This is a genomic window from Barnesiella sp. (genome assembly GCF_022723415.1).
GTDB lineage: Bacteria > Bacteroidota > Bacteroidia > Bacteroidales > Barnesiellaceae > Barnesiella > Barnesiella intestinihominis.
The window spans coordinates 1-43,605 of the sequence record NZ_JAIJHU010000022.1; the positions used below are offsets into that span (position 1 = coordinate 1).

At 40.4% G+C, this 43,605-nt stretch carries 40 protein-coding genes and 1 other RNA gene; 15 read left to right on the forward strand and 26 right to left on the reverse strand.

The window, feature by feature from the left end; genetic code table 11:
* From QVD32_RS06005 to QVD32_RS06030, 6 genes are all read left to right on the forward strand, one after another.
* On the forward strand, window positions 1-1,138 hold a 1,138-nt coding region (locus tag QVD32_RS06005), incomplete at its 5' end, for a glycosyltransferase family 4 protein (RefSeq protein WP_287710161.1).
* A gap of 72 nt (window positions 1,139-1,210) precedes the next feature.
* The gene (locus QVD32_RS06010; protein ID WP_262483659.1) at window positions 1,211-2,236 is read left to right on the forward strand and encodes an acyltransferase family protein; all 1,026 of its coding nucleotides are present in this window, start codon (window positions 1,211-1,213) and stop codon (window positions 2,234-2,236) included.
* 18 nt (window positions 2,237-2,254) lie between these two features.
* Window positions 2,255-3,316 carry an acyltransferase gene (locus QVD32_RS06015; RefSeq protein WP_287710162.1) on the forward strand — a complete coding sequence of 354 codons (1,062 nt, stop codon included), beginning with the start codon at window positions 2,255-2,257 and terminating at the stop codon, window positions 3,314-3,316.
* A 344-nt stretch (window positions 3,317-3,660) separates the two neighbouring features.
* Window positions 3,661-4,422: a WecB/TagA/CpsF family glycosyltransferase gene (locus QVD32_RS06020; RefSeq protein ID WP_021892524.1), complete on the forward strand. Its 762-nt coding sequence runs from the start codon at window positions 3,661-3,663 to the stop codon at window positions 4,420-4,422.
* A gap of 451 nt (window positions 4,423-4,873) precedes the next feature.
* On the forward strand, window positions 4,874-5,962 hold the full coding sequence (gene gmd, locus QVD32_RS06025; RefSeq protein WP_021892525.1) for a GDP-mannose 4,6-dehydratase: 1,089 nt from the start codon (window positions 4,874-4,876) through the stop codon (window positions 5,960-5,962).
* Between the two features lie 13 nt (window positions 5,963-5,975).
* Window positions 5,976-7,064, forward strand: a complete 1,089-nt coding sequence (locus tag QVD32_RS06030; RefSeq protein WP_021892526.1) for a GDP-L-fucose synthase family protein — start codon at window positions 5,976-5,978, stop codon at window positions 7,062-7,064.
* Between the two features lie 149 nt (window positions 7,065-7,213).
* Here QVD32_RS06030 and QVD32_RS06035 read toward each other — a convergent pair whose 3' ends face one another.
* The 13 genes from QVD32_RS06035 to QVD32_RS06095 form a co-directional block, all read right to left on the reverse strand.
* Window positions 7,214-8,314, reverse strand: coding sequence for an SGNH/GDSL hydrolase family protein (locus tag QVD32_RS06035; protein WP_021892527.1), 1,101 nt, complete (start codon window positions 8,312-8,314; stop codon window positions 7,214-7,216).
* Window positions 8,315-8,478: 164 nt separating this feature from the next.
* A complete protein-coding gene (locus tag QVD32_RS06040; RefSeq protein ID WP_008862136.1) occupies window positions 8,479-9,207 on the reverse strand; it encodes a hypothetical protein in 729 nt (242 codons plus the stop codon).
* Between the two features lie 35 nt (window positions 9,208-9,242).
* Window positions 9,243-10,439, reverse strand: coding sequence for an outer membrane beta-barrel protein (locus QVD32_RS06045; protein ID WP_021892528.1), 1,197 nt, complete (start codon window positions 10,437-10,439; stop codon window positions 9,243-9,245).
* Between the two features lie 24 nt (window positions 10,440-10,463).
* Window positions 10,464-10,991, reverse strand: a complete 528-nt coding sequence (locus tag QVD32_RS06050) for an RNA polymerase sigma factor (protein ID WP_021892529.1) — start codon at window positions 10,989-10,991, stop codon at window positions 10,464-10,466.
* Between the two features lie 147 nt (window positions 10,992-11,138).
* A complete protein-coding gene (locus tag QVD32_RS06055) occupies window positions 11,139-12,383 on the reverse strand; it encodes a DUF1015 domain-containing protein (protein ID WP_021892530.1) in 1,245 nt (414 codons plus the stop codon).
* A gap of 24 nt (window positions 12,384-12,407) precedes the next feature.
* Window positions 12,408-13,676 carry an adenylosuccinate synthase gene (locus QVD32_RS06060; RefSeq protein ID WP_008862132.1) on the reverse strand — a complete coding sequence of 423 codons (1,269 nt, stop codon included), beginning with the start codon at window positions 13,674-13,676 and terminating at the stop codon, window positions 12,408-12,410.
* 31 nt (window positions 13,677-13,707) lie between these two features.
* Window positions 13,708-14,178 carry a Fur family transcriptional regulator gene (locus tag QVD32_RS06065; RefSeq protein ID WP_008862131.1) on the reverse strand — a complete coding sequence of 157 codons (471 nt, stop codon included), beginning with the start codon at window positions 14,176-14,178 and terminating at the stop codon, window positions 13,708-13,710.
* A 55-nt stretch (window positions 14,179-14,233) separates the two neighbouring features.
* A complete protein-coding gene (locus QVD32_RS06070; protein WP_051008906.1) occupies window positions 14,234-14,920 on the reverse strand; it encodes a DNA alkylation repair protein in 687 nt (228 codons plus the stop codon).
* 124 nt (window positions 14,921-15,044) lie between these two features.
* Window positions 15,045-17,096, reverse strand: coding sequence for a dipeptidyl-peptidase 3 family protein (locus tag QVD32_RS06075; protein ID WP_008862129.1), 2,052 nt, complete (start codon window positions 17,094-17,096; stop codon window positions 15,045-15,047).
* Window positions 17,097-17,121: 25 nt separating this feature from the next.
* Window positions 17,122-18,306, reverse strand: coding sequence for a class I SAM-dependent rRNA methyltransferase (locus QVD32_RS06080; protein WP_008862128.1), 1,185 nt, complete (start codon window positions 18,304-18,306; stop codon window positions 17,122-17,124).
* 6 nt (window positions 18,307-18,312) lie between these two features.
* On the reverse strand, window positions 18,313-19,635 hold the full coding sequence (gene rseP / locus QVD32_RS06085; protein WP_008862127.1) for an RIP metalloprotease RseP: 1,323 nt from the start codon (window positions 19,633-19,635) through the stop codon (window positions 18,313-18,315).
* A 15-nt stretch (window positions 19,636-19,650) separates the two neighbouring features.
* Entirely contained in the window at window positions 19,651-20,811 is a 1,161-nt protein-coding gene (locus QVD32_RS06090) for a 1-deoxy-D-xylulose-5-phosphate reductoisomerase (protein ID WP_040296041.1), read from the reverse strand.
* A 74-nt stretch (window positions 20,812-20,885) separates the two neighbouring features.
* Window positions 20,886-21,755 carry a murein hydrolase activator EnvC family protein gene (locus tag QVD32_RS06095; RefSeq protein ID WP_008862125.1) on the reverse strand — a complete coding sequence of 290 codons (870 nt, stop codon included), beginning with the start codon at window positions 21,753-21,755 and terminating at the stop codon, window positions 20,886-20,888.
* A gap of 279 nt (window positions 21,756-22,034) precedes the next feature.
* Here QVD32_RS06095 and QVD32_RS06100 point away from each other — a divergent pair, with 279 nt between their 5' ends.
* Window positions 22,035-23,222, forward strand: coding sequence for an OmpA family protein (locus tag QVD32_RS06100; protein ID WP_021892534.1), 1,188 nt, complete (start codon window positions 22,035-22,037; stop codon window positions 23,220-23,222).
* A gap of 72 nt (window positions 23,223-23,294) precedes the next feature.
* On the opposite strand, the gene leuB is transcribed toward QVD32_RS06100, so the two are convergent.
* From leuB to QVD32_RS06140, 8 genes are all read right to left on the reverse strand, one after another.
* A complete protein-coding gene (gene leuB / locus QVD32_RS06105) occupies window positions 23,295-24,368 on the reverse strand; it encodes a 3-isopropylmalate dehydrogenase (protein ID WP_021892535.1) in 1,074 nt (357 codons plus the stop codon).
* 12 nt (window positions 24,369-24,380) lie between these two features.
* Complete coding sequence (locus QVD32_RS06110; protein WP_021892536.1) at window positions 24,381-25,919, reverse strand: hydroxymethylglutaryl-CoA lyase-like TIM-barrel protein; 1,539 nt, start codon at window positions 25,917-25,919, stop codon at window positions 24,381-24,383.
* Window positions 25,920-25,936: 17 nt separating this feature from the next.
* A complete protein-coding gene (gene leuD / locus QVD32_RS06115) occupies window positions 25,937-26,527 on the reverse strand; it encodes a 3-isopropylmalate dehydratase small subunit (RefSeq protein WP_008862121.1) in 591 nt (196 codons plus the stop codon).
* A 12-nt stretch (window positions 26,528-26,539) separates the two neighbouring features.
* A complete protein-coding gene (gene leuC, locus QVD32_RS06120) occupies window positions 26,540-27,934 on the reverse strand; it encodes a 3-isopropylmalate dehydratase large subunit (protein ID WP_021892537.1) in 1,395 nt (464 codons plus the stop codon).
* A gap of 9 nt (window positions 27,935-27,943) precedes the next feature.
* On the reverse strand, window positions 27,944-29,440 hold the full coding sequence (locus QVD32_RS06125) for a 2-isopropylmalate synthase (protein ID WP_021892538.1): 1,497 nt from the start codon (window positions 29,438-29,440) through the stop codon (window positions 27,944-27,946).
* A 301-nt stretch (window positions 29,441-29,741) separates the two neighbouring features.
* The gene (locus QVD32_RS06130) at window positions 29,742-30,356 is read right to left on the reverse strand and encodes a hypothetical protein (RefSeq protein ID WP_008862118.1); all 615 of its coding nucleotides are present in this window, start codon (window positions 30,354-30,356) and stop codon (window positions 29,742-29,744) included.
* 153 nt (window positions 30,357-30,509) lie between these two features.
* Window positions 30,510-31,370, reverse strand: coding sequence for a sigma-70 family RNA polymerase sigma factor (locus QVD32_RS06135; protein WP_008862117.1), 861 nt, complete (start codon window positions 31,368-31,370; stop codon window positions 30,510-30,512).
* 238 nt (window positions 31,371-31,608) lie between these two features.
* On the reverse strand, window positions 31,609-33,108 hold the full coding sequence (locus QVD32_RS06140) for a Do family serine endopeptidase (protein WP_118687146.1): 1,500 nt from the start codon (window positions 33,106-33,108) through the stop codon (window positions 31,609-31,611).
* Between the two features lie 273 nt (window positions 33,109-33,381).
* Between QVD32_RS06140 and rnpB the strand changes: the two genes are divergently transcribed.
* The 3 genes from rnpB (at window position 33,382) to QVD32_RS06155 (ending at window position 35,524) form a co-directional block, all read left to right on the forward strand.
* An RNA gene (rnpB, locus tag QVD32_RS06145) (RNase P RNA component class A) lies at window positions 33,382-33,728 on the forward strand.
* A 31-nt stretch (window positions 33,729-33,759) separates the two neighbouring features.
* On the forward strand, window positions 33,760-35,145 hold the full coding sequence (locus QVD32_RS06150; RefSeq protein WP_021892541.1) for a YihY/virulence factor BrkB family protein: 1,386 nt from the start codon (window positions 33,760-33,762) through the stop codon (window positions 35,143-35,145).
* Window position 35,146: 1 nt separating this feature from the next.
* Window positions 35,147-35,524 (forward strand): RidA family protein, encoded by a 378-nt coding sequence (locus tag QVD32_RS06155; RefSeq protein WP_021892542.1) that lies wholly within the window; start codon window positions 35,147-35,149, stop codon window positions 35,522-35,524.
* On the opposite strand, the gene QVD32_RS06160 is transcribed toward QVD32_RS06155, so the two are convergent.
* The 5 genes from QVD32_RS06160 to QVD32_RS06180 all read right to left on the reverse strand — a co-directional run bounded on the left by QVD32_RS06160 (window position 35,505) and on the right by QVD32_RS06180 (window position 39,007).
* Window positions 35,505-36,797, reverse strand: a complete 1,293-nt coding sequence (locus tag QVD32_RS06160) for a bifunctional folylpolyglutamate synthase/dihydrofolate synthase (RefSeq protein WP_021892543.1) — start codon at window positions 36,795-36,797, stop codon at window positions 35,505-35,507. The genes QVD32_RS06155 and QVD32_RS06160 overlap by 20 nt on opposite strands.
* A 10-nt stretch (window positions 36,798-36,807) precedes the next feature.
* Window positions 36,808-37,356 carry a chromate transporter gene (locus QVD32_RS06165; protein WP_195242064.1) on the reverse strand — a complete coding sequence of 183 codons (549 nt, stop codon included), beginning with the start codon at window positions 37,354-37,356 and terminating at the stop codon, window positions 36,808-36,810.
* Between the two features lie 8 nt (window positions 37,357-37,364).
* The gene (locus tag QVD32_RS06170) at window positions 37,365-37,940 is read right to left on the reverse strand and encodes a chromate transporter (RefSeq protein ID WP_021892545.1); all 576 of its coding nucleotides are present in this window, start codon (window positions 37,938-37,940) and stop codon (window positions 37,365-37,367) included.
* Between the two features lie 264 nt (window positions 37,941-38,204).
* Entirely contained in the window at window positions 38,205-38,504 is a 300-nt protein-coding gene (gene trxA / locus QVD32_RS06175) for a thioredoxin (protein WP_008862110.1), read from the reverse strand.
* A 74-nt stretch (window positions 38,505-38,578) separates the two neighbouring features.
* Window positions 38,579-39,007, reverse strand: coding sequence for a hypothetical protein (locus QVD32_RS06180; protein ID WP_021892546.1), 429 nt, complete (start codon window positions 39,005-39,007; stop codon window positions 38,579-38,581).
* A gap of 264 nt (window positions 39,008-39,271) precedes the next feature.
* On the opposite strand from QVD32_RS06180, the gene queC reads away from it, so the two are divergent.
* The 5 genes from queC (at window position 39,272) to galK (ending at window position 43,560) form a co-directional block, all read left to right on the forward strand.
* Complete coding sequence (gene queC, locus QVD32_RS06185) at window positions 39,272-39,925, forward strand: 7-cyano-7-deazaguanine synthase QueC (protein WP_021892547.1); 654 nt, start codon at window positions 39,272-39,274, stop codon at window positions 39,923-39,925.
* A 25-nt stretch (window positions 39,926-39,950) separates the two neighbouring features.
* On the forward strand, window positions 39,951-40,310 hold the full coding sequence (locus QVD32_RS06190) for a 6-pyruvoyl trahydropterin synthase family protein (RefSeq protein WP_021892548.1): 360 nt from the start codon (window positions 39,951-39,953) through the stop codon (window positions 40,308-40,310).
* On the forward strand, window positions 40,307-40,888 hold the full coding sequence (locus QVD32_RS06195; RefSeq protein ID WP_021892549.1) for a 7-carboxy-7-deazaguanine synthase QueE: 582 nt from the start codon (window positions 40,307-40,309) through the stop codon (window positions 40,886-40,888). Before QVD32_RS06190 ends, QVD32_RS06195 begins: the two co-directional genes overlap by 4 nt.
* A 406-nt stretch (window positions 40,889-41,294) precedes the next feature.
* Window positions 41,295-42,374 (forward strand): aldose epimerase family protein, encoded by a 1,080-nt coding sequence (locus QVD32_RS06200; protein WP_021892550.1) that lies wholly within the window; start codon window positions 41,295-41,297, stop codon window positions 42,372-42,374.
* A gap of 34 nt (window positions 42,375-42,408) precedes the next feature.
* On the forward strand, window positions 42,409-43,560 hold the full coding sequence (gene galK / locus QVD32_RS06205; protein WP_008862104.1) for a galactokinase: 1,152 nt from the start codon (window positions 42,409-42,411) through the stop codon (window positions 43,558-43,560).
* Window positions 43,561-43,605 lie beyond the last annotated feature (45 nt).

Consider the following 43,605-nt stretch of genomic DNA (forward strand, 5'->3'; position numbering starts at 1 on the left):
TAATAATTATGGGAAGTATAGCGGGGAAGAGGCTGTTGTCGATAAGATGGCAGACATGCTTATGTCTCACGGTCATGAGGTGGCGTTTTATCGCCGGACAACCGAGGGGGTAAGAGAATCGGCCGTTGGGAAGATAAAGGGATTCTTGTCGGGGATTTATTCATCGTCCGGAGTGCGAGGTATGCGGGATGCCTTGCGACGGGAACGTCCCGATATTGTGAGTGTGCACAATCTGTATCCGTTTATCAGTCCGGCTGCACTTTTCGAGTGTAAAAAGGCCGGAGTTCCGATCGTTATGACTATACATAATTTCCGATTGATTTGTCCCACGGGATTATTTATGCGTGATGGTTTGCCGTGTGAAGTGTGTTTGGAGCGAGGTAATGAGTGGAGTTGTGTACGATATAACTGCGAATGTAGTCGATTAAAATCGATTGGATATACCCTTCGCAATGTATATGCCCGTTGGACAGGTGCTTATCGAAAGAATGTAGCTGCGTTTGCTTGCATTACCGATTTTCAACGACAGAAGTTGATCGCTGCCGGATATGAAGCCGAAAGGGTAACGGTTATTCCGAATGGTATCGATGCTCCGGCCTCGTATGATTTAACCGGGGGTAATTATGTGGCGTACATCGGGCGATTGAGTTATGAAAAAGGATACGACTTATTGATAGAAGTAGCTCGCAGAAACCCGTCTATTCCGTTTCGATTTGCCGGGGCTAAGCGGGAACAAAGCGATATGGAGATTCCCGGTAATGTCGAGTTCATGGGATATTTACAGCAGGAAGAGCTTTCGGACTTTATTTGTCATTCCCGTTTTGTCGTGATGCCCAGTCGCTGTTACGAGGGGTTCCCTATGGCTATTCTTGAAGCTGCTTGTTACGGTAAACCTACTATCGGGCCGGCTCATGGTGGTTTTACCGAGATTATCGGTCGGGGAGAGCAGGCGATAGGAGACTTGTTCGAGCCTAATAATCTAGATGATTTGGAGCGAAAAGTGGTATCGTTGTGGAACCGTCCCGACGAGATTGCCCGATTGGGTGAGAAGGCTTTCGAGAAACTGAAACGGGAATATTCGTCGGAAGTAATTTATCAAAAATGGGATAATCTATTTCAAAAATTAATAAAAGAGTAATTATGCAAGAACAATTTAGGGGGGGGGCAAAAATCGTGCCAAAATAATTTAGGGAGAGATTCTAATATAGAATTGTTACGATTGGTATGTATGCTGTTCATTTTGTTGCATCATTTTATTGTTCATGGGTCGGAGTTTGTTACTGCTCCATCTGTATGGTTAACAATAATGAATAGTTTTTTGGTAATTGCTGTTGATTGTTTTGTTTTAATATCTGGATATTTTGGAATAAAAGCGAAGTGGAAAGGTTTTATTCATTTGTATGTATTGTGTGCCTTTTATAGTGTGTTTTTAACCTTATTTTCATTTTATGAAACAGGCCAATTTTCTATAAAAGAATTTCTCTTTTCATTTTTAGTCTTTTCCAATTCTAAATGGTGGTTTATACAATGTTATGTTTATTTGTTTATTCTGTCTCCGATATTGAATATTGTGATTGATTCAATTTCTAAAAATAGGAAAGTATTTATTGCTTTATTGTTGATCGGTTCAATTTTGACTTTTTATTTCGGATATTTATGGAAAGGAAGTATTAATCAAGATGGATATAATGTGATGAATTTTATTTTCCTTTATTTTATAGGACGATTTGTTGCCTTGTATATTGGATTTATTAAAATACGGTTTAGCATTGCATTATATTTAATGAATGTAGCTGTAATTTCTCTTATTGGAATAAGCATTTTACTGATGAATATCAATGTAAAATGGGTTTCTTTATTGTGCTTTCCTTATAATAGTCCATTTGTTATTTCAGCTGCTATTGCTTTTTTTCTATTGTTTAGAAGTCTAACATTTAAAAACTGTTATGTGAACTGGATGGCTTCGTCTGCTTTATCAATCTATTTGATACATGAGCATAATTACATTTCTTGTAAATTATATAATTATATAAATTCGTTAAGTAATATGGCTGATAGTAATTATATATTATTTATAAATTTATTGTTTTTGGCCTTGATTATTATGGTGGCCTGTATTTTAATAGATAAGTTACGGATGTTTATTACCAATCCAATAGAGCGCTTGATTCTTAAAATCAATTGGGATGGGTATACAAATAAATTAGTTACAAAGATTGATAATTGGATTGGTTGAAAAAATATTGAATTTAATATGAAACAATTATGCAAGAACAATTTAGGGGGGGGGCAAAAATCGTGCCAAAATCGAATAATAGGGCTGGATTTAGTTCGAAGCTGTGCGATATTATTTGTGATAGCAGGCCATTTTTTTGTCTTGAATACTCCATTTAAAAATACAGATTTTGGAGGTTTTTCGATGTTTTTGCAGGCAATGTTCATTCCGTTATTTATGACGGGAGTTCCGTTATTTCTTCTGTTGACCGGTTATTTGAATGCTAATAAAACAGTATCGAAACGGTATTATAAAGGCTGTATTCGGGTACTGGCTTCTTATTTTCTGTTTTCGCTCCTTACGATTTTGTTTCGTAAATATTATTTACAAGAGGATTTGACTTGGGCAAAATGGATTTTGAAGATATTCGATTTTTCGGCTATACCATATGCATGGTATATCGAGATGTGGATAGGATTGTTCCTCTTGACACCGTTCTTGAATATGTTGTATAAAGCAATACCTACTCGGTGGCAGAAACAGGTTTTGATATTGACATTGTATGTGATGACGGCATTGCCCGATTTGTTGAATCGGTATGGACTACATTGGGTTCCCGGATTCTGGGCTTCGTGCTATCCGTTGACATTTTTCTTTGCCGGCTCTTATATTCATGAGTATAAACCACGATTTGAAAGTTGGAAGTTGTGGATTGTGATTTTGTTATTGTGCCTGATAAATCCTGTATTTAATTCATTGTTCGTACATAATCATACGCTTATTCAAATTGCGGGAGGCCCGTGGGGTGTATTTGGAACGGTTATTGCTATGGCATTTTTTCTGCTGTTTTATCAGACCGATTTCAAATTACCGGTATTGCGTAAAAGTTTGACAAAGATTTCGCTTTTGTCTCTCGATATGTATCTATGTTGTTATCTGTTCGACGCAATGGTTTATCCCTATTTCATGGAACACTATTTTGTGAATCAGTCGCAATTTGGGATCTATTTCTTTGTTATTGTTCCCATATTGTTTATTGGCTCATTCTTATTGGCTTGGGTGAAAGAGGGTACATTCTGTTTGGTGAAAAGGTTGATGTAAAAATTTGTACAGTTTTAATTTTTTCTATTTTCTTCTTAGTGAAATTACGAGAAGCCGGGACTTTTGAATCGTAAGCAAGAGGCATATTGTCGTAGATTGTATTTCAGTAAATATTTCTCTGCTTCTGTGATTCCCGTGTTTGGGAGGGGAGAATGGTGTGAAAAAGATTCGGAACGGTGGAGTAGATAGGGAATAACGAGGGATTATATTTCAAGTAGAGTAATACATTTACAAACCGAGTAAATAAGTCATCGATGGGCTCGGTCTGAAATCAAACAAGCGGGTAAGATTGTTTTATAGTCGGGATAGGGGAGTTCCGACAGTCACTTTATATATCAATTTTTATGGAGAATTATTTCAATATCAGGTATGAGTTTGATAAACGAGCTGTTTTACAGGCTATCGACGAAGCGTTGTTATTGGGGAAGCCGGGATATATATGTGTCTCGGACGGGGTTATTTTAAGTACGGTAAACCGGGACCCGGATTACAGACAGGTTGTAGATGGAGCGATGTTCTCTATTTGTGATAGTGGTTATGTACCCTTGTATTTGCGATGGATTTATGGTATAGAACGTCACCAGTATTGCGGAAGCGAGATTTTTATGGATATTGTCCATATGAAGCGATATAAAATGGCTTTTCTTGGAACGACGCAAGCGACTTTAAACGGGCTGCAAAATAACTTGTCGGAGATAGATCCACGAATTGCAAACATGTGGTTTTACTCATTACCTTATAAGAGAGTTGAAGAGTTTGACTATCCGGCTATTGCCGAGATGTTGGAAAAAGATGGCTCCGAGATTATTTGGATTGCATTGGGTGCTCCCAAGCAAGAGATATTTATGAGCAAATTAAAACCCTATTTGAAACGAGGGGTGATGATCGCTGTGGGAGCGGCATTCAAATTTTATAGCGGAACCGATGTGAACAGGGCTCCTTATTGGATGGTGCGGGCTCATTTGGAATTTTTGCACCGAATTTATTGCGAACCGAAAAAGCAAATAGGGCGTTGCTCGATGATTGTGGAATCTCTGCCTAAATTGCTTTATCAAGAGTGGAATCGCAAGCGAAAACGTAAAAAATTGGCGGGAAAAACCGAGTGATTGATTCGAGGAAGTAGGCCGGTAGAGCCGAATTTGAAAATTTGACACTACATTTATCTTTTGTTATATTTATGGAATATAAGAAGCTGTTTTAAATTTATTCCGAGACAGGGGCTCAACATGGCCGGAACATACCTGCTTGCAATGATAATATTATTTCTCAATAAATTTAAAACAGCTTCTAAGATGAGTCTTATCAAAAGGCCTAAGCGAGCTTAACTTTTTTGCTTTCGACTTTCGCTATATTTGTAGAATATAGGATACGGTTCGGCAGAGTCAAATCGGAAATGTGATTTCCGTTTGCCTTTGCAATCACCTTTCGCTATATTTGTAAAATGAAGGAATTGCTTCGGTAAGGAACTCGAATAAGCTCGTTTTTTGCATTCGGCTATATTTTTATGGTGACATTATAAATAGATGAAATAATCAATAAAAGCGAATAAATACAGTTATGAAAACAGCGCTAATTACCGGTATTACCGGGCAAGATGGATCATTTCTTGCAGAATTTTTATTGGAAAAGGGCTATGAAGTGCACGGAACGATCCGTCGGTCTTCGGTAGACTACCGTGAACGTATAGCCCATTTGGAAGGTCGGCCTCATTTCCATTTGCATTATGCCGATTTAGGAGACTCGATGAGTCTGATTCAGGTGGTCGGGAAAGTAAGGCCCGATGAAATATATAATTTGGCAGCTCAAAGCCATGTACAAGTGTCATTCGATGCCCCGGAATTTACAGCCGATGTAGATGCCACCGGTGTGCTTCGCATTCTTGAAGCCGTCCGCCAATGTGGTTTGGCCGAAACTTGTCGCATTTATCAGGCTTCGACGTCGGAGTTGTATGGTAAGGTAGAACAAGTTCCACAAAACGAACAGACTCCATTCCACCCGTACAGCCCTTATGCAGTGGCCAAGCTCTATGGATTTTGGATTGTCAAAGAGTATCGTGAGGCTTATAATATGTTCTGCTGTTCGGGTATCTTGTTTAACCATGAATCGGAACGTCGGGGGGAGACTTTCGTGACTCGTAAGATTACATTGGCCGCCGCTCGTATTGCACAAGGGAAACAAGAGAAGCTCTATTTGGGAAATCTTTCGTCGTTGCGAGATTGGGGATATGCCAAGGATTATGTAGAGTGCATGTGGCTCATTTTACAGAATGATAAACCGGAGGATTTTGTGATTGCCACCGGTGTACAGCATTCGGTACGGGAGTTTTGTCAGTTGGCATTCCATCATGTAGGTATAGAATTGGATTTTGTAGGCGAAGGGGAGAATGAAAAGGGAATAGATCGGGCGACCGGAAAGATCATTGTCGAGGTCTCTCCTGATTTTTATCGTCCTACCGATGTGGTGAATTTGTGGGGTGACCCGACGAAAGCGAAGAAAGAGTTGGGGTGGAATCCCATGAAGACCTCTTTTGAAGAATTGGTGAAGATTATGGTCGATGCCGACATGGCGAAAGTGGCGGTCGAGAGAGCCGGAGACGAGATTCGCATGAACTTGGCTGAATATCTGGAAAAGGGTATTGTTAAATAAGAAAAGAATCGGTATGGAAAAGAGTGCCAAAATATATGTAGCCGGACATCACGGATTGGTGGGATCGGCTATTTGGAAGAATTTGCAGGAAAAGGGTTACACCCATTTGATAGGTCGTTCTCATAAAGAATTGGATTTGCTCGACGGGGTTGCTGTGAAGAGATTCTTTGACGAAGAGCAACCGGAGTATGTGATTCTGGCGGCCGCTCATGTGGGGGGAATTATGGCAAACAGTATCTATCGGGCAGATTTTATCTATCAAAACCTGCAAATACAGCAGAATGTCATCGGTGAAAGTTTCAGACATGGAGTAAAGAAATTGTTGTTCTTGGGCAGTACTTGCATTTATCCGCGTGATGCTCGACAGCCGATGAAAGAGGATGCATTGTTAACTTCTCCGTTGGAATATACGAACGAGCCGTATGCGATTGCCAAGATTGCCGGTTTGAAAATGTGTGAAAGTTTTAATTTGCAATATGGAACCAACTATATTGCTGTAATGCCTACTAACCTTTATGGCCCTAACGATAATTTCCATTTGGAGCGAAGCCATGTGTTGCCTGCTATGATTCGTAAGATACATTTGGGAAAATGTTTAATGATGGACGATTGGGGTGCTGTTCGTAAAGATTTATCGTTGCGGCCAGTGGAGGGTATCGAGGGAACCGCCACGACAGGAGCTATTCTCACGGTGTTGGGTAAGTATGGTATTTATCCCGATTATGTGGAATTGTGGGGGACCGGGAAACCGTTACGTGAGTTTTTGTGGAGCGAGGAGATGGCCGATGCTTCGGTATATATTCTCGAACATGTCGATTTCTCTGATGTGAAAGGTGATAACCCGGAAGTAAGGAATTGCCATATCAATATCGGAACAGGTAAAGAAATAACCATAGCTGCTTTGGCTCATCGGATACGGGAAGTTGTCGGTTATGAAGGAGAGATTCGGTTCAATGCCGATAAACCGGACGGGACCATGCGTAAATTGACCGATGTTTCCAAACTACATGCTTTGGGGTGGCATCATAAAATCGAGATAGAGGAGGGGGTACAAAAGATGTACGATTGGTATATCGCAGACCACACGGATTTGTTTCGTTAAGATAGTTCTACCCAACATATAAAAAAGCCCAGAAAGATTGAGGTCTTTCTGGGCTTTTTTATATGTGACTTTTACAGAATATGACTTGGCTCAAAATAAAACGAATTTATTTTGAGCCCGTCTTCCGTAATGTTTTTTGTTGAAGCTGGTTAGTCTGTCCAGTTCATTAACTTACGGAGAAATGGAGTCAGTTCGTCAGCCATGCGTTGTTGTTGTAAAAGGCTGGGATGCCAACTTGCTCCGTATCCTAATTCTCCGGTTTGGGGAGTCATATCGAAACGATATACTTCTAGGTCTCCGGCTTTGTGAAGTGTATCGGAGAGTCGGTCGAGCGTATTTTTAACCAAAGACAACGACTCACCATGAAGCATACAGCCTGTAAGCCACACGATTTTGGCTTTTGGATAATTATTGCGTACTGTTTTATGGAAAGCGAGATAGGCATTATACAAACGATTCGTATCATAACCGGGCGTGCTGGTATCGTTTGTACCGAGGTTTATGCATACGACGTCTGGGATATATCGGGAGAAGTCCCAAATTTCGGAGGAATCATTGAAAAGAGTTTGATTATACATGGCTGGCATACAGTCAGGACTGCCTTCACGTGGCCCGTTATAATTTCGGTAGATACCTATTCCACTGCGAGCTATTGCAAAATGTTGGGCATAGAGGTTTCGGGCAGTGATTGCAGCGTAGGTGTAATAGTGATTTTCTGTTTCTTCGGTAAAGGGATCGGAGGCTTCAACACTCTCTATTCCGTATCCGCATGTGATGGAATTACCGATAAATTCGATTTTGCGTTGTGGAAGATTGGGCGGGAATACCAAGTTTTTCCCTTTGTCAAGCAAAAAGCCTTTGAATTCCGGTTGACGATGGAAAGCCTCTATTACATTCATGATAGTCACGGTATGAACCGTATCGTTTAGTGCAGAGGCAAGGGTAACGATCGAGTCGGAGGGGGAGTTGAATGAAATTTTGAAAGGGGCAGCATTGTCGATCTTTACCATAAAAAATCCACTCATGGGCTTGGCATACATTTTTAGAGATGTACCCCGGAATGAAGCCCGTATTTGAACCCCGGGATAATTGAAACGAATAGCATCCGGAGCTTTATGGCCGATACGACCTATGTATTGAATGTATCGGTGCGAGGGATTTATAAACTCTCCTTGCAAAGGAAGAGTTTTCGAGAAAGAGCTGAACCCTGTCCATAGCAGGGCGATAGCAAAGAAAAAAAGTTTTTTCATCGTTTTTTATGAGTATTATAAGGAAACAAAGATAATATTCTTTTGTAATTATTGCAATGGGTGAAATCGATAGAAATGCCTTCGTTTTTATAAAAAGAAAGAGGTATCCTCACGGACACCCCGTCTGAAATTATAAACATCAAAAATAAAAGTTCTTTATAGAATTAGTTTAGTGTCGAAGGTCTGTTATATGTTATAGAAAATAGTTTACTGGTTCCGTCGCCGTTATTGGTCGATAAATTGGAACTTTCGGCATTGTATCTTACAACGACGTTAATATCTGTGTCACTCGGATATTGAGGTAATTTGAAAGAAATATAGTCCGAGCTTTTGCTATCTTTGATATTCCCTTTTTCATATATGAGAAAGAGTGTATCTGTTTTAGCCTCTGGATTGTATAATTTAGGTTGGACTAGCTTCAAAGAACTCGGATCACCGTTTTCTACATCATGTTTGACATATGCAAAAGTCAATATCGTGTCGTCTTTGCGATAGCTTAGGAAAGGTTCTACACCATATAGTGTGGGCAATGTGTCACTAGCGAAAGAGGATATAGAATTATCGAATGTATAGTTTTTACAATCGAATTTATGTACCCCTGCAATCGTGGCATTGTATATACCTTGCGCCAATTGGGTTCCTTGATTATCGAAATCGATGGTCGTGGTAGCTAATATTCTGTCGCCTACTTCTAACCTTTCACCTTGTAATTCTGCGCTTGTCGCAGATATACCGGCTCGGTCTATAAACATATAGGAAGTTCCTGTCGAAGTTTTATAGATACTGCCCGTAGAGTATACAGATAAAGTATTTCCACCGTCACCTAAACAGCCGGAAAATGATAAAACGCCACAGAGTAAAATTAGAATAGATACAAGTTTCAATGTGTTCATTATTTTTTTGTTCTTAGTTTATAAATGTTGTTCGTTTAAAAGCCAGTTCTTATTCCCAACGTTAATCCAAAGTTGAAAGGTTTATCTTTCCATATATTGTGTATACTCGAATTATTCTCGATATAATATGTGATATGAGGCTCCAAATAAAGTTCCGTTTGCTTATACAGTGTGAGAGCCGCTCCTAATTTGGCCTGTACAGAGAATTGTACATTTTCATGTTCGAGCTTTTTATACCCAGACCCGGAGATTCCTTCGTCGTGTCCTTCGTCTTTCTGCTGTCCGGTAAGGTAAAAATCGACCTTTCCTCCCGCAGAAGCATAAAAAGATGCTCGTTTCACTCGGGCAAATCGATATATAATATCTATGGGAATACCTAAATAATGTAATTCTTGACTACCGTTTCCGTTGGTTGAATGATATTTGGAGTATAAATAAGTGTATATTATACCTGATTCTAACTCCCAATTTTTTGCCAAACTTTTGGAAACTGTGGCTCCCACAGATAATGGCATCTTGTGGTCAAATTCATAAACTGGATTCCTTCTTGCCGACATCATCATTAGCGGATTTCTCGTGCGAATAGCTTTGGCCGGATTCTTACTGTTTCCAGAGGTCGCATTGGATGCCATAAGTCCGAATTTTAGCCCATTGCTTTTACTCTTTTTCATCGGTTCGGTAATTGCAAGATCGGCCTCTTTCAGTTTTTTGCCGTCATTTTCGAAATCTTCTAACTTTTTCCGATAGGATTGTGAATCGTATTGTTCTGATTTTGTATTATTAGCTCTGTTTTCTACTTGGGATTCATTCATTTTATTCGTTTCGACGATTTCAATTTTTGAGTCTGTTTGAGTTTCTTGCTTTGTTTGACTCTGAGACTGATGCGATGAAACCGGTAAAAATTTGGGTGTCTCTACCGAAGGAGATTCAATACTTGAATGAAGATTTGAAATAGAAGGTTGTGTTATTGTGGGAGCTGTGTAATCCTCATTAACAGCGAGAGGTGCGGATATTTCTTTATCTGGATATTGCCATAAAGCCACCGTAACGATAACACCCATAACGATTGCAGCGGCCGAATACCACATGATACGACGATAGAGGGGTACTTTATTGGGTACTCTTTTAGGCAATCTCGACTCAATACCCGACCACATGGCATCCGGAACATCGGATTCATGTTGTACCAGTTTGGTACGTATTGCTTTTTCGAAATTCTGATCGTCTATCATTAATAGATTGTTATCAATACCTGTTTATTTTAATTCTTTAATCCATTTTTGCAGCAATCTTTTTGCCCGTGTATACTGCGATCTCGAAGTACTTTCATTGATGTTTAAAGTCTCGGCTATTTCTCTATGTGAATAGCCTTCGATAGCAAACATATTGAAAACCGTCCGAAAGCCCGGAGGTAGTTGCGCGATGAGTTCCATCAATTCATCGGCCGATATTTTTTCTACGGCAGAGTAGTCGGCCTCTTGCTGTGGTTCTAACGCATCTAACTCGACTCCGTTTCTTAACAGATCGTTTTTGCGTAAAGCCTCTAATGCCGTATTGACAAAAATGCGCCGCATCCATCCTTCAAAAGAACCTTCGTAACTGTAACTCCGTATGGAAGAAAAAACTTTGATAAATCCGTCTTGCAAAAAGTCTTCTGCCATTTCTCGATTATCGGCATAACGCAAACAAACCGACATCATTTTGCGAGCAAAAGTTTCGTAAAGTAACTTCTGCGCTCGAACGTCGTTGTTTTTACAAGCTTCTATCAGCTCTTTTTCATTCATACCGATTTACTCGGCCTGAGTTACTTCTACATTAAATAGATGTAATCAAACCCTTTTTTGCTGCATGAGATAAAAAATAATATAGCAGTTCTTTGTTAAATAATATTATATCAAAGAACCGCTAAGTGAGGGAATAGACCAGTCTTCTCACTCCAATTTATGAATAATCAGCCCAGATCTTAATTTAGGTTCGAACCATGTTGTTTTGGGTGGCATTATGTTACCCGTATCCGCTATGTCCATCAGTTGTTTCATCGATACCGGATATAGAGCCAAAGCCATTTTCATTTCACCGCTGTCGACTCGGTGTTGCAATTCTTCGAGTCCCCGGATTCCTCCGACGAAATCGATTCGTTTGTCCGAGCGTAAATCTTTTATACCCAAAATATCCCTGAGAATTAGGTCGGAAGATATAGTTACATCGAGTATTCCTATGGGATCGTTATCGTCGTATGTACCTTCTTTTGCCGTTAAGGAATACCATTTTCCATCTATATATAGAGAAAAATTATGTAGCTTTTTCGGTTTATATATTTGCACTCCTTTTTCTTCGACAATGAAATTTTCTTTTAGTTTTTCAAGAAATTCATGAGGGGTAAGTCCGTTCAGGTCTTTTACAACTCGGTTGTAATCGATAATCTGTAATTGAGATGCCGGGAAGCAGACTGCTAAGAAGTAATTGTATTCTTCGTCACCGCGATGATTGGGATTTTGCCGGGCTTTTTCATTCCCTACTAGGGCGGCCGCAGCCGTTCGGTGATGTCCGTCAGCAATATATAAATTGGGAATTTGTGCAAATAGTTCTGTAATTCGAGCTATCGTTTTATCGTTGTCGATTACCCAAAAATGGTGTCCGAATCCATCGGGAGCTACAAAATCATATTCAGGAGAAACAGAAGTTTCTTGTTTGATGATTGCATCGAGTTCTGTATTATCAGGATAAGCGAAGAATACCGGTTCGATGTTGGCATTATTGATACGCACATGTTTCATACGGTCTTCCTCTTTATCTCGCCGAGTAAGTTCGTGCTTTTTAATTGCTCCCGACATATAGTCTTCGACGCATGCACCTACGACCAATCCATATTGAGTATGTCCGTTCATGGTTTGAGCGTAGATGTAATAATGTTCTTTGTTATCTTGTACCAACCAACCTTTCTCTTGGAACATATTAAAGTTCTCTACCGCTTTTTGATAAACTTCTGGACTATGTTCGTCCGTACCGGAAACGAAATCGATCTCAGGTTTAATAATATGGTAGAGCGACTTTTCATTACCATCGGCTTCTTGGCGCGCTTCTTCTGAATTGAGAACATCATAAGGCCGTGAGGCCACCTGCTCGACGAAATCTTTCGGAGGACGTATTCCCTTGAATGGTTTAATCTTAGCCATAGTAGATAGAGGTTAGGTTAATTATTATTTATTGGATAGGATAATCGTTTGTTCACGATCCGGTCCCACCGATACAATTTGGATAGGTACTTGTAATTCTTTTTCCAAAAATGCGATATAATCATTGAACTTTTGGGGAAATTCTTTTTCTGTGTGAATCTTAGTCATATCGGTTTTCCAGCCCGGAAGTTCTACATAAACCGGTTCAATATTTTCTTCAATAGAGTAGGGGAATTCAGTAGTTTCTTTTCCATTTATCCGATAAGCGACACAAGCCTTAATGGTTTCGAAAGAATCGAGAACATCGCTTTTCATCATGATTAGTTTGGTTACTCCATCTATCATAATTGCGTATTTCAAGGCTACCAAATCGATCCAGCCGCAGCGTCGTTCTCGTCCTGTCACAGCACCGTATTCATGGCCGAGGTCTCGTATTTTCTTTCCGGTTTCGTCGAATAGTTCAGTTGGAAAGGGGCCGCTTCCTACCCGGGTACAATAGGCCTTGAATATACCATACACTTCTCCGATTTTACTAGGAGCAACGCCCAATCCGGTACATGCCCCGGCACATACGGTATTCGATGACGTGACGAACGGGTAAGAACCGAAATCGACATCGAGCATCGTTCCTTGCGCTCCTTCGGCGAGGATAGATTTTCCTTCTTTCAGGTAATGATTGATAACGTGTTCGCTGTCAATGATTTTAAATCTTTTCAAGTATTCGATAGCTTCGAACCATTTGGGTTCCAATTCGTCTATGTTGTAATCGTAATTAAGAGAGCGAAGAATATTTTCGTGTTTAGTTTTTGCCGTGGTATATATTTTTTTGAAATCGAGGAATATGTCGCCTACGCGAACACCGTTTCTACTGATTTTATCGGAATAGGTGGGTCCGATACCTTTTCCTGTGGTCCCGATTTTGGAGCTTCCTTTCGCAGCTTCATAAGCCGCATCGAGAATTCGGTGTGTGGGTAAAATCAGGTGAGCTTTTTTTGAAATGTAGAGGCATTGGGTGAGATCGTGTCCGCTTTCGGCTAAACTTTCGGCTTCTTCTTTGAACAGAATAGGATCCAAAACTACGCCATTCCCGATGATATTTATTTTCCCTCCTTGAAAAATACCCGAAGGAATAGAGCGTAAAACATATTTTTCGCCTTTGAATTCCAGTGTATGGCCGGCATTGGGGCCTCCCTGAAAGCGAGTGATTATATCATAATTGGGTGTCAATACATCAACGACTTTACCTTTACCTTCGTCGCCCCATTGCAATCCTAAGAGAACATCGACTTTCATAATTTGAGTGTTATGTAAACTTTAATTCGGTTTATTTCTTTTCGATTTTATCTTTTTTGTTTTTGTTGCTACATCGGCTACAAATGCCATAGACATATAGGGTATAGTACGATGTATTGAATTTATTGAATTTGCGAGTATTCAAATTGGACATCAAATCCAAATCTTTTACTTCCCTGACTTTACCACATTTCATACAGATGAGATGATGATGGTTGGCATTATATACTCGTTCATACTGTGCCAGATTACTCCCGAATTGGTGTTTGCGCACTAAGTTGGCTTCGAGTAACAGATCTATCGTGTTATAGACCGTGGCTTTGCTTACTCTGTATCCATTTTGGATCATAGCTTCATATAGAGTTTCTACATCGAAGTGTTGAGTTGTCGTGTATATTTTCTCCAATATAGCAAACCGTTCCGGGGTTTTTCGTAAATTCCGGGATTCTAAAAATTGTATAAACAACTGTTTTACAGTTTCTTTTGATTTTTCTTCTGGCATGGTAAACAACCTATGTTACAAATTTAGCTATTTTTGTATTACAAGCAAAACAAATTCAGTTTGAATCGTATCTCGAAAATTCTTTGAACAGTTCCTTTTCTTGGTTTAATTCATCGAATAAGTTACTGTATAACTCATTGTTCTCGAATGAGTTTTTTGAATTCGACAGAATATAGACAGAAAGTTTGTCATGATGCATGGCTTGTTTGAGATAATTGACGGCAGGAAAAGCTAAATTGACATTTGGGTCTGCCACTTTTTTTAGTGCGATATCGGCTATCTGCTCGAATATCGAAATGTCGTTTATTTCGTGGTGGTCGATAAGCCAAGCTGTCGCTAACTGCAATCCGGTATACTGTCGTATCATCTTGTCGGAGAGACTCCATGACAGTGCTTTTCGAGGTGCGAATCGGAGTCGGCGGAACAGGCTTTTACAGCATATATCGGCAATTTCGATATTGGGCATATTCGTGACCCACTTTTCTGCTTCATCTTCGTTAAATTCATCTGCGGGGTAGAGCATAGGCGCCAGCATCATCGATTCACGCACGGCGGTATCGTTCCACAAAGCATTTGCCAGTTGAGCATCCGCCGGTATCTCTTCGGCTATTTTTTTTAACAGGGGTAATGTTAGTCCAAAGTTTATTTTGTAGTTGGCTCCGAGATTTCTCATGTTTTGAGAAACGATCCCGTTCATTGCCTGTCTGAATTTAAGTTTTATGTCTTTGATTTTTTGTTGCATGATGTGTAATTGAAATTTGTTGCAAGATACAAATTAAAAATAAGCGAGTAAAGATGTTTTGTAGAAAAAGAGCACCCCGATATATCTGGCATATATCGGGGTGAGGGTAGTATCGTTGTATCGATTATTTACAAACAACGGGTATAGACGTATAGATAGGCAGAGGAGAATAGTCTTTGGAGTATCTCAACATTTGCTCGGCATATCCTTCGTTATAGGAGATTTGTATGTCGGTTATATTTCCGTTCTCGTCGGTGATAGGTGTATAGACCGGATTTACAAATCCTTTGTACGGAGCTATGTGTAGGTTTTCATATCGAGCCAATACCTCATTGTGCAAATCTTGGTCGACAATTACTCCATACTCCTCGACTAAGTTTTTACCGCTTTCGTAATCACCTTCCGATTTTATCCGTTGTACTTCGGCCAGTAATTTACCGAACAAACTCCGTAGTTTTTCATAATCATTGATGACAACGTAAGTTTTTCCATCACGTTTGGCAAATTCCACGACATTGTCGGCTTTACCATGTTCGTAGGCCCAACGGGCGATTAATTGGCGATTACGCATGTGCGACTCTTCTATGTTTTTTCCCGGTTCTATGCGGGTGAGCTGAGTCATGAGTCCGTTCATCATGTATTTGTAATAAGCTGCTTTGTAGGCATCCTCCGAAGGAAGAAGACCTAATTCCAATATTTTGGGATCGGCCATATAATATAGAGCGAACAAGTCGGCACGAGCTTCTTCCAATGTGGAGCTATATGCTTTTAATGCATCGGGATCTACACCGGGTAACAATTTACCGGATCCATGACCCAAGCATTCGTGTAAATCGGTGTGAAGGTTGTCGGCTTGGAAGAGGTAGTTATTCATCAAATTCCGTTCGGTATCGCTCCATACGAACTCATCGTTGAATCCGTTACCTTGCGCGGCTTTCTCGTAAGCCTCGGTAATGTTTTCGATCGTTACCGATTTTGATCCGTGAATGTGGCGAATCCAGTTAGAGTTGGGTAAATTGATACCTATGGGGGTGGAGGGGTAACAGTCTCCGGCTAACATTGCCGCTGTGATTACTTTGGCTGAAACACCTTTTACTTTATCTTTTTTGAATCGAGAATCCACCGGAGAATTGTCTTCGAACCATTGAGCATTATCGCTGATCGTATGAGTCCGTTCCGATGCTTCGAGATTTTTAAAGTTGACGATAGATTCCCAGCTCGCTTTCATGCCCAATGGATCGCCGTAAGTTTCGGTAAAACCGTTGACAAAATCTACTTGGGAATCGAGATCTTTTACCCAGAGAATGGCATATTCGTCGAATTGTTTCAAATCACCGGTTTGGTAATAATCGATGAGTTTCTCGATGACTTCTTTCTGTTGTTCGTTTTCTGCTACGCCGGCAGCTTTTTCGAGCCAATATACAATCTTCTCGATAGCTTCGGTATAGAGTCCGCCCACTTTATAGGTTTCTTCTACGATTTTTCCGTCACGTTTTACTAAACGGCTATTCAGTCCGTACGAGATAGGAGTTTCGTCTTTGGGATTTTTCATTTTGTTATAAAACGCTTCTGCCTCGGCCTGAGTCACACCATCGTAATAATTGCATGCCGAGGTGACGATGAGGTCCTCACCGGCAGCTTGATTTACTCGTTTGGGCATGACCGAGGGATCGAAAATAACAGGAGTCAATGTATTGAGTAGATCGTCTACACTTGCACCAGTGGTTAGAGGAAGTGTTTCAGGGTCGAGCGATTTAACAGCTTCGGTAAAAAATTCTTGTGAAAATTCGGGAACAAATTTGTCACAGCCGTAGTGATGGTGAATTCCATTTGAAAACCACACCCGTTTCAGATAAACTTCAAAATTTTTGAAATCCTGACTTTCGCGGTCTCCGGTATAGTTTTGATAGATTGCTTCGAGAGTGCGGCGAATGGCCAAGTTCCATTTTCCGTTTTGGTCATAAAGTATATCCCGGCCGTATGCCGCAGCTTCGGAGAGGTAATAAACCAATTCTTTTTGTTTTAAAGATAATTCCTCGAATCCGGGAACTTTGTAACGCAGGATTTCAAGATCGGCAAACGATTCTACGGTGTAATCGAAGTCGTCTTTTTCCTGTTTGGTAGCACAAGATGCTAAGATAAGCAATGAAGCCATTGTACAAACAATTTTTTTCATATAACGTGATTTTTTGAAATTTGGTTTATTCTACATACAAGACTAACCCTTTCAAGTATTCACCTTCCGGGTGATAGATATTAACCGGGTGGTCGGCGGGTTGAGTCAGTTGGTGTAAAATGCGGACATTGCGTCCCGATTGTGCTGCGGCACTGAAAACAGCCAATCTGAAATTTTCTTTACTTACTACTTGCGAACAAGAGAATGTGAACAATATTCCTCCCGGACGAATTTTTTCGAATGCTTTTGCATTCAGTTTCCGATAACCTTGCAAAGCATTATTCAATACTTTTTTATGTTTTGCAAATGCCGGTGGATCGAGAATAATTAAATCATATTGATCTCCCATAGTATCCAAAAATTTGAACGCATCTTCGGCAAATGCTTGATGCCTGTTATCTCCGGGAAAGTTCAACTCTACATTTTTGCAGGTCAGATCGATAGCTTTCGAAGAGCTGTCGACCGAATGTACCAATTTGGCATTACCCCGCATGGCGTAAAAAGAGAAACCGCCGGTATAGCAGAACATGTTTAAAACCGATCGTCCGTGAGCGTAGCGTTCGAGCAAGGCCCGGTTTTCCCGTTGGTCGACGAAGAACCCGGTCTTTTGCCCACGAACCCAATCGACATAAAATTTCAGTCCGTTTTCCGTGGCGATATTAGGTGCATCGCCCCCCAACAGATATTCGTTTTCTGCATCAAGTTCTGCTTTATAGGGGAGAGTAGTTTCCGATTTGTAGTAGATATTGTCTATCGCATTTCCCAAAACCGATTTCAACGCTTGGGCTATTTGATGACGGGCGTAATGCATGCCCGGAGTATGAGCTTGCATGACAGCCGTTTTATTATATAAGTCGATGATAAGCCCCGGTAAATTGTCTCCTTCTCCATGTACCAATCGGCAGGTATTGTTATACTCTCCGTTAAGGAGACCGAGACTTAATCGCACATTATATGCCTCTTGCAATCTTTTGAAGTAGAATTGCTCGTTTATTTCTTCCGGTTTAAAAGTCAATATACGAACGGCAATACTACCGATTTGGTATTGGCCTATACCGATAAAATTTCCTTGATGGTCTGTTACCTCGACGATATCTCCTTCTTCTGGTTGTTTCTCAAAGCGATATATCGCTCCTGAGAATACCCATGGGTGGAATCTGTGGAACGAGTCTTCTTTCCCCGGTTTTAATGTTATTTTAATGTAGTCCATAGTCTGTTACTTAAAGAAAAATCGGAATATATCGTTTCCATTAGCATAAATCAATAATGCAAATAGGAAGAGCATGCCTCCCATTTGTGCGTATTCCATAAATTTATCGTTCGGTTTCCTTCTTGTAATCACTTCGTATAGTAGGAATAAGACATGTCCTCCGTCAAGAGCAGGAATAGGTAAAATATTCATGAAGGCTAATATGACCGAGAGAAATGCTGTCATGCTCCAAAAAGCCTCCCAGTCCCATGTTGCCGGGAATATACTTCCGATAGCTCCAAATCCGCCTAAACTTTGAGCTCCTTCTTTGGTGAATACATATTTCATACTACTCACGTAGCTCTTCAATTTGTCCACTCCCAATTCTATCCCTTTGGGAAAAGATTCCCAGAATCCATAATGTTCTGTGACTATTGCATAACTATCGCTCAAAGGAGCAATGGCTATGCCTAATCGTCCCAAAGAATCTGTCGTGATTTCTGTCGTTTTCACTTCTGAGCCTCGGGAGTAGACAACCGACACGCTGGTGTTAGGTTTGGATTCCAGTATTTTGTGCATTTCATTTAGTGATGATGCCTTTTCTCCATCGATCGATTCTATATGGTCTCCCTTTTGCAGACCGGCTCGTGCTGCCCCGGTATTCGGGGAGGCTTCGAACACGACAGAAGGAATACGGTATAATGCGAACAGTTCTTCTTTATCGATCAATCGTAACATAAAGTTTTTGGGGATTTCGATGGTTATTGTGTCGTTATCTCGCAAAACTTTCACCTCTTTGGCGTCTACTATTTTTTGAAGGGTCTCGCTCGACATATAATTCAAATCGACACCGTCGGCCGAGAGAGGAATATCTCCGTTTTGGAATCCTATGTTTCTTGCCGACTCACAGTATTCCATACCAGCGTAAGCGTTTTTGAACGGTATATAAGATGTTCCCCATGTGTAGACGATCATCGAATAGATGAAGACGGCCAAAATGAAATTAAATACAACGCCCGCTACCATAATTAGGAGCCTTTGCCATGCCGGTTTCGACCGAAATTCCCACGGTTTGGGCGGCTGGCTCATTTGTTCTCTGTCCATCGATTCGTCGATCATTCCCGAAATCTTCACATATCCTCCGAACGGTAGCCAGCCGATTCCATATTCGGTATAGCTATTTTTAGGTTTGAATTTGAAAAGAGAAAACCACGGATCGAAAAACAGATAGAATTTTTCAACCCGAACCTTGAACATTCGGGCGAATATAAAATGTCCAAATTCGTGGAAAATGACTAATATGGAGAGGCTTAATAGTAGTTGTACTGTTTTTATTAAGAATGTTTCCATTAATAATGCTATTTTTTATTGATATGATTTAACAAGTTCGGTCGCATAATTGCGGGCTAATTTGTTTGTGTGGACGTAATCCTCATATTCGGGTGACTCGATAAATTCTATATGCTCCATTGTTTCAGAAACAATGCGGGCAATGTCGGGGTAGGCGATCGTGTCGTTAAGGAAACCGGCTACGGCTATTTCGTTGGCCGCATTCATAATGCAGGGCATATTCCCACCTGTTGCGACAGCGTCAAATGCATATCGTAACAAAGGGAATCGTTCGAAATCGGGATACTCGAATGTGAGTTCGGAGTATTGTTCGAGTGTCAATTTCGGAGCCGAGCTTTCCAAACGAGCAGGATAGGACAAGGCGTATCGAATGGGGAGTCTCATATCTTGGGTCCCCAGTTGAGCTTTGACAGATCCATCTTTGAATTGAACCATAGAGTGCACGATAGATTGCGGGTGTACGGCAATTTCTATGTTTTGAGGGGATACGTCAAACAGCCATTTGGCTTCGATCATTTCAAAGCCTTTGTTCATAAGTGTTGCAGAATCTATGGTAATTTTATGTCCCATGTGCCACTTGGGGTGTTTTAAAGCGTCGCTTTTGGTAACATGCGCCATCTGTTCTGCCGTGAATTTTCGGAATGGTCCGCCGGATGCCGTTAAAATGATTTTCTCGATAGGATTATCTCCTTCGCCAACTAAGCACTGGAAAATAGCAGAGTGCTCCGAATCGACAGGAATGATAGGTGTCCGGTATTCGAGAGCAAGACGTTTGATGAGATCCCCGGCAACTACCAATGTTTCTTTATTGGCCAAAGCAATGGTCTTATGAGCTTCGATAGCTCGTATAGTAGGTTTTAACCCCGAATATCCTACCATTGCCGTGACTACTATATCGATGGGCGCTGCCTCTACGATTTCAGAAATGGCATTTTCTCCCGCATATATTTTTATAGGGAAATCTTTCAGAGCTTCTTTCAGCTTATTATAATGAGCTTCGTTGGCTATTACTACCGAATCGGGATTAAAATGTTTGGCCTGTTCTATCAGCAAGTCGACGTTATTATTCGCTGTTAATGTGTATACCTCGAATAAGTCGGGATATTCGGCGACAACTTCTAATGTTTGAGTTCCAATCGATCCGGTAGAGCCTAATATTGCTAATTGCTTTTTCATTCGGTTTAAGAGGTCAAATCTCAATTTTAACTTTACAAAGGTATAAAATAAAGTGTATCTTTAATGAATCGGGATTAGAAAGTGATATATTTTTCCGGGTCTAACGACTGACCCATGTGCCACAATTGAAATTCGGCCACACATGATTGTTTTGAGGATTTACCATCTTCCCACCCGGTCACGGCTATTTTTTCACCTCCCGATACTTTATCTCCTATGTTTTTAAGAATCCCCGAATTATATTTATAGACCGACAGGTAATTATTGCTGTGCTGTATATATACGACATATCCGTAATCGATTGTATAACCGGCGGAAACAATCGTGCCATCGAGGACGGCAGAAACAGCTGTATTTCTGGGGCACTGTATGTCGATACCGAAATGTCCTTCTTTGGGGTTATAGGCTTTGATTATTTTGCCTTTTAGCGGCGGGTAAAACAGTTTTCCGTCGATAGGAGTAGTCGGGGTAAAAACATTTAGCGTGTATTTTTCTTCTTGTTCGTATTGCTTGATATAGTTTGCCATCAGTTTGGATTCCGGTAGAAGAGTATCTGTCGTTGTGGAAAGCAGACTGTCGGCTTGTTGTCCGATAGAATCTATTTTTATTTCACCGGTAAGTATGGAAGCAAGATTTTTTATATATGCGTCGCGACGCTGTACTTCTGCCGCCAAAGAATCGACTCTAAGGATTTTATCAACCATTTCGATTCGTTCTTCTGTTTTCAAATATCCGGGTAATAAATTTTTTACAGGTGTACCTACGATTACAGAGAGTATAGCTACGACAATCAGACCAATGAGAAGAATGGCGGTCATTATGGCTCCAAATCGGGAAAAACAAATAGTCCATACATCTTCAAGAGAGCTTTCGTTGAAAAATGTAAGTTTGTATTTGGAGCGTTTTTTCGAGAAAAAATCAGAATTTTTTTTATTTCGTTTCATAAATATTACCTCTGTTATTCGATGGGTAAAAGTTTCGCATTCATCGGTATGTGCAAATTTAATAATTTATTACCAACCGGTATAACCTGTTTTCATTTTTTATAAGAAGCTTATATAGCCTAAATAATATAGAATTTTACTATCTCTTTTTTTCGACGGTTGGTGAACACATTCTTTTATCTGTTTGTTTTAATTTACAAAAACGGATAATAGCGTTTGACTTATGCTCCTGTTTTTTTGAAATGTAATTGCAAAATTGTATAACTAAAACAAATTAAAATGAAAACAAATTTCTTTTATTTAGCGGTAGCCATAGCTACAACTTCGCTTTTCTGTTATTCCGAATCGGCAGGAGCTCAAGCGATTATTGTTGAAGAAGATGTTTCGGTAACAGAGGTTGTACCTACCAAGCCTCGGTATTATTCTGATAGTCATAAAAATAACTGGTTTATTTCGATAGGAGCCGGAGGTCAAACTTTTTTGACCGAACATGTAGGAGATGCTCAATATACACTGGCTATGGACTTCGCTATCGGTAAATGGATCAGCCCGTATTTGGGATTCCGATTATCTGCAATGGGAGGTGCTTTACATACCAATTGGCCGCTTGCCGAAGGAGTGATGACACATATGCGTTATGCTGCGGTTTACGGCGATATCATGTGGAATATGTTTAATACTTTCCACGGTTATAACGAGGATCGTGTATTTTCTATCATACCTTTTGCCGGAGCCGGTGGTATTTATTCATTCCATAATACTCCATATAATAATAAAACGTATGCTTTCCCTATAACAGCCGGTATTAAACTGAATTTCAGATTGTCGCATTATGTCGATTTCTTCTTGGAGGGACGAGGTAATTTAATTGGCGATCATTTTAATGGAATTGTCGAAGGAACAGAAGTCGAAAGTGTTATTTCGGCAATCGGAGGTTTTTCTATTAAATTCGGCAAAGACCGATTTAAAGCATACGATGCTTATGCCGATCAAATGGTTATCGGCGATTTGAATAACAGGGTTAATGCATTGAGGGCTCAATTGAACGAGTGCGAGTCAAGAGTTGTGGAATGTCCTCCATGCCCAGAAGCGGTTGTAGAGGAGGTAACTGTAATAGAGCCAGCGGCTTGTAGCCAAGAGTTGACGGGTGTAGTACGCTTTACGATCAATAGCGCTGTTGTTTCTAATGAAGAAATGGTAAATGTTTATAACATAGCACAATGGATGAAAAGCAATCCATCTTGTAATATCTCGGTAATAGGGTATGCCGATAAAGCAACCGGAACACCCGAGTATAATAAACAATTGAGCCAGCGTCGTGCGGAGTCTGTTGTCAAATTATTGACCGAGAAATACAATATAGATAGAAAACGAATACAGATTATTGCTAATGGTAGTGATTCTCAATTATATCCGAAAAATAATAATTGGAATAGAATTGTCGTATTTTCTGGTTCGGCTCAATAGATAATTAGATAAGGAAATAGCAAAAAAGCGGATAGTATTCAAAATTTACTATCCGCTTTATTATTGCTTTGATCAGTGGCTTTTTATCCATTCGACAATCCATTCGCCTACGTCGTCGGTATGGTAGGATTTCGTACTTGTGCCGGCGATGTCTTCGGTTACGATTCCGGCATTCATCGATTTGGACACGGCCGTTTGAATCGATAAGGCTTCTTCTTTCAACCCAAATGCATATTCGAACATCATAGCCGCCGACAATATGGTTGCCAACGGGTTGGCTATATTTTTCCCCGCTGCCTGAGGATAGGAACCGTGTATAGGTTCGAATACAGAAGTATGCAGGCCAATCGATGCCGATGGCAGCATACCTAAGGAACCTGTGATAACGGAACCTTCGTCGGTGAGTATATCGCCAAACATGTTTTCGGTAACGACGACATCGAAACTTTTGGGACATTGAATCATGCGCATGGCAGCGTTATCGACGAATAAAAATTCGGTTTCGACTTCTGGATACTCCGATGCTATTTCTTGCGTGATTTCTCTCCATAGTCGGGAGGTCGCCAATATATTCGCTTTATCGACCATTGTAACTTTTTTACGCCGTTTCATGGCGTATTCGTATGCCAATTGGACAATTCGTACAATTTCTTCCCGACTGTATATACAAGTATCATAGGCTATGTTCCCGTCTTCACTACGGCCTTGCGGTCGCCCGAAATATAATCCTCCCGTTAATTCTCGGATACACATAAAGTCTGCGCCGTCGATAATATTGGAACGGAGAGGAGATTTATGAATCAATCCGGGAAAGGTGGTTATGGGACGAATATTTGCGAATAGTCCGAGCTTTTTCCGCATGGCAAGTAACCCTTGTTCAGGGCGTACGGTCGCATTGGGGTTATTGTCGTATTGGGGCGAACCTATGGCTCCAAACAAAACGGCATCGGAGCGCATACATAATTCATGTGTAGAGTCGGGGTAAGGCAATCCGGTTTCTTCTATGGCGCAAGCTCCTACCGGGGCTATTTGATATTCCAGAGAATGTCCGAATTTTTCACAAACGGCTTTTGTTACGTTCAAAGCCTGTTCCACTACTTCTGGTCCAATTCCGTCACCGGGCAATACTGCGATATGTAATTTCATATTCTTTCTATTTTAATTGTCTTGTATATTCAGCTCTTTATCTTCTATTAAGTTAAGCATTTTGATTGTGGCTTGTATGGCGGCTTCCATTTGATCGGCGTCCAATCCCTGTGTTTTCAAAATATTTCCATTATAATCCCATGAGATAACGGTTTGTACCAATGCATCGGTGTGTCCGCCGGGAGGTATGTTTACTGTATAGTTTGTCAACGACGGGAACGTTCGTCCGAGTTGTTCTTTGTATATCTTCCGTATGGCTTTTACGAATGCGTCGTATTGTCCGTCGCCGGTAGACGCTCCTTCGTATGTTTTTCCGTTTACTTCGATGGCAATGATTGCTACTGGCTTTAATCCCTGAGAAAGGTTTAAAGTATAATTTATTACCTTGACGTGCTGAGCTATGGTTTCGTGTTTTAATACGTCTGAAATGATATAGGGAAGATCTTCTGGGGTAACCATTTCTTTTTTATCACTTAACTCGACCACTCTCTGAGTTACTCTCTTGATGGATTCGTCATCGAGTTCGATACCTAACGATTCGAGATTTTTACGGATATTGGCTCTCCCGGAAGTCTTGCCAAGTGCATATTCGCGTTTCCTCCCGAATCGTTCGGGTAATAAATCATTGTAATAAAGATTGTTCTTATTATCTCCGTCGGCATGAACTCCCGCACATTGAGTAAATACGGATTCTCCAATAATAGGTTTATTGGCTGCGACTCGTATTCCCGAATAGGATTCAACGATACGACTCACTTTGTTTACCATGTTTTCGGTAATTCCGGTTGTCGCTTTTACGTGATCATGCAACACGGCTACGACACTGGTGAGGGGTGCATTTCCTGCTCTTTCGCCCAGCCCGTTTACGGTACAATGCACGCCTTGTATTCCGGTTAGAGTTGCAGCGAAAGTGTTGGCAGTCGCCAAATCGTAATCGTTATGAGCATGAAAGTCGAATCGTAAGTCGGGGTAACGCCTGCGCATGGCTCTGCAAAATTTTAGCGTTTGAAGAGGATTCAAGATACCTAATGTGTCGGGCAACATGAACCTTTCCACAGCTTCATTTTTTAAAGCATCCATTAAATGAAAAACGTATTGAGGGGAATGTTGTATCCCATTGGACCAATCTTCCAAATAGAGATTGATTTTCAGTCCGACTTCTTTCGCTTTCTTAATAGTTTGTTTGATATCTTCGACGTGTTCCTGTACCGTTTTTTGAAGTTGGAAGGTACAATGTTTTTCCGATCCTTTGCAGAGCAAATTCATCACTTTGGCTCCACAAGAACGAATCCATTCGATAGAAGCTCCTTTATCGAGAAATCCCAATATCTCGATTTTGTCGATGTGCCCTCGTTTCTCGGCCCATTCGCATAATTGTTTCGCCATTTCGTACTCTCCGGTGGAAACTCTTGCCGAGGCAATTTCGATGCGAGGAATTTTTAGGTCTTCTAAAAGTAAGCGAGCGATACTCAATTTTTCCTGTCGGGCGAACGATACCCCCGACGTTTGTTCTCCGTCTCGCAGAGTAGTATCCATAATTTCTACAACCATAGTACTTCTCGATTTCGTTATGAATGTTTTTCTTCCCAGTTTTCTATTTCTTGTTTTTTGCTCAGTAGATAATCGATGTCGTCATATCCGTTGAGCAAACAGTTCTTTTTGTAAGGATTTATTTCGAAATGTTCCGATTCTCCGCTTGTGTCATCTGTAATGGTTTGCTCTTTCAAATTGACTGTAACGGTCGATTGTGGGTTCGAAAAAATATGTTTGAATAAACTGGTAAGAAATTGCTCTGAGACAATTACCGGAAGTACTCCGTTGTTAAGTGCATTGTTCTTGAAAATATCGGCAAAAAAACTAGATACTACTACTTGGAATCCATATCCGGCAATAGCCCAAGCAGCATGTTCACGGCTGGAACCGCTACCGAAGTTTTTCCCCGCTACTAAAATAGAACCGGAATAGAGCGGATTGTTAAGAATAAAATCTCGAATAGGTTGCCCTGTTTTATCGAAGCGCCAATCGCGGAACAGGTTTTCTCCGAAACCTTCCCGAGAAACGGCTTTTAGAAAACGAGCTGGGATAATTTGATCGGTATCTACATTCTCTTGGGGAAGAGGAATACATGTCGATGTTATGATGTCGATTTTTTTTATCATAGTCATACAAAGTTATAAAAATTTTCTGGGATCGGTTATCTCTCCTGTAATTGCTGTCGCAGCGGCTACCAAAGGTCCGGCAAGTATAGTCCGCGCTCCGGGACCCTGTCTACCTTCAAAGTTCCGATTAGAGGTTGATACAGCATATTTTCCCGGGGGGACTTTATCTTCGTTCATGGCTAAGCAAGCCGAACAACCGGGTTGACGTATTTCGAATCCTGCTTCCGACAAGATAAGATCGATGCCCTCTTCCTTGATTTGTCGCAACACGGCTTGTGACCCCGGTACGAGCCAAGCAATTATATGATTAGCTTTTTTGTGCCCTTTTACCAAATTGGCAAAAGCTCTGAAATCCTCAATACGGCCGTTTGTACAGCTTCCTAAAAAAACATAGTCGATTTTTTTCCCCATTAGAAGCTCTCCGGCAGAGAAACCCATGTAACTCAATGCCCGGCGAAACGAAATTTTTCCACTGTCTTCGATCGATTCTTCCAACGGTATTCTTTCGTCGATAGCGATTCCCATTCCGGGGTTTGTCCCATAGGTAATGCGAGGGGAGATTTCTGCCGCATTAAATGTCACTTCCTTATCGAATGTAGCATCTTTATCGCTATATAGAGTTTTCCAATAGGCGAGGGCTTTGTCCCAATCTTTTCCCTTGGGTGCGAATTCTTTATCCTTTATATAACCGAATGTCGTTTCGTCGGGAGCAATCAGACCTCCGCGAGCTCCCATTTCGATACTGAGGTTACAGACTGTCATTCTTTCTTCCATACTGAGCGAGCGGATTGCTTCTCCTGCATATTCCACAAAATATCCGGTAGCTCCTCCTGTCGTCATTCGAGAAATGATAAATAAAGCGATGTCTTTAGCTGTGACTCCGGGAGAAAGTTTTCCTTCGATATTTATGCGCATTGTTTTAGGTTTGGGCTGTAAAATACATTGGGATGCCAATACCATAGCAACTTCGCTCGTGCCAATACCGAAAGCGACGGCTCCAAAAGCCCCGTGGGTCGAAGTGTGGCTGTCTCCGCAAACGATGGTCATTCCCGGTTGAGTCAACCCATATTCCGGTCCGATAACGTGAATGATTCCGTTTTTTTTATTTCCCAGTCCATAATGAGCTAAGCCGAACTCGCTAGCATTGGTGGCGAGTGTCTCTACTTGATTGCGAGAAACCGGGTCGGCAATAGGCTTGTCTTGATTTAACGTGGGAATATTATGGTCGGGAGAACAAGTCGTTCTTTTCGGTCGAAAAACCTTCAAATTTCTAGCCCTCAGTTCGTTGAAAGCCTGAGGACTGGTAACCTCGTGGCAATAGTGCCTGTCTATATATAATTGATCGGGGCCTCCTTTCACCGAGGTTACGACGTGGGTATCCCATATTTTATCAAATAATGTATTCATGTGATTTCGTTATATAATGAACTTATTAATAGCATCTATAAAGGCTTCGGCAGAGGCTGCGACAATATCTGTATTTGCCGAGAATCCGTAGTATGAGTTTCCGTTGTAGGTCACAGTCATATGTACTTTCCCTACATCGTCGCTGCCTTTGGTGATAGCTTGTATAAGAAATTCTTTGACTACCATTTTTCGGTGAATGATGCATCGTATAGCATTTATGGCGGCATCTACCGGCCCGTTTCCCGAAGCTGCTGCTTCGAATTTTTCACCGGCTATGTCTAATCCGATGCTGGCAACGGATTTTATTCCTACTCCGGCAGTTACTTGTAGGAAGTCTAGTTGTATGCGTGCATTGGCTGTTCTCTCTTTCCCTACCAACATTAATATATCGTCGTCATTGATATCTTTTTTACGATCGGCAAGTTTAAGAAATGAATCATAAGCTTTGTTTAAAGCATCTTTTTCCAATTCGATACCTAATAAATGAAGTCTATGTTTCAAAGCAGCCCGTCCACTTCTTGCGGTTAATACGATAGAGTTTTCGTCAATTCCGACGTCTTTGGGATCTATGATTTCATAGCTTTCCCGATTCTTCAATACACCGTCTTGGTGGATTCCTGACGAGTGGGCGAATGCGTTGCGGCCAACGATTGCTTTATTCGGTTGTACCGGCATGTTCATGAGATTAGAGACCATGCGGCTTATTCCGTAAATCTTTTGTGTATTGATATTAGTCTCTATCTGTAAGTTGTGGTGGCATTTGCAAATCATGGCTATTTCTTCAAGGGCTGTATTTCCAGCTCTTTCACCGATGCCGTTTATCGTAACTTCGGCTTGTCTGGCTCCGTTTTGGATTCCAGCCATCGTATTCGCCGTTGCCATGCCCAAATCGTTGTGACAATGAGTGGCTATCGTAACGTTATCGATTCCTGAGACATGTTCTTTGAGATATAATATTTTTTGTCCAAATTCGTCCGGCAAACAATATCCAGTTGTATCTGGTATGTTTATAACCGTAGCGCCTGCTTTGATGACGGCTTCGACTACTCTGGCTAAATATTCATTATCGGTACGGCCTGCATCTTCAGCATAAAATTGTACGTCTTCTACAAATTTTTTCGCATATTTGACAGCAGCCACAGCTCTTTCTACAATCTCTTCACGAGTCGAATTGAATTTATATTTAATGTGATAGTCCGAAGTTCCAATGCCTGTATGAATACGTTTATGTTTGGCATATCGAAGAGCCTCGGCTGCAACTTTTATATCGTTTTCGACAGCACGGGTAAGCGCACAGATCGTGGGCCATGTTACAGCTTTGGATATTTCGACGACCGATTCGAAGTCTCCGGGACTCGATACAGGAAATCCGGCTTCTATGATGTCGACACCAAGTGTCTCTAATGCCTTAGCTACTTGTATTTTTTCAACTGTGTTGAGTTGGCATCCGGGAACTTGTTCTCCGTCTCTTAATGTTGTGTCAAAGATAAATAATCTGTCGGACATGTTATTGCTATATTAAATTGTAAAAAGCCTTTCTCGACGTATTCGTGAGAAAGGCTATAATTTTTGTATCGTAAATTGCTAGGCACTATATCTCACTTCTATTCTGTTACATTCGATAGAAGATCAATAATTAGGCTGTTTAGCAATTCTATTATCATTATTGAATTTTTTTGTTTCCTGTGCAAAGGTAGTTATTGTTTTGAGAAAACAAAATAAAATATCATATTTTTCTTCTTTAAATCTATAATCTGTAATTTTTATCGACGAAAATATATTTATTTATAATTGGCAACTCGTTCCATTAGAAGCTTATTCCTAATCGGATAGATACGAGATGGCATCCGTTCATATCTTGGAAAGTTCCTTTTTCATCGGTAAATGGAGATATTTGATAAAAATTATATCCGATAAGAATATGAGACCCGAATTTTTTACTTACAGATAGGTTCATACCTAATCCGGCAGAACCAAAAAAGCCACCTTGATTTTCTCCTTTGTACATTTGATTGGTAGAATAACCCGCTCTGAAATCAACAAAAAGAAGAGATTTATTGCTTAGCAAATTACAACGGAAAAGTGCATAAATAGGGAGGTAGTATCGATTGTTGGAAAATGAACTGTGAAGACCTATTCCTAAACCAAAGCATTTGATGGTGTGGGACCGGTAGCCTGCGAATAAATCTAAATCGAAAGAAGAAAAGTCATTCCCCGACATATCGATGGATGCTCCTGCTTCAACTCCAAATGTAACAGGTTTGATTTTTTTATCTTTGCTCATATCCGACAAGTTGCTTTCGCGCATGACGTATTGATTGTTCCCGTTTTCAAAACCTGTGGTCGATTCTTGTGCCGATGTATTTTGTAAAAAAAGGCATAGGGTTGATATTAACAATATCTGATATAGGTATTTAGCCATGATTTTATTATTTGTTGAGGACGAAGGTAAATTTTTTATTGCGATTGAGCAATCGAACGACTGAAAAAATAAATGAAGAGGTATTTAAAATAAAAAACCAACCTGAGGTGCAGGTCGGTTTTTCCTGCCATTGGGGCAGACAATCCAATAAGGTTATCCTAAATAAGTTTTTAACAGTTTACTCCTCGAAGCAGTCCTGAGTCTTCTGATGGCTTTTTCTTTTATTTGTCGAACTCTTTCTCGGGTTAATCCGAACTTGTCTCCAATTTCTTCGAGAGTCATTTCTTGACAGCCGATTCCAAAAAACATTTTAATGATTTCGCTTTCACGAGGAGTAAGTTGTTTAAGTGCGCGATCGATTTCTTTCGAGAGAGATTCGTTAATTAACGACCTATCTGCTATGGGGGAATCGTCATTAACCAATACGTCGAGTAGACTATTATCTTCTCCTTCAACAAAAGGGGCGTCTACCGAAATATGCCGTCCCGACACTTTTAATGTATCGGAGATTTTATCTACCGGTATATCCAATTCTTCTGCGAGCTCTTCGGGAGAGGGACGACGTTCGTTTTCTTGCTCGAATTTAGAAAGAGCTTTACTGATCTTATTGAGAGATCCTACTTGATTTAATGGCAAACGAACGATTCTCGATTGCTCGGCTAGAGCTTGAAGAATAGATTGACGAATCCACCACACTGCATAGGAAATGAACTTGAAGCCTCTCGTTTCGTCAAATTTTTCGGCAGCTTTAATTAAACCCAAATTTCCTTCATTGATTAAGTCCGGGAGACTTAACCCTTGATTTTGGTATTGTTTGGCAACCGAAACGACAAAACGCAAATTGGCTCGTGTTAACTTTTCCAGTGCTGCATGATCGCCTTTTTTAATGCGTTGGGCAAGTTCTACTTCCTCTTCTACCGTAATCAAGTCTTCGCGTCCGATTTCTTGTAGGTACTTGTCAAGAGAAGCACTCTCCCTGTTCGTAATCGATTTTGTAATTTTTAATTGTCTCATCTTGCAATATTGAGATTTTGGGACTGCAAATATACTATATTTATTGTTAATGGAGCTGTAAAAAATGTTTAATTTTGAACGTGAATCTACAAAAATACCATTTTACTGCTCCTGCCTTTTTCGTATTTATTATTATAACGTTTGAATATTTGTTCTGTTGTGTTTGTTGTGCTATATTTAATAATTATCTTTTAATTTGGAATATGACCCTTGTTTAGGGGTCATATTCCAAAAAGATTTAATCGGCCAAATCTACTGCATAATACATCATTTTTCCATTCGGATAAATACCCGTAATGAACATAACTTTTTGATTTTGATTTGATTTTACAATAGAGTCGTACATGGATTCCAAGTCACTAACCGACTTCATCGGGGTGTTATTGATTTCAAGAATGACAAATCCTTCTCGCATACCGGCCGCTTTGAATTTACCGTTTTTCAATCCAATAACCTGCACTCCATATCGGATATTCATCTCTCTCAAACTCTTGGCATCTAATTCTTTGAATCCAGCTCCCAAAGAATCCATTCCGGCAATCTTGGTTATCTCGGTATTGCCTTGACTATTTTTTAATGTCAGGGATACAGTTTTGGATTCTTTTCCTCGTAACAACCCTATTTTAATTTTATCTCCGGGACGATATTTACTCAATTGTTCGGAAAGCATGGCTCCATTTTTAATCTTTACGCCATTAATAAAGGTTATAACATCACCTTCTTTTATTCCTGCTTCCATCGCAGCGCTGCGATTGTATACTTCACCGACGTATATTCCTTCTTGTACTTCAAGATTTTCTTCTTTGGCCAATTCGGAATCTATTTCTCTATACCCTATACCCAATACGGCTCTTTGTACGGTACCATATTCTTTCAAATCGGCAATTACTTTACTTACTATGGAAGTGGGAATAGCGAATGAATAGCCGGCGTAACTTCCTGTTTCGGAGTAAATGGCCGTGTTGATACCCACTAATTCACCTGCTGTATTTACCAATGCTCCACCGCTATTTCCCGGATTTACAGCTGCATCGGTCTGGATAAACGCCTCTATACCCATTTTTTGGCTACGAGGGTTGAGTGCGCTTATGCTACGAGCTTTGGCACTTACGATACCAGCGGTAACCGTCGATGTTAATCCTAACGGATTTCCTACCGCCAATACCCATTCTCCGACTTTCAAATTATCGGAATCGCCAAATTTGACGATGGGGAGATCTTTGGCATCTATTTTTATCAATGCCAAATCGGTAGAAGGATCGGTTCCTATTACACGACCATTGAAAGTCCTATTGTCATTCAGGGTTATATCCAATTTATCGGCTCCTTCTACTACGTGATTATTGGTTACAATATATCCATCGGGGGTAATAATTACTCCCGACCCCAATCCAGCACGAGGCTGAGGTTGTATATTGCGCCCTCCTTGTCCAAAGAAATATTCGAAAAACGGATCGCTAAAACCGCCTAATTGACTTTGTTTGGGTGTAGAAATCGATTTTATACTAACGACGGCATTAACCGTGTTTTCGGCGGCAGTGGTGAAATCTGTTTCAACAGCCGGTCGATTGATTACTCTTGTAAAGCGAGTCGGCTGTGCATATCCACTGTCGAGCGATTGATCTTGTATTTTTGAATCGGCCGACTTATTCAATATACTAAATGCGCCGATTGTAATTCCGGAGCTCAGAGCTGCAATTAAGGCGATGCCCATCAATTTTTTTCCGTAAGAATTCATAATCTATTAGCTTTAAATGTTAATATTATCTTGTATTTAAGTTTTTCAGACGTTAAATTTAATACATTTATCGTGCCGTTGAAACCCTTGCATCTTCTTTTTAAGCTCTTTTAATAAGCAGGATAGCTACTTAACAGGGGTTAACGCAGATGACTGTCATGAGAATCATTTTTATATACTTAGGCATGTCATATTGTCCGTTAAAATTTACAAGATTAAAAATCATACTGACAGTATTCTGTCTTTGCCATTTTTATCGTATCTTTGTAACGTACAGCAGGACGGTCTGTCGCTCGTATGATGCGAGAGGAAAGTCCGGGCAACATAGAGCACCATATTTCCTAACGGGAAGCCATTCGCGAGAGTGGAGTAGCGTAACAGAAAATAACCGCTGCGAAAGCAGTAAGGGTGAAAAGGTGAGGTAAGAGCTCACCGGGTTTTACAGTAATGTAGAATGCCGTACGTCTTATGGGTTGTAAGGTTATGTATACCGGCGTTGTAGGGTTGCTCGCCCGATGCCGGGGGGTAAACCGCTAGAGCCTTGTGGTGACACAGGGTCGAGATAAATGACAGACACTCTTTCGAGAGTACATAACCCGGCTTACAGGCCTGCTGTATTTTTTTGTAGAAGTTTTCTGTACGATATATTCTATGGTTCAGCGTAAAAACAAGCCCTCTTTTTTTGCCCGCGCCAGCCTTTTGATAAAACGGTTATGGCAGTTTGTCTCGGTCGATATATGGCATGTGACCGAGTATAAGCTCCATATTCATATTCTTAAAACATTGAACTTGTCGGTACGCTGTTTCTTAAATGAAAAGTTGCAGGAAAAGGCTTCCGCTTTGACGTTTAGTACGATTTTGGCAATCGTGCCTGCGTTGGCTATGTTATTTGCTATTTGTAAGGGATTCGGATTCCAACATATTATACAAAGTCAGTTGTTCGATTATTTCCCGGCGCAACGCAATGCATTGGAATATATGTTAGGGTTCGTCGACCAGTATCTCGATCAGATGAAAGGTGGAGTATTCGTGGGGATAGGCCTTTGTTTCCTTTTGTGGACTTTGATAAGTTTGTTATCCAATATAGAGAAAGCATTCAATGATATTTGGCAGGTACAAGGCGGTCGATCGTTTTATCGTAAGGTTACCGATTATACCTCGATGTTTTTGATTTTGCCTATTTTGATGGTTGCATCGAGCGGATTTTCTTTGTTTATGTCAACCATGCTCAGTTCTTCGGTTCTATTCGATTTTATGAGCCCTTTGCTGCGTTGGGTCTTTCGATTAGCTCCATATATACTTACCGCTTTGTTCTTTACCGCTATTTATATTTTTATACCCAATACGAAGGTTAAGTTCAAATATGCGTTTATTTCTGGGCTTATTTGTGGTACGGTATTTCAGATTTTTCAATTTATATATATTTCGGGCCAAATTTGGGTATCGAAATATAATGCTATTTACGGGAGTTTCGCATTTTTGCCGTTGTTGCTCATTTGGATGCAATTTTCATGGTTGATTTGTCTGTTTGGTGCTGTGTTGACTTACTCATCTCAAAATGTAGTAAATTTCAATTTCGAAAAAGAAACCAACGATATATCTCGTCGGTATTCCGATTATATTATATTAGTCATAGCCACAGTTATTGTCCATCGGTTCAAGGAGGGACTTCCTCCGATGACCAAAGGACAGATATCGAGACGTTATGCTATTCCCATACAGTTGGTAGAGCGTACCGTCGATGAATTGGAACGGGTGAATATTATTTCGCAGACATTGTCGGAGGAAGAGAGGGTTCCTGCATATCAACCGGCGGTAGACATCAGCCGATTGACTTTGGGCTATTTATTGCGAGCCATCGACAGAGAAGGAGACGAGGATTTTATCTGTAATTTAAAAGCCGATTTCCCAAAGGAATGGGCGGCTATAATAGATACCCGTAGGCTTATGGAAGAGAAGGGTGATAGTATTGCATTGAAAGATTTGAAAATAGAAGAAAGCCGAGTGCTTTCCCATAAATTAAATAATAATGAGTGATATGAAAAAAGTAATTTCTACGACATCTGCTCCGGCTGCTATCGGACCTTATAGTCAAGCTGTTGAAACCGGAAATATGATTTTCCTTTCGGGGCAATTGCCCATCGACCCCAAAACCGGAATAATGCCTGAGGGCATCAAAGCTCAAACTCGTCAATCGTTTGCGAACATTAAAGCTATTTTGGCGGAGGCCGGTTATTCGGTCGAACATATTGTAAAGACGACCGTGCTGTTGGCCGATATGTCTCTTTTCGGAGAAATGAACGAAATATATGCCGAGCAGTTCGGGTCCGTATTTCCGTCTCGGTCGGCGTTTGCAGTTAAAGAATTACCGAAACAAGCATTAGTCGAAATAGAGGTTATTGCTGTGAAAGCATAGTTTTTAGCAAGTCGGCCACGATGAATGTACTGCCGCCTACGAAGATCAGATCATCGGGGCGGCTTTCTTTTTTCGCCGCTTCCACAGCTTGTTGAACCGACGGATAACACTTCCCTGTCAATCCTGCTTTTATTGCTAATTCGTACAGTCTTTCCTCGTGTAAAGCGCGAGGTATCGAGGCCCGGGTGAAATAGTAAACGGCATTTTGGGGGAGCATAGCCAAAACTCCCGAAATGTCTTTGTCATTGACCATACCGATGATAATACGCAAGTTTTGATAAGATTCGTTTTGCAACTGTCGAACTATATATTGTATGCCTCCGGTGTTGTGTCCGGTGTCGCAAATCAGTCGGGGAGACGATTCCAATTGTTGCCATCGCCCCATTAAACCGGTAAGGCTGGTGACATGGGCGAAAGCATCATAGACCGATTGGTCGGAGATATTGTATCCTAAATTTCGTAATTGGCCGACTGCTGTCAGAACGGTAGCTGCATTTTTCTCCTGACATAGCCCGCTTAACTCCCCGAAAAGGTGCGGAAATTCGGGAGAATCGAATTCCCAACCTTTGTCATTTCGTTGGGTCGACCGGAAATGAATTTGTTCCTCTGCGAATATAATGGGGGCTTTTATCTCTTTTGCTCGATCGATGAATACTTGCTTCACCTCTCCCTGAGCTTCACCGATCACGACCGGTATTCCAGATTTTATAATACCTGCTTTTTCTCGGGCTATTTTCGGCAGGGTGTCTCCGAGCATTTGCACATGGTCATAGCTGATATTGGTAATGACACATAAATCAGGAGTAATGATATTTGTACTGTCCAATCTTCCGCCCAATCCGACTTCGATAACAGCGACATCTACTTGATTTTCGGCAAAGTAGTTAAACGCCATCATCATGGTGAGTTCGAAAAATGATGGTTGGATATGGAGTGTAGATGCAAGGTGTTTCTCTGCAAATTGAATAACATCTTCTTTGGAAATCATTTTTCCATTGATGCGGATACGTTCTCTGAAATCGATAAGATGCGGAGAGGTATATAATCCAGTTTTATATCCGTTTAATTGCAGAATAGCGGCTAATAGATGCGATACCGATCCCTTACCGTTGGTCCCGGCAACATGTATGGTGTGAAACTTTCGATGGGGATATCCGAAATATTTGTCCAGCGCTTCGGTATTTTGTAGTCCCGGTTTATAAGCGGCACTTCCTATTTGTTGAAAAACGGGTAGTTGTTTATATAAATATTCCAATGTTTCTTCGTAATTCATAATTCATATTTTAGTATAAGGCATATCCTGAAATACCAGCCAATACGATAACGAGTATAGGGTGTATTTTCGCATAGTGTACCAGAACAAATGAGATTATTGCAATACCGATACTTATTGTATAGTCTGGAAAGTTTTCCTTATTCATGAGGAGGAGTGCGGCAGAAGCTATCAGACCGACAACCACAGGACGAAGTCCGGAAAATATGCTTTTGATAGTAATGTTATCTTTATGTTTAAGTATAAAACGGCTCACTAATAAGACTAAAATGAAAGACGGCAAACATACGGCGAATGTGGCGATTATTGACCCCCAAATACTATTACCGGCAGCTACATATCCTACATAAGTAGCGCTGTTTATTCCTATGGGACCGGGAGTCATTTGAGAAATAGCTACGATATCGGTAAATTCGGTCGGGGTAAGCCACGGTTGGCTTTCGCCATAATGAACGACTTCTACCGCTTCGTGTTGAATGAGCGAGAGCATGGCGTATCCGCCACCAAAACCGAATAGTCCGATTTTTAGGTAGGCCCAAAATAAGTTGAGATATACGATCCACATGGCTATTTTTCTTCTTTATTACTCTTTTGTTTTGAACTGGCGATGACATGATTGCAGTAAAGTATTCCACCGATAGCTCCTAACAAGACGAACCAAATGGGGGAAATCCCTCCTAACCAGATTGATAATGCCACTATAATGGGAATAATAACCGTTTTAATATTGATACGTGCTGTTTTAGCCGTACTGAATACCGGAGACACGATGAGTGCGACCACTGCTGGTCTTATACCCTTGAATATACGCTCGACTACCGGATTGTCATACGTTTGAACAAACCAGATTGCAATAGCCAAGATGATTAGAAAAGAGGGTAGAATTGTACCGAGTGTCGCCATGAGACAACCTTTTAATCCTCGCAATTTGTTTCCGATCAATATGGATATATTCACTGCCAACACTCCGGGCAATGATTGTGCAATGGCAAGTGCGTCGACAAAATCTTCCCGTTTAATCCAGTTTTGTTTATCCACGACTTCTCTTTCAATGAGAGGTATCATAGCCCAACCACCTCCGAATGTGAACGCACCTATTTTAAAAAATGATATGAATAGTTTCAGATACAGATTCGATCTCATAGTTTCTTTTTAATGCGCTGCAAAGATAGTGCAAACGAGGGCAGAAACAAATTTATTTGGTTATGCCGAGTGCCGCCTATTTTCGCATTTTTGCAAAGATAGTGCAAGGCAAGAGAAAGATAAAACGAATAAGTTCGTTTTTCTTTTCGACCCGTAATCTTTTGAGGACTAATATAAGGTTGGAACAGGAACAAGTTTAGTTGGGTATATCGAAGTATAACCTGTTTTCGTATTCAGTTATAAAAAAGTGACAATCTTATGAAACTATCGTATATAAGACGATAGAATTTGTTCTAATTCGTTTAACGACAGGGCGCCAGATTGTCGCCAAATGATTTCGCCTTGTTTCCATAGTACAAGGGTAGGGACTGACTGTATTCTATACTCCGAAGACAAGGAAATATTTTTATCGATATCTATTTTTAGTATAATGATTTTATTCCCCATTTTCTTTTTCAATTCTTCAAGGACTGGTTTCATCATTTTACAGGGACCACACCATTCTGCAAAAAAGTCTACTAGAACCGGGGTATCACCTGCGATAATATCTTGAAATTTGTTCATGTCTTGAAATTTAATAAGATGAATATGATTTTAACAGCGGTATGGCTCTGTTGGTTCGATTCGTTCCGTGAATATCAGAAAATAGTATTGTCACGACAATCGACCAACCAGTTTCCTCTACGGTTAACCAAAGTAAGATTAATTTTTCGTATGAGTTTGTGTTTATGTGAGAAAAATAATTTCCCTTGTACGAACAGGGTATCTTGTGAAGTATTCATCTCAGAATAAGAAATATTGAAATGAGTGGGTGTGTTTTTTAATTCATCGGATTGATTTCCGACTAAGGTCTCAAACAAATATAGTGTTTCGGCCGACTCGGGAGTCGATAGCTTTTTAGCTTCTTGGAAGTTAGCGTTGGATAGATTTTCGACGAAAGATATGGCTATATTTTCCGGCTCGAAATGCTGATGGATAGAAGGTGTGCTAATCAATATTAAAGGGAGGCCTATGGCAGAGATGGTTAAACAAAAAAAGATAATGCGAACACGTGTTTTTGCTTTCATTGCGATATTCAATTTTATCTTTGCTTTTGGCAAAGATATGAATTTTTTTAATGGCTTGCGCAAGAAATCCTATAAGAGGAATATGGATTTAATTTATCTTTACAGGTTGCACTGAATATAATTGAATAAAGCGTGTTTCAACTTTGGTTTTGCACGTTCCCCCCTTTGTGAGAAATACAAAAATAGGTACGAAAAACGAACTTGTCCGTTTTATCCTACTCTTACCTTTCATTATCTTTGCAATCGAATATAAGAATAGAAAATATGAAAGATTCGTTGATCGTAGTATCTGGCGGTATGGATAGTATTACTTTGTTGTATGAGTGTGCCGACCGCATAGCATTAGCTGTTTCTTTTGATTATGGAGCTAATCATAATCATAAAGAAATACCGTTTGCTCGCATTCATTGCGAGCGGTTAAAAATAAAACATATAGTAATACCTCTTGCGTTTATGAAAGAATATTTCAGAAGTTCGTTGTTGGACGGTAGCGACTCTGTACCGGAGGGACATTATGCCGATGAAAATATGAAAAGTACGGTTGTCCCGTTTCGGAATGGCATTATGTTATCAGTTGCTTGTGGTATTGCAGAAAGCAATGGCTTGAAACAAGTTCTCATTGCTAATCATGGCGGAGATCACGCTATTTATCCCGATTGTCGATCGGAGTTTATCCAAGCTATGGATAAAGCTATGCGTTCGGGAACTTATGAGAATATTGGCATCTTTGCTCCCTATACCGATATTTCAAAAACAGAAATTGCCAATCGGGGGAAAAAGTTGAATTTGAACTATGCCGAAACGTGGTCTTGTTACAAAGGAGGGGAGAAACATTGCGGGAAATGCGGTACTTGTGTAGAACGCAAAGAGGCTCTTCGAGAGGCCGGGATTGAGGATCAGACAGAATACGAGGATTAATAACGAATAAAACGGTTAAGTTATAATGTATTACGTAGCTAAGACAATGGAAATTGCAGGCGCGCATTCTTTGCACCTTTCATATGAAAGTAAATGTGAAAAATTACATGGCCATAACTGGATTATTACGGTTTATTGTAAAGCGAAAGAACTGAATCAAGACGGTATGGTCTGTGACTTTAAACACATTAAAGATAAGATTCATGGTTATCTTGATCATGGGAATCTGAATGAATTGCTGCCTTTTAATCCGACCGCCGAAAACATAGCGAAATGGATTACGGATCAGATTCCCGAATGTTATAAAACCAAAGTTCAAGAAAGTGGTGGAAATACGGCTATTTACGAAATCGACGATTTTGAAAATGAAAATATTGACAGATGAAAGTAAATGAAATTTTTTACTCATTACAGGGTGAAGGTGTGTTTACAGGTACGGCTGCGATTTTTGTGAGGTTAGCGGGGTGTAATTTGCATTGTGATTTCTGTGATACAAAACATGAGGATTATACTATTTTTACAGAAGAAGAGATTGTAAAGGCTATTTCTGATTATCCTGCGAAACATGTAGTTATTACAGGAGGGGAACCCACTTTACAACTTACGCATTCGCTTGTCGATCGGTTGCATGAAGTCGGGAAATTTGTTCAAATCGAAACCAACGGATCAATCGCATTAGATACCGATTTGGAACGGTCGATCGATTGGATTACTTGCTCTCCTAAAACGATTCCCGTGAAAATACAGCGTATGAATGAAATCAAAGTCGTTTATCAGGGACAAGATATGGAACTGTATGAAAAAATCGCCACAGCTTATGAGTGTTTTTGTAGCTTGCAACCTTGTGATGTCAATGACGAGATAAAAAATGAAAACAATCTTACCGCAGCTATCGAATACATTAAGAGCCACCCCCGATGGAGGCTTTCACTTCAAACCCATAAAATTATTAATATAAGATAATAATGAAGGATAAAAGAATAAACTCTCTTCTACGGGATTTATCGAATACATAGGTGAAAATCCAGATCGGCAAAGTCTCGACGAAACACCGGGCTGGATTTTATGAATATGAACCGAGATATTTAGAGGTTGTGTGCAAGTCTATGAGAGGTGTTAAGAACGAAGGAAAAGTGAGTGGGACAAACTTCAATAAGTATGTTTAATCAGATACAGATTTACATCACGAGTTTTATGAATCGATCGATATGCAGAGGTGAATCGGGAGAGGAGAGATGTAGTGAAAAATCCGTTAAAATTTTTCTTCTCTGATAATTTTATGCAAAACCATAAAAAAATCTTTGCAAGAAAAAAAGATAACGTTAACTTTACACAATCAACAAATTTAGTTAACCTTAAAAAGAAGAATATGGATATGACTCTTTCAGGATTGAATCCAACACATTTTCAAGGCTTAGTCGATGGTAAACAAACCGGTCTCTATATCTTGGTTAATAAAAACGGGTGCGAATTGACCCTAACTAATTATGGCGCTCGTATCGTTTCGTTAATGGTTCCCGATAAAAATGGGAAGATGATAGACGTGGTTACGGGGCATAATAACATACAGGAATACCTTACATCGGAGGAGCCTTATTTTGGAGCGACTTGTGGTAGATATGCCAATCGTATTGCAAAAGGAAAATTCACGGTCGATAGAGTTTTGTATGATAAATTAGCGATAAACAATGGGCCTAACAGTCTGCATGGAGGGGTAAAAGGCTTCAACTTTCATGTTTGGGATGCCAATCAATTGGATAAACAAACAATAGAATTTTCCCGATTGTCTCCTGATGGTGAAGAAGGGTTTCCCGGAAATCTGCAAGTGAAGGTCATATTTAAATTAACCGACGATAACGCCGTTGATATAACTTACTATGCAGAAACCGATAAACCTACCATCGTTAATCTGACAAACCATTCGTATTTTAATTTGTCGGGTGCGGGAGATCCTTACATCGGTGATCATCTGTTATGCATTGATGCCGATTACTATTTACCTACTGATGATACGGCTATACCTTACGGAGAGAAGTCGGCGGTAGAGGGAACCCCGATGGATTTTCGTAAACTTTATGAAGTCGGTAGCCGTATAAACGAGCCGTTTGAACAACTGGTTTATGGAAAAGGTTACGATCATACTTATATTTTGAATAAGAAGCGGAGCGGTGAATTTTCATTTTGTGCAGAGTGTGTTTCGCCCAAAACCGGGATCGTGATGGACGTCTTTACGACAGAGCCCGGTGTACAGCTTTATACAGCCAATTGGATGACAGGGAATTTTATCGGGAAAAATGGGAAACGGTATCCGATGAGAGCTGCTATCTGTCTCGAAACTCAACATTTTCCAGATAGCCCTAATCATGAAAACTATCCTTCTGTTATCTTACGCCCTCATGAAAAATTCGAAAGTCATACACAGTTTAAATTTTCGGTTCGAGAGAAATAATCATATAAGTTATACAATTATTTAATTTAGTATTATGGATATAGAATTTGTAAGAAGTCGTTTTATCAAACATTTTGATGGCTCTACCGGGTCGGTATATGCCTCTCCCGGTCGTATAAACTTAATAGGAGAGCATACAGATTACAATGGTGGATTTGTATTTCCGGGAGCTATCGATAAAGGAATGGTTGCAGAACTTAAAATTAATGGGACGGATAAAGTCCGCGCATATTCGATAGATTTAAAAGATTATGTAGAGTTTGGATTGAACGAGGAAGACGCTCCCCGTGCCAGCTGGGCTCGTTATATATTCGGTGTGTGCCGAGAGATTATTAAACGAGGCGGTAAAATAGCCGGATTTAATACAGCATTTGCCGGCGATGTTCCTCTGGGTGCAGGTATGTCTTCGTCGGCTGCATTGGAGAGTACTTATGCTTTCGCTTTGAACGATATGTTCAACTGTGGCATCGACAAATTCGAATTGGCTAAAATCGGACAGGCTACCGAGCATAACTATTGTGGTGTAAATTGCGGTATTATGGACCAATTTGCTTCGGTGTTCGGTAAAGCCGGTCATCTGATACGACTGGATTGCCGTTCGTTGGAATATCAATATTTCCCGTTCAAGCCCGAAGGTTACCGACTCGTATTGCTCGATTCTGTCGTAAAGCATGAGTTGGCATCTTCCGCTTATAACGACCGACGCAAATCGTGCGAGAATGTGGTTGCCGCCATACAAAAGAAACACCCGCATGTAGAGTTCCTGAGAGATGCCAATATGTCTATGTTAGACGAGGTAAAAGAAGAGGTGTCTGCCGAGGATTATATGCGTGCAGAATATGTGATCGGTGAAGTGCAACGAGTCCTTGACGTATGCGATGCTCTTGAACAAGGAGATTATGAGACAGTAGGGCAGAAGATGTATGAGACTCATCATGGAATGAGTAAATTGTATGAGGTAAGTTGTGAAGAACTCGATTTCCTGAATGATATTGCCAAAGAGTGTGGTGTGACCGGCTCTCGTGTGATGGGAGGTGGATTTGGCGGTTGTACGATAAACTTAGTTAAGGACGAATTGTATGATGCGTTCGTGGAAAAAGCCAAAGCAGAATATAAGACAAAATTCGGTCGTCTTCCCAAAGTTTATGATGTCGTGATTGCCGATGGGGCACGCAAACTTTGCTGATAAAAAATGGATATAAATAGATAGAGCCGGGGATTATAATCCCCG

What these genes read in the sequence shown, in the direction of transcription:
- QVD32_RS06015 (WP_287710162.1), top strand. Translation starts at nt 2,255, where the DNA reads ATGAAACAATTATGCAAGAACAATTTAGGGGGGGGGCAAAAATCGTGC.
- QVD32_RS06020 (WP_021892524.1), top strand. Translation starts at nt 3,661, where the DNA reads ATGGAGAATTATTTCAATATCAGGTATGAGTTTGATAAACGAGCTGTT.
- gmd (WP_021892525.1), top strand. Translation starts at nt 4,874, where the DNA reads ATGAAAACAGCGCTAATTACCGGTATTACCGGGCAAGATGGATCATTT.
- QVD32_RS06030 (WP_021892526.1), top strand. Translation starts at nt 5,976, where the DNA reads ATGGAAAAGAGTGCCAAAATATATGTAGCCGGACATCACGGATTGGTG.
- QVD32_RS06035 (WP_021892527.1), bottom strand. Translation starts at nt 8,314, where the DNA reads ATGAAAAAACTTTTTTTCTTTGCTATCGCCCTGCTATGGACAGGGTTC.
- QVD32_RS06040 (WP_008862136.1), bottom strand. Translation starts at nt 9,207, where the DNA reads ATGAACACATTGAAACTTGTATCTATTCTAATTTTACTCTGTGGCGTT.
- QVD32_RS06045 (WP_021892528.1), bottom strand. Translation starts at nt 10,439, where the DNA reads ATGATAGACGATCAGAATTTCGAAAAAGCAATACGTACCAAACTGGTA.
- QVD32_RS06050 (WP_021892529.1), bottom strand. Translation starts at nt 10,991, where the DNA reads ATGAATGAAAAAGAGCTGATAGAAGCTTGTAAAAACAACGACGTTCGA.
- QVD32_RS06055 (WP_021892530.1), bottom strand. Translation starts at nt 12,383, where the DNA reads ATGGCTAAGATTAAACCATTCAAGGGAATACGTCCTCCGAAAGATTTC.
- QVD32_RS06060 (WP_008862132.1), bottom strand. Translation starts at nt 13,676, where the DNA reads ATGAAAGTCGATGTTCTCTTAGGATTGCAATGGGGCGACGAAGGTAAA.
- QVD32_RS06065 (WP_008862131.1), bottom strand. Translation starts at nt 14,178, where the DNA reads ATGCCAGAAGAAAAATCAAAAGAAACTGTAAAACAGTTGTTTATACAA.
- QVD32_RS06070 (WP_051008906.1), bottom strand. Translation starts at nt 14,920, where the DNA reads ATGCAACAAAAAATCAAAGACATAAAACTTAAATTCAGACAGGCAATG.
- QVD32_RS06075 (WP_008862129.1), bottom strand. Translation starts at nt 17,096, where the DNA reads ATGAAAAAAATTGTTTGTACAATGGCTTCATTGCTTATCTTAGCATCT.
- QVD32_RS06080 (WP_008862128.1), bottom strand. Translation starts at nt 18,306, where the DNA reads ATGGACTACATTAAAATAACATTAAAACCGGGGAAAGAAGACTCGTTC.
- rseP (WP_008862127.1), bottom strand. Translation starts at nt 19,635, where the DNA reads ATGGAAACATTCTTAATAAAAACAGTACAACTACTATTAAGCCTCTCC.
- QVD32_RS06090 (WP_040296041.1), bottom strand. Translation starts at nt 20,811, where the DNA reads ATGAAAAAGCAATTAGCAATATTAGGCTCTACCGGATCGATTGGAACT.
- QVD32_RS06095 (WP_008862125.1), bottom strand. Translation starts at nt 21,755, where the DNA reads ATGAAACGAAATAAAAAAAATTCTGATTTTTTCTCGAAAAAACGCTCC.
- QVD32_RS06100 (WP_021892534.1), top strand. Translation starts at nt 22,035, where the DNA reads ATGAAAACAAATTTCTTTTATTTAGCGGTAGCCATAGCTACAACTTCG.
- leuB (WP_021892535.1), bottom strand. Translation starts at nt 24,368, where the DNA reads ATGAAATTACATATCGCAGTATTGCCCGGTGACGGAATTGGACCAGAA.
- QVD32_RS06110 (WP_021892536.1), bottom strand. Translation starts at nt 25,919, where the DNA reads ATGGTTGTAGAAATTATGGATACTACTCTGCGAGACGGAGAACAAACG.
- leuD (WP_008862121.1), bottom strand. Translation starts at nt 26,527, where the DNA reads ATGATAAAAAAAATCGACATCATAACATCGACATGTATTCCTCTTCCC.
- leuC (WP_021892537.1), bottom strand. Translation starts at nt 27,934, where the DNA reads ATGAATACATTATTTGATAAAATATGGGATACCCACGTCGTAACCTCG.
- QVD32_RS06125 (WP_021892538.1), bottom strand. Translation starts at nt 29,440, where the DNA reads ATGTCCGACAGATTATTTATCTTTGACACAACATTAAGAGACGGAGAA.
- QVD32_RS06130 (WP_008862118.1), bottom strand. Translation starts at nt 30,356, where the DNA reads ATGGCTAAATACCTATATCAGATATTGTTAATATCAACCCTATGCCTT.
- QVD32_RS06135 (WP_008862117.1), bottom strand. Translation starts at nt 31,370, where the DNA reads ATGAGACAATTAAAAATTACAAAATCGATTACGAACAGGGAGAGTGCT.
- QVD32_RS06140 (WP_118687146.1), bottom strand. Translation starts at nt 33,108, where the DNA reads ATGAATTCTTACGGAAAAAAATTGATGGGCATCGCCTTAATTGCAGCT.
- QVD32_RS06150 (WP_021892541.1), top strand. Translation starts at nt 33,760, where the DNA reads ATGGTTCAGCGTAAAAACAAGCCCTCTTTTTTTGCCCGCGCCAGCCTT.
- QVD32_RS06155 (WP_021892542.1), top strand. Translation starts at nt 35,147, where the DNA reads ATGAAAAAAGTAATTTCTACGACATCTGCTCCGGCTGCTATCGGACCT.
- QVD32_RS06160 (WP_021892543.1), bottom strand. Translation starts at nt 36,797, where the DNA reads ATGAATTACGAAGAAACATTGGAATATTTATATAAACAACTACCCGTT.
- QVD32_RS06170 (WP_021892545.1), bottom strand. Translation starts at nt 37,940, where the DNA reads ATGAGATCGAATCTGTATCTGAAACTATTCATATCATTTTTTAAAATA.
- trxA (WP_008862110.1), bottom strand. Translation starts at nt 38,504, where the DNA reads ATGAACAAATTTCAAGATATTATCGCAGGTGATACCCCGGTTCTAGTA.
- QVD32_RS06180 (WP_021892546.1), bottom strand. Translation starts at nt 39,007, where the DNA reads ATGAAAGCAAAAACACGTGTTCGCATTATCTTTTTTTGTTTAACCATC.
- queC (WP_021892547.1), top strand. Translation starts at nt 39,272, where the DNA reads ATGAAAGATTCGTTGATCGTAGTATCTGGCGGTATGGATAGTATTACT.
- QVD32_RS06190 (WP_021892548.1), top strand. Translation starts at nt 39,951, where the DNA reads ATGTATTACGTAGCTAAGACAATGGAAATTGCAGGCGCGCATTCTTTG.
- QVD32_RS06195 (WP_021892549.1), top strand. Translation starts at nt 40,307, where the DNA reads ATGAAAGTAAATGAAATTTTTTACTCATTACAGGGTGAAGGTGTGTTT.
- QVD32_RS06200 (WP_021892550.1), top strand. Translation starts at nt 41,295, where the DNA reads ATGGATATGACTCTTTCAGGATTGAATCCAACACATTTTCAAGGCTTA.
- galK (WP_008862104.1), top strand. Translation starts at nt 42,409, where the DNA reads ATGGATATAGAATTTGTAAGAAGTCGTTTTATCAAACATTTTGATGGC.